48 protein-coding genes (1 of these 48 running past the window's edge) are annotated in these 56186 nt (G+C 72.3%); 19 read left to right on the plus strand and 29 right to left on the minus strand.

The genetic code is table 11. The annotated features are described in order from the left end of the window. Nucleotides 1–965, plus strand: a 965-nt coding sequence (locus RBXJA2T_RS08115; RefSeq protein ID WP_009856856.1) for a dihydrolipoyllysine-residue acetyltransferase, incomplete at its 5' end; no start/stop codon positions are given. 12 nt (nt 966–977) lie between these two features. Then, on the plus strand, nt 978–2726 hold the full coding sequence (gene lpdA / locus RBXJA2T_RS08120; protein ID WP_009856857.1) for a dihydrolipoyl dehydrogenase: 1749 nt from the start codon (nt 978–980) through the stop codon (nt 2724–2726). Between the two features lie 94 nt (nt 2727–2820). On the opposite strand, the gene RBXJA2T_RS08125 is transcribed toward lpdA, so the two are convergent. After that, nucleotides 2821–3123 (minus strand): high-potential iron-sulfur protein, encoded by a 303-nt coding sequence (locus tag RBXJA2T_RS08125; RefSeq protein WP_009856858.1) that lies wholly within the window; start codon nt 3121–3123, stop codon nt 2821–2823. Between the two features lie 260 nt (nt 3124–3383). Here RBXJA2T_RS08125 and RBXJA2T_RS08130 point away from each other — a divergent pair, with 260 nt between their 5' ends. After that, nucleotides 3384–4805: an EAL domain-containing protein gene (locus tag RBXJA2T_RS08130; protein WP_009856859.1), complete on the plus strand. Its 1422-nt coding sequence runs from the start codon at nt 3384–3386 to the stop codon at nt 4803–4805. 17 nt (nt 4806–4822) lie between these two features. Here RBXJA2T_RS08130 and RBXJA2T_RS08135 read toward each other — a convergent pair whose 3' ends face one another. Beyond that, the gene (locus RBXJA2T_RS08135) at nt 4823–5368 is read right to left on the minus strand and encodes an NUDIX hydrolase (protein ID WP_009856860.1); all 546 of its coding nucleotides are present in this window, start codon (nt 5366–5368) and stop codon (nt 4823–4825) included. 63 nt (nt 5369–5431) lie between these two features. On the opposite strand from RBXJA2T_RS08135, the gene RBXJA2T_RS08140 reads away from it, so the two are divergent. Genes RBXJA2T_RS08140 through pgeF form a run of 3 tightly spaced genes read left to right on the plus strand, consistent with a single transcriptional unit; the run spans nt 5432 to nt 7552 of the window. Beyond that, on the plus strand, nt 5432–6124 hold the full coding sequence (locus RBXJA2T_RS08140; RefSeq protein WP_009856861.1) for a fumarylacetoacetate hydrolase family protein: 693 nt from the start codon (nt 5432–5434) through the stop codon (nt 6122–6124). Between the two features lie 2 nt (nt 6125–6126). Continuing rightward, the gene (gene maiA / locus RBXJA2T_RS08145) at nt 6127–6762 is read left to right on the plus strand and encodes a maleylacetoacetate isomerase (protein ID WP_009856862.1); all 636 of its coding nucleotides are present in this window, start codon (nt 6127–6129) and stop codon (nt 6760–6762) included. Between the two features lie 4 nt (nt 6763–6766). Next, entirely contained in the window at nt 6767–7552 is a 786-nt protein-coding gene (gene pgeF / locus RBXJA2T_RS08150; protein ID WP_009856863.1) for a peptidoglycan editing factor PgeF, read from the plus strand. Here the strand turns inward: pgeF and RBXJA2T_RS08155 are convergent. After that, the gene (locus RBXJA2T_RS08155; protein ID WP_029718375.1) at nt 7481–7741 is read right to left on the minus strand and encodes a hypothetical protein; all 261 of its coding nucleotides are present in this window, start codon (nt 7739–7741) and stop codon (nt 7481–7483) included. The two genes, pgeF and RBXJA2T_RS08155, sit on opposite strands and share 72 nt — an antisense overlap. Before the next feature lie 129 nt (nt 7742–7870). Here RBXJA2T_RS08155 and phaC point away from each other — a divergent pair, with 129 nt between their 5' ends. The 3 genes from phaC to phbB all read left to right on the plus strand — a co-directional run bounded on the left by phaC (nt 7871) and on the right by phbB (nt 11623). Further along, complete coding sequence (gene phaC / locus RBXJA2T_RS08160; protein ID WP_009856865.1) at nt 7871–9562, plus strand: class I poly(R)-hydroxyalkanoic acid synthase; 1692 nt, start codon at nt 7871–7873, stop codon at nt 9560–9562. A gap of 23 nt (nt 9563–9585) precedes the next feature. Continuing rightward, nucleotides 9586–10767, plus strand: a complete 1182-nt coding sequence (locus RBXJA2T_RS08165) for an acetyl-CoA C-acetyltransferase (RefSeq protein ID WP_009856866.1) — start codon at nt 9586–9588, stop codon at nt 10765–10767. Between the two features lie 118 nt (nt 10768–10885). After that, nucleotides 10886–11623 (plus strand): acetoacetyl-CoA reductase, encoded by a 738-nt coding sequence (phbB, locus tag RBXJA2T_RS08170; RefSeq protein ID WP_009856867.1) that lies wholly within the window; start codon nt 10886–10888, stop codon nt 11621–11623. A 72-nt stretch (nt 11624–11695) separates the two neighbouring features. Here the strand turns inward: phbB and RBXJA2T_RS08175 are convergent, their stop codons facing one another. From RBXJA2T_RS08175 to map, 5 genes are all read right to left on the minus strand, one after another. Beyond that, nucleotides 11696–12304: a YitT family protein gene (locus tag RBXJA2T_RS08175; protein WP_029718374.1), complete on the minus strand. Its 609-nt coding sequence runs from the start codon at nt 12302–12304 to the stop codon at nt 11696–11698. A 17-nt stretch (nt 12305–12321) separates the two neighbouring features. After that, on the minus strand, nt 12322–12540 hold the full coding sequence (locus RBXJA2T_RS08180) for a DUF2788 domain-containing protein (RefSeq protein WP_009856869.1): 219 nt from the start codon (nt 12538–12540) through the stop codon (nt 12322–12324). Nucleotides 12541–12724: 184 nt separating this feature from the next. Next, entirely contained in the window at nt 12725–13819 is a 1095-nt protein-coding gene (mnmH, locus tag RBXJA2T_RS08190; protein ID WP_009856871.1) for a tRNA 2-selenouridine(34) synthase MnmH, read from the minus strand. A gap of 37 nt (nt 13820–13856) precedes the next feature. Next, a complete protein-coding gene (locus tag RBXJA2T_RS08195; RefSeq protein ID WP_009856872.1) occupies nt 13857–16478 on the minus strand; it encodes a [protein-PII] uridylyltransferase in 2622 nt (873 codons plus the stop codon). 3 nt (nt 16479–16481) lie between these two features. After that, nucleotides 16482–17318: a type I methionyl aminopeptidase gene (gene map, locus RBXJA2T_RS08200; RefSeq protein WP_009856873.1), complete on the minus strand. Its 837-nt coding sequence runs from the start codon at nt 17316–17318 to the stop codon at nt 16482–16484. A 39-nt stretch (nt 17319–17357) separates the two neighbouring features. Between map and purL the strand changes: the two genes are divergently transcribed. Then, a complete protein-coding gene (purL, locus tag RBXJA2T_RS08205) occupies nt 17358–21344 on the plus strand; it encodes a phosphoribosylformylglycinamidine synthase (protein WP_009856874.1) in 3987 nt (1328 codons plus the stop codon). 175 nt (nt 21345–21519) lie between these two features. Continuing rightward, entirely contained in the window at nt 21520–23127 is a 1608-nt protein-coding gene (locus RBXJA2T_RS08210; protein ID WP_009856875.1) for an ATP-binding cassette domain-containing protein, read from the plus strand. A 61-nt stretch (nt 23128–23188) separates the two neighbouring features. Here the strand turns inward: RBXJA2T_RS08210 and RBXJA2T_RS08215 are convergent, their stop codons facing one another. Beyond that, nucleotides 23189–24154, minus strand: a complete 966-nt coding sequence (locus RBXJA2T_RS08215) for a Tim44 domain-containing protein (RefSeq protein ID WP_009856876.1) — start codon at nt 24152–24154, stop codon at nt 23189–23191. 165 nt (nt 24155–24319) lie between these two features. Here RBXJA2T_RS08215 and RBXJA2T_RS08220 point away from each other — a divergent pair, with 165 nt between their 5' ends. Then, nucleotides 24320–24802 carry a DUF456 domain-containing protein gene (locus RBXJA2T_RS08220; RefSeq protein WP_009856877.1) on the plus strand — a complete coding sequence of 161 codons (483 nt, stop codon included), beginning with the start codon at nt 24320–24322 and terminating at the stop codon, nt 24800–24802. Between the two features lie 83 nt (nt 24803–24885). On the opposite strand, the gene RBXJA2T_RS08225 is transcribed toward RBXJA2T_RS08220, so the two are convergent. Further along, nucleotides 24886–25689, minus strand: a complete 804-nt coding sequence (locus tag RBXJA2T_RS08225; RefSeq protein WP_009856878.1) for a YdcF family protein — start codon at nt 25687–25689, stop codon at nt 24886–24888. Between the two features lie 62 nt (nt 25690–25751). Here RBXJA2T_RS08225 and RBXJA2T_RS08230 point away from each other — a divergent pair, with 62 nt between their 5' ends. Then, a complete protein-coding gene (locus tag RBXJA2T_RS08230; RefSeq protein WP_009856879.1) occupies nt 25752–29336 on the plus strand; it encodes a DUF748 domain-containing protein in 3585 nt (1194 codons plus the stop codon). Here RBXJA2T_RS08230 and RBXJA2T_RS08235 read toward each other — a convergent pair. Beyond that, nucleotides 29333–30238, minus strand: coding sequence for a LysR family transcriptional regulator (locus tag RBXJA2T_RS08235; protein WP_009856880.1), 906 nt, complete (start codon nt 30236–30238; stop codon nt 29333–29335). The genes RBXJA2T_RS08230 and RBXJA2T_RS08235 overlap by 4 nt on opposite strands. Before the next feature lie 86 nt (nt 30239–30324). Here RBXJA2T_RS08235 and RBXJA2T_RS08240 point away from each other — a divergent pair, with 86 nt between their 5' ends. Beyond that, nucleotides 30325–31113, plus strand: a complete 789-nt coding sequence (locus tag RBXJA2T_RS08240) for an NAD(P)H-dependent oxidoreductase (RefSeq protein WP_009856881.1) — start codon at nt 30325–30327, stop codon at nt 31111–31113. Nucleotides 31114–31129: 16 nt separating this feature from the next. Here the strand turns inward: RBXJA2T_RS08240 and RBXJA2T_RS08245 are convergent, their stop codons facing one another. Beyond that, a complete protein-coding gene (locus tag RBXJA2T_RS08245) occupies nt 31130–32323 on the minus strand; it encodes an acyl-CoA dehydrogenase (RefSeq protein ID WP_009856882.1) in 1194 nt (397 codons plus the stop codon). An 86-nt stretch (nt 32324–32409) separates the two neighbouring features. Here RBXJA2T_RS08245 and msrA point away from each other — a divergent pair, with 86 nt between their 5' ends. Next, nucleotides 32410–32940 (plus strand): peptide-methionine (S)-S-oxide reductase MsrA, encoded by a 531-nt coding sequence (gene msrA, locus RBXJA2T_RS08250; RefSeq protein ID WP_009856883.1) that lies wholly within the window; start codon nt 32410–32412, stop codon nt 32938–32940. Between the two features lie 7 nt (nt 32941–32947). On the opposite strand, the gene RBXJA2T_RS08255 is transcribed toward msrA, so the two are convergent. From RBXJA2T_RS08255 to lexA, 7 genes are all read right to left on the minus strand, one after another. Continuing rightward, nucleotides 32948–34075, minus strand: a complete 1128-nt coding sequence (locus RBXJA2T_RS08255; RefSeq protein WP_138938818.1) for a hypothetical protein — start codon at nt 34073–34075, stop codon at nt 32948–32950. A gap of 14 nt (nt 34076–34089) precedes the next feature. After that, nucleotides 34090–35106, minus strand: a complete 1017-nt coding sequence (locus tag RBXJA2T_RS08260) for a hypothetical protein (RefSeq protein ID WP_009856885.1) — start codon at nt 35104–35106, stop codon at nt 34090–34092. A 51-nt stretch (nt 35107–35157) separates the two neighbouring features. Next, nucleotides 35158–38421, minus strand: a complete 3264-nt coding sequence (locus RBXJA2T_RS08265) for an ATP-binding protein (protein WP_009856886.1) — start codon at nt 38419–38421, stop codon at nt 35158–35160. Nucleotides 38422–38478: 57 nt separating this feature from the next. After that, nucleotides 38479–38847, minus strand: coding sequence for a hypothetical protein (locus RBXJA2T_RS08270; RefSeq protein ID WP_009856887.1), 369 nt, complete (start codon nt 38845–38847; stop codon nt 38479–38481). Further along, on the minus strand, nt 38844–39257 hold the full coding sequence (locus RBXJA2T_RS08275) for a hypothetical protein (RefSeq protein ID WP_230247552.1): 414 nt from the start codon (nt 39255–39257) through the stop codon (nt 38844–38846). Before RBXJA2T_RS08275 ends, RBXJA2T_RS08270 begins: the two co-directional genes overlap by 4 nt. A gap of 275 nt (nt 39258–39532) precedes the next feature. Continuing rightward, nucleotides 39533–39910 carry a helix-hairpin-helix domain-containing protein gene (locus tag RBXJA2T_RS08280; RefSeq protein WP_206026638.1) on the minus strand — a complete coding sequence of 126 codons (378 nt, stop codon included), beginning with the start codon at nt 39908–39910 and terminating at the stop codon, nt 39533–39535. Between the two features lie 5 nt (nt 39911–39915). Beyond that, complete coding sequence (lexA, locus tag RBXJA2T_RS08285) at nt 39916–40611, minus strand: transcriptional repressor LexA (protein WP_009856890.1); 696 nt, start codon at nt 40609–40611, stop codon at nt 39916–39918. Between the two features lie 68 nt (nt 40612–40679). On the opposite strand from lexA, the gene RBXJA2T_RS08290 reads away from it, so the two are divergent. Continuing rightward, nucleotides 40680–41624 carry an asparaginase gene (locus tag RBXJA2T_RS08290; RefSeq protein WP_009856891.1) on the plus strand — a complete coding sequence of 315 codons (945 nt, stop codon included), beginning with the start codon at nt 40680–40682 and terminating at the stop codon, nt 41622–41624. A 7-nt stretch (nt 41625–41631) separates the two neighbouring features. Here the strand turns inward: RBXJA2T_RS08290 and RBXJA2T_RS08295 are convergent, their stop codons facing one another. From RBXJA2T_RS08295 to dapC, 8 genes are all read right to left on the minus strand, one after another. Then, nucleotides 41632–42066 carry an Ohr family peroxiredoxin gene (locus RBXJA2T_RS08295; RefSeq protein ID WP_009856892.1) on the minus strand — a complete coding sequence of 145 codons (435 nt, stop codon included), beginning with the start codon at nt 42064–42066 and terminating at the stop codon, nt 41632–41634. Nucleotides 42067–42103: 37 nt separating this feature from the next. Continuing rightward, the gene (locus tag RBXJA2T_RS08300) at nt 42104–42565 is read right to left on the minus strand and encodes a MarR family winged helix-turn-helix transcriptional regulator (protein WP_009856893.1); all 462 of its coding nucleotides are present in this window, start codon (nt 42563–42565) and stop codon (nt 42104–42106) included. A gap of 95 nt (nt 42566–42660) precedes the next feature. After that, the gene (locus RBXJA2T_RS08305) at nt 42661–44643 is read right to left on the minus strand and encodes an ABC-F family ATP-binding cassette domain-containing protein (RefSeq protein ID WP_009856894.1); all 1983 of its coding nucleotides are present in this window, start codon (nt 44641–44643) and stop codon (nt 42661–42663) included. Further along, a complete protein-coding gene (gene prmB / locus RBXJA2T_RS08310) occupies nt 44640–45509 on the minus strand; it encodes a 50S ribosomal protein L3 N(5)-glutamine methyltransferase (protein ID WP_009856895.1) in 870 nt (289 codons plus the stop codon). The genes RBXJA2T_RS08305 and prmB overlap by 4 nt, the downstream gene beginning before the upstream one ends. Then, nucleotides 45506–46651, minus strand: coding sequence for a succinyl-diaminopimelate desuccinylase (gene dapE, locus RBXJA2T_RS08315; RefSeq protein WP_009856896.1), 1146 nt, complete (start codon nt 46649–46651; stop codon nt 45506–45508). Before dapE ends, prmB begins: the two co-directional genes overlap by 4 nt. Continuing rightward, nucleotides 46648–47844, minus strand: a complete 1197-nt coding sequence (locus RBXJA2T_RS08320) for a PilT/PilU family type 4a pilus ATPase (protein ID WP_009856897.1) — start codon at nt 47842–47844, stop codon at nt 46648–46650. The genes dapE and RBXJA2T_RS08320 overlap by 4 nt, the downstream gene beginning before the upstream one ends. A gap of 29 nt (nt 47845–47873) precedes the next feature. After that, complete coding sequence (gene dapD, locus RBXJA2T_RS08325) at nt 47874–48695, minus strand: 2,3,4,5-tetrahydropyridine-2,6-dicarboxylate N-succinyltransferase (RefSeq protein ID WP_009856898.1); 822 nt, start codon at nt 48693–48695, stop codon at nt 47874–47876. Further along, on the minus strand, nt 48692–49888 hold the full coding sequence (gene dapC, locus RBXJA2T_RS08330; RefSeq protein WP_009856899.1) for a succinyldiaminopimelate transaminase: 1197 nt from the start codon (nt 49886–49888) through the stop codon (nt 48692–48694). The genes dapD and dapC overlap by 4 nt, the downstream gene beginning before the upstream one ends. 112 nt (nt 49889–50000) lie before the next feature. On the opposite strand from dapC, the gene RBXJA2T_RS08335 reads away from it, so the two are divergent. Then, a complete protein-coding gene (locus RBXJA2T_RS08335) occupies nt 50001–51188 on the plus strand; it encodes an acetyl-CoA C-acyltransferase family protein (protein ID WP_009856900.1) in 1188 nt (395 codons plus the stop codon). A gap of 150 nt (nt 51189–51338) precedes the next feature. Here the strand turns inward: RBXJA2T_RS08335 and RBXJA2T_RS08340 are convergent, their stop codons facing one another. Next, complete coding sequence (locus RBXJA2T_RS08340) at nt 51339–51779, minus strand: SET domain-containing protein (protein ID WP_009856901.1); 441 nt, start codon at nt 51777–51779, stop codon at nt 51339–51341. Then, complete coding sequence (queF, locus tag RBXJA2T_RS08345; RefSeq protein ID WP_009856902.1) at nt 51776–52219, minus strand: preQ(1) synthase; 444 nt, start codon at nt 52217–52219, stop codon at nt 51776–51778. Before queF ends, RBXJA2T_RS08340 begins: the two co-directional genes overlap by 4 nt. Nucleotides 52220–52357: 138 nt before the next feature. Here queF and smc point away from each other — a divergent pair, with 138 nt between their 5' ends. Further along, nucleotides 52358–55873, plus strand: coding sequence for a chromosome segregation protein SMC (gene smc, locus RBXJA2T_RS08350; protein ID WP_009856903.1), 3516 nt, complete (start codon nt 52358–52360; stop codon nt 55871–55873). Further along, nucleotides 55870–56186, plus strand: the 5' end (the start) of a protein-coding gene (locus RBXJA2T_RS08355) for a cell division protein FtsZ (protein WP_009856904.1). It continues 733 nt past the right edge of the window; 317 of the gene's 1050 nt are visible here — the first part of the coding sequence; its start codon is at nt 55870–55872; the stop codon falls past the right edge of the window. Before smc ends, RBXJA2T_RS08355 begins: the two co-directional genes overlap by 4 nt.

Below are 56186 nucleotides of genomic sequence, written 5' to 3' on the forward strand. Positions count from 1 at the left end.
ACCCGACGGCGCCGGTCTCGGCCGCGCTGCCGCACGCCTCGCCGTCGATCCGGCGTTACGCGCGTGAGCTCGGCGTGCCGCTCGAGGAGATCAAGGGCAGCGGGCCCAAGGGCCGCATCACCCAGGAGGACGTGCAGTCCTTCGTCAAGGGCGTGATGGCCGGCGAGGCCCAGACCAGCGCTCAGAAGGCCAAGGCGCCGGCCGCAGCGCCGGCCGCGGCCGGCGGCACGCTGCCCGGCCTGCTGCCCTGGCCGCAGGTCGACTTCGGCAAGTTCGGCGAGGTCGAGCGCCAGCCGCTGTCGCGGATCAAGAAGATCAGCGGCGCCAATCTGCACCGCAACTGGGTGCTGATCCCGCACGTCACCAACCACGAGGACGCGGACATCACCGAGCTGGAGGCGCTGCGTGTCCAGCTGAACAAGGAGAACGAGAAGTCGGGCGTCAAGGTCACGATGCTGGCCTTCCTGATCAAGGCCTGCGCCGCGGCACTGAAGCAGTTCCCCGAGTTCAACGCGTCGCTCGACGGCGACGAGCTGGTGCTGAAGAAGTACGTGCACATCGGCTTCGCCGCCGACACGCCCAACGGGCTGGTCGTGCCGGTGATTCGCGACGTCGACTCCAAGGGCATCCTGCAGATCAGCCGCGAGATGGCCGAGCTGGCGAAAAAGGCCCGCGACGGCAAGCTGACGCCGGCCGAGATGTCCGGCGGCTGCTTCTCGATCAGCTCGCTGGGCGGCATCGGCGGCACCTACTTCACGCCGATCATCAACGCGCCCGAGGTCGCGATCCTCGGCGTCTGCCGCAGCACGATGAAGCCGCAGTGGAACGGCCGCGAGTTCGTGCCGCGCCTGATGCTGCCGCTGTCGCTGAGCTGGGACCACCGCGTCATCGACGGCGCCGCGGCGGCGCGTTTCAACGCCTTCCTGGCGTCGGTGCTGGCGGACTTCCGCCGCGTGATGCTGTAAGGGAGCACGACGATGGCCGTCATCGAGATCCGTGTTCCCGACATCGGCGACTTCAACGAGGTCGCCGTCATCGAAGTGCTGGTCGCACCCGGCGACACGATCAAGGCCGAGCAGAGCCTGATCACCGTCGAGAGCGACAAGGCGTCGATGGAGATCCCGTCGCCGCACGCCGGCGTGCTGCAGAGCCTGACCGTGAAGGTCGGCGACAAGGTCCGCCAGGGTTCGGTCCTGGCGAGCATCGAGACCGCCGAGTCGGCGGCGCCCGCTCCGGCGACCCTGGCTCCTGCCGCGCCCGCCCCGCAGCCTGCAGCGCCCGTGCCGGCCCCGGCGGCCGCCGCGTCCGGCGGCGCCTACGACTGCGACCTGCTGGTGCTGGGCGGCGGCCCGGGCGGTTATTCGGCCGCCTTCCGCGGCGCCGACCTGGGGATGAAGGTCGTGCTCGTCGAGCGTTACCCGACGCTGGGCGGCGTCTGCCTGAACGTCGGCTGCATCCCGAGCAAGGCGCTGCTGCACGTCGCCGCGGTCGTCGACGAAGCGGCGCACCTGGCAGCCGCCGGCGTCAGCTTCGGCGCGCCGCAGATCGACCTCGATCAGCTGCGTGCGCACAAGCAGAAGGTCGTCTCCAAGCTCACCGGCGGGCTGGCCGCGATGGCCAAGATGCGCAAGGTGACGGTGGTGCAGGGCGTCGGCGCCTTTGCCGGGCCGCACGAGCTGGCCGTGGAGCTCTCGGCCGGTGGTACGCAGACGATCCGCTTCGCCCAAGCGATCATCGCCGCCGGCTCCGAGGCGGTGAAGCTGCCCTTCCTGCCCGACGACGAGCGCATCGTCACCTCCACCGGTGCGCTGCAGTTGCGCCAGAGGCCGAAGAAGATGCTCGTCATCGGCGGCGGCATCATCGGTCTGGAGATGGGCACCGTCTATTCGACGCTGGGCGCGCGCCTGGACGTCGTCGAGATGCTCGACGGTCTGATGGCCGGTGCAGACCGCGACCTTGTCAAGGTCTGGCAGAAGATGAACGCCCACCGCTTCGACCGGCTGATGCTGAAGACGAAGACGGTCGGCGCCGAAGCCACCGCCGACGGCATCCGCGTGCAGTTCGAGGCTGCCGACGGCGGCCGCAGCGACGGTCTCTACGACCTCGTGCTGCAGGCCGTGGGCCGGCGCCCGAACGGGCGTTCGATCGGCGCCGAGCGTGCCGGCGTCAAGGTCGACGAACGCGGCTTCGTGCCGGTGGACGTGCAGATGCGCACCAGCGTGCCGCACATCTTCGCGATCGGCGACCTGGTCGGCCAGCCGATGCTGGCGCACAAGGCGGTGCACGAAGGCCACGTCGCGGCCGAGGTCGCCGCCGGCGACGACAAGGCGCGTTTCGACGCCCGCGTCATCCCGGGTGTGGCCTACACCGACCCCGAGGTCGCCTGGGTCGGCCTGACCGAGGACGACGCCAAGGCGCGCGGGGTGGCCGTCAAGAAGGGCCTGTTCCCGTGGTCGGCTTCTGGCCGGGCGATTGCCAACGGCCGCGACGAAGGCTTCACCAAGCTGCTGTTCGACGCCCAGACGCATCGCATCCTGGGCGGCGGCATCGTCGGCACGCATGCCGGCGACATGATCGGCGAGGTCGCGTTGGCCATCGAGATGGGCGCCGACGAGGTCGACATCGGCCGCACGATCCACCCGCATCCGACGCTGGGCGAGTCGCTGGGCCTGGCCGCCGAGGCGGCACACGGCAGCTGCACCGACCTGCCGCCGGCGCGCCGCTGACGGCGCGTCACGCAAAAGAAAGAGGGCTCCCGCGGGAGCCCTCTTCAGGGGTGAAACACCGGCCCGCGTCGGTGGCGCGGGCGATCGGGTTTCCTCAGGCCTTCTTGGCCCAGGCCGAGCACCAGCCCTTGTTCGCGACTTGCTTGCCGGCGAACAGCGGGCAGCCGCCGACGGGGTCGGTCGCCTTGCCTTGGAACAGCGCGCAGTTGCCGCAGTGCGAACCGGCGACGAACTGCTTGTACTTGGCCTTGTCGGCCTTGGCGGCGTCCGAGACGTAGCCCAGGGCAACGGCTTGCGGGTCCTTCTCGTCCACCGGGGCGGCCATGGCGCTGCGGCCAGTCAGCAGCGCGGCGCCGGCGAGCGGGACGATCTGGATGAATTCACGACGAGAGGTCATTCGCGGTCTCCGAAAGGAAAGTCGATTCAGGTCACCCATCGCGTCGGCGCGCGGTTGAGTGGACACCCTGGACGTTAACGCATCATGAGCTTATTCGGCTGACATAGATCGCATGTCGGTCGGCTTTACGTCGTGAATGGACGTCATTGGCAGGCAAATGCAGCGAATGCAAATGATTCGCATCTGCGAATTGAAGTGTTTTGCCACGCTTTTGCGGTGCATGCCTCAAGTCCTGCGCCTGCGCTGACGAAGCTGCTGGCATGCTGGGCGTGCGCCGCATGTCCGGCGCCGAAGCGGAGTGCCCGATCGTGTCGCAGCTTCCCGACTCGATGACCGACCTGCTGCGCCGTCGCCTGGCGTCCTGGTACGCGGCGCGGCGTGACGCCGTGGCCGACCTGCCGAAACCGCCTGCTCACGCCGATCCGCGGCCGGCGGCGGCGCAGGTCGAGGCCTTGCGGCTGCGTGCCCACACCGATCCCGTCACGGGGCTGCCCAACCGCCGCCATTTCCTCGGCCGCCTGGCCGGTGTGCTGGGGCAGGGCGCGGCGCCGGAGTGTTCGCTGCTGCTGCTGCGGGCGCTGAATCTCGGGCCGCTGGGGCTGCGCCTCGGCGACGACCCGCTGGAGCGGCGCCTGGCGCTCGTCGCCGAGGCGCTGGACGCATACCCGAGGCGCGTGCACGGGGCGTTTGCCGGGCGCTTGAACGAAACCGACTTCGCGCTGTGCCTGCCGGCGGCCGGCGTCGCCGACGAAACCGCCCGAACGCTGCTGCAGGCCTTGCGTGCCACCCCGGCCGCCGGCCCGGGCGGCATCGAGATCGTCATCGGTGCTGCCGACGGCCTTCGCAGCGGCGAGTCCGGCGACGCGATGGCCGCCGCCGGCCTGGCGCTCGCCCAGGCCGAGGCCGCCGGGCCGTTCAGCATCGAGATCCACGCCGCCGGTGACGGTGTGCAGGGCGAGCAGGTCTGGCGCGACCGGATCGCCGAGGCGCTGCACGACGGCCGCGCGCGGCTGGCCGAGTTCCCGGTCTGCGACCGCCACGGCCAGGTGCTGCACCTGGAGTGCCCGCTGCGCCTGCAGCTCGAGGCCGGCGGCCCGTTCCGCGAGGCGCAGCGCTGGCTGGCGATGGCCTCGCGCTCGCGCCTGCTGCCGCGTGTGGACCTGTCGGCGATCGAGCTTGCGCTGCTGGCCTGCTCGCGCGACGGGCGCGCGCGCTGCGTGCACGTCGGTGCCGCGTCGCTGGGCACGCCCGGCTTCATCGCCGAAGTCGAGCAGCGCCTGCTGGCCGAACCGGAGGCTGCGCGCCGGCTGCTGATCGACGTCGGCGACGGGGTCTGGCTCGAACGTGCGCTGTCGAGGCTGGGCGAAGCCGCGCGTGCCTGGCGGGCCGCCGGGGTGCGTGTCGGCGTCGAGCACGCGGGGGCCTCGACGCAGGCCTTCGTGCGCTGGGCCGACCTCGGGCTGGACCATGTGCGCATCGAGGCCTGCTTCGTGCGCGGCAGCGCCGCCGATGCAGCGGTGCGCGAGTTCGCCGCCGGGCTGGCGGCGCTGGCCCATGCGATGGGGCTGTCGCTGGTGGCCGAAGGCGTCGACGACGCGGCTGACCTGCGCACGCTGTTCGACCTGGGCTTCGACGCGGCCACCGGTCCGGCGGTGCGGACGGCGGGCCGAGCAGCGGGCTGAGCGCCGGCCGGCGCGTCTCAGCGGATGTCGCCGGCGTGCACCTCGAAGCGGCCGCGGGCGCGGTCGGCGAAATACAGGCGCAAGGTCTCGCGCACGGTGCGGAACGCGAGTTCGTCCCAGGGCAGTTCGTGCTCGCGGAACAGCCGCGCCTCGATCGTCTCAGGGCCGGGCGCGAAGCGCGTGTCGTGCAGCCGCGCGAGGTAGAAGAAATGCACCTGGCCGGCGCTGACGACGTTCAGCACCGTGAACAGCGCACCGAGCTCGATGCGCGCGCCGGCTTCCTCGTCGGTCTCGCGCATCGCGCCCTCGGCCGTGCTCTCGCCGAGCTCGAGGAATCCGGCCGGCAGCGTCCAGAGGCCGCGGCGCGGCTCGATGTTGCGCCGGCACAGCAGCACCTGGTCACTCCAGACGGGCACGGTGCCGACGACGTTGATCGGGTTCTCGTAGTGGATCTCGCCGCAGGCGGTGCAGATCGCGCGCTCGCGCGTGTCCTCGGCCGGCACCTCGTAGCGGGCGGGCTGGCCGCAGGCCCGGCAATGGCGGATGCGGCGGGGCTCGAACATGGCGGCAGTGTAGCGGCGGCGCGTGGCATCATCGTTTCATCGCCCACCGTCTTGATCCTGGATATGCAACTCGTCCTGCCTGCTCCCGCTCCCGTCCTGCTGCCGGTGGCCGGCGGCGGCGCGTTCCCGGTGCGGCGCATCTTCTGCGTCGGCCGCAACTACGCCGAACACGCGCAGGAGATGGGCCACAGCGGCCGCGAAGCGCCGTTCTTCTTCATGAAGCCGGCCGATGCGCTGCTGCCGGTGGCCGACGGCGAGACCGGCACGATGGACTATCCGTCGCTGACGAAGAATCTGCACCACGAGATCGAGCTCGTCGTCGCGCTCGGCCGCGGCGGTCGCGACATCCCGGCGGCCGAGGCCGCCGACTGCATCTGGGGCTATGCCGTCGGTCTGGACATGACGCGCCGCGACCTGCAGAACGAGATGAAGAAGCAGGGCCGGCCCTGGGAGATCGGCAAGGCCTTCGAGCAGTCGGCGCCGATCGGCCCGCTGGTGCCGCGCACACGCTGCGGGACGCTCGAACGCGGCGCGATCACGCTCGCCGTCAACGGCCAGCCGCGGCAGAAGGGCGATCTGTCCGACCTGATCTGGAGCATTGCCGAGACGATCGAACAGCTCAGCCGCGCATGGCAACTGCAAGCCGGCGACCTGATCTTCACCGGCACGCCGGCAGGCGTGGGGGCCGTGGTGCCGGGCGACGTGATGGACGGGGCCATCGAGGGCCTCGGCACCCTGCGCGTGGCCGTGAGGTGAGCATGGAGCTCTACAACTACTTCCGTTCGTCGGCCTCGTGGCGGGTGCGCATCGCGCTCGCGCTGAAGGGGCTGGAGTACGACTACAAGCCGGTGCACCTGCGCCGCGACGAGCAGTTCCAGGAGTCGTATGCCGCCGTCTCGGCGGCTCGGCTGGTGCCGCTGCTGCGCGACGGCGACGCGGTGATCACGCAGTCGCTGGCGATCATCGAGTACCTCGACGAGACGCATCCCGCACCACCGCTGCTGCCGGCCGACCCCGTGGGCCGGGCCCGCGTGCGCTCGCTGGCCTACGACATCGCCTGCGAGGTTCACCCGCTGAACAACCTGCGCGTGCTGCGTTTCCTGGTGCGCGACCTGAAGGTCTCCGAGGACGACAAGAACCGCTGGTATCGGCACTGGGTCGAGACCGGGCTGGAGACCGTCGAGCGCCAGCTCGCGGCGCAGCCTTCGACCTTCTGCCACGGCGATGCACCGACGCTGGCCGACTGCCTGCTGGTGCCGCAGGTGGTGAACGCGCAGCGCTTCGGCTGCCGCCTCGAGCACGTGCCGAACGTGCGCCGGGTTTTCGACACCTGCATGGCGCTGCCGGCCTTCGCCGACACGCAGGCGTCGCGCTGCCCCGACGCCGAGGCCTGAGGCGATGCTGCTGCATCCCGAGTGGCCGGCGCCCGAGGGCGTCGGCGCCGCGTTCAGCACGCGCCAGGGCGGCATCAGCGCCGCACCCTTCGACAGCCTGAACCTGCGCCCGCCGGCCCTGCGCGGCGACGCCGTCGACGCGCCCGGGTCGGTGCAGGAGAACCAGCGCCGCTTCGCGGCAGCGCTCGGTGCGCGCCCGGTCTACCTCGACCAGGTGCACGGCGCGGCGGTCGTGCGGCTGCGTGGCGACGAGCCCTCGGATCTGCTCGCCAAGGCCGACGCCAGCGTGACGACGGCCGTCGGCGTCGCCTGCACGGTGCTCGTGGCCGACTGCCTGCCGGTGCTGCTGTGCACGGCCGACGGGCGAGGCGTCGGAGCGGCGCATGCGGGCTGGCGCGGCCTGGCCGGCGGCGTCGTCGAGGCCACCGCCGCGGCGCTGTGCGACGCCACCGGCGCCGCGCCGCGGGATCTGCTCGCCTGGCTCGGGCCCTGCATCGGGCCGCGCCAGTTCGAGGTCGGGCAGGACGTCGTCGAGGCCTTCGGCGGCGACCCGGCCGCCGAGCCGCCGGCCGATGCCCCGGCGCTGTTCCGTCCACGGCGTCGTGCCGACGGCGAGCGCCGCTGGCTGGCCGACCTGCCCGGGCTGGCGCGCCGGCGGCTGTCAGCGATCGGTGTCGAGCGTGTCAGCGGCGGCGCCTGGTGCACCGTCGAGGACGGTTCACGGTTCTTTTCGTTCCGTCGCGACCGGATCACCGGCCGCATGGCCGCCGCCGTCTGGCGTCGCGGCTGAGGCCTCGGCGGCGCGGCGTGCGCGGCGCCGAGCTGGCGTGCCCATGATGTAGAGCACGATGGCGAGCGGCAGCACGCCGTACATCGTGAAGGTGACGATGGCGCCGAGCACGCTGCCGTGCACCGACAGCGCTTCGGCCAGTGCCATCATCAGCACGACGTAGATCCAGGCGATGGCGACGATGTACATCGGAGTGAGTGTGTTGCGGGACGTGAGTATCGCGGTGCGCGTCAAGCCGAGGTAAGCCGGCCGGCCTACAACCGTTGCGCGTCACGGGTCACGCCGACCCCGGCCGCACCGCCAGCGAGGAGACAGACGATGACGAGCAAGCGCAGCTTGCCGGCCGCCGACGGCACGCAGGCCGCGGCATTCGGCGCCGCCGTGGGTGAGATGCTGAAGTCGATGTCGGGACTGCGGGTTCCGCAGGAGACGCTGGCGGCGATCCAGGCGGACTACCTGAAGGCCGCGACCGAACTCTGGACCGCGTCGCTGCAGCGTGCCGGCCGCGAGACCGCGCCGCCACCGGCCACGGGTGACCGACGCTTCGCCGCCGCCGACTGGACGCAGAACCCCGGCGCGGCCTACGTCGCCGAGATGTACCTGCTGAACGCGCGCACGCTGCAGCGCATGGCCGACGCGGTGCAGGGCGATGCCAAGGCACGCGAGCGTGTGCGCTTCGCGGTGCAGCAGTGGGTCGAGGCGGCCAGCCCGAGCAACTATCTGGCCTTCAACCCCGAGGCGCTGCGCAAGGCGCTGGAGAGCCAGGGCCAGAGCATCGCCACCGGCGTGCGCCAGCTCGTCGAGGACCTCGCCAAGGGCCACGTCTCGCAGACCGACGAGACGCTGTTCGAGGTCGGCCGCAACGTCGCGACGACCGAAGGCGCGGTTGTCTTCGAGAACGATCTCTTCCAGCTGATCGAATACCGGCCGCTGACGGCCACCGTGCACCAGCGGCCGATGCTGTTCGTGCCGCCGTGCATCAACAAGTACTACATCCTCGACCTGCAGCCCGAGAACTCGGTGATCCGCTACACCGTCGAGCAGGGCCACCGCACCTTCGTGATGAGCTGGCGCAACCCCGACGCCTCGGCGCGCCACCTCGGCTGGGACGACTACATCGAGCGCGGGCCGATCGAGGCGATCCGCGTCGTGCGCGAGATCACGCGCTCGGAGACGATCAACACGCTGGGCTTCTGTGTCGGCGGCACCATCCTCGCCACCGCGCTGGCGGTGCTGGCGGCCCGCGGCGAGCGCCCGGCGCAGTCGATGACGCTGCTGACGACGCTGCTGGACTTCAGCGACACCGGCGTGCTGGACCTCTTCGTCGACGAGGCCGGCGTGCAGTGGCGCGAGATGACGATCGGCGCCGACGCGCCCGGCGGCCCCGGGCTGCTGAAGGGCCAGGAGCTGGCCACGACCTTCAGCTTCCTGCGCCCGAACGACCTGGTCTGGAACTACGTCGTCGGCAACTACCTGAAGGGCGAGACGCCGCCGCCCTTCGACCTGCTGTACTGGAACAGCGACTCGACCAACCTGCCCGGGCCGATGTACTGCTGGTACCTGCGCCACATGTACCTGCAGAACGAGCTGAAGCGGCCCGGCGCGCTGACGGTCTGCGGCGAGGCGGTCGACCTGGGCGCGATCGACGTGCCGACTTTCGTCTACGGCTCGCGCGAGGACCACATCGTGCCGTGGAAGGCGGCCTACGCATCGGTGCCGCTGCTCGGCGGCGACAGCACGTTCGTGCTCGGTGCCTCGGGCCACATCGCCGGCGTCATCAACCCGCCGGCCAAGGGCAAACGCAGCCACTGGCTGAACGGCACCAATGCGGCGACCGCCGACGAGTGGTTCGCCGGCGCCACCGAACACCCGGGCAGCTGGTGGCCGGTCTGGAGCCGCTGGCTCGCCGGCCACGCCGGGCGTCAGGTGGCGGCACCCAAGACTCCGGGCAGCCGGCGCCACAAGGCCATCGAGCCGGCGCCGGGCCGCTACGTCAAGGCCAAGGCCTGATTTCCCCCAACCAGAGGAGACCCATGAGCACCGACATCGTCATCGTCGCCGCCGCCCGCACCGCCGTCGGCAAGTTCGGCGGTTCGCTGGCCCGCACGCCGGCATCCGAGCTGGGCGCGGCCGTGATCCGCGCGCTGCTGGAGCGCAGCGGGGTGGAAGGCGGCCAGATCGGCGAGGTCATCCTCGGCCAGGTGCTGCAGGCCGGCTGCGGCCAGAACCCGGCGCGCCAGGCGGTCATCAAGGCCGGCCTGCCGAACGCCGTGCCGGCCTACACGATCAACAAGGTCTGCGGCTCGGGGCTGAAGGCGGTGATGCTGGGCGTGCAGGCGCTGCGCGACGGCGACACCGAGGTCGTCATCGCCGGCGGCCAGGAGAACATGAGCGCCTCGCCGCACGTGCTGCCGGGCTCGCGCGACGGCCAGCGCATGGGCGACTGGAAGATGGTCGACACGATGATCGTCGACGGCCTGTGGGACGTGTACAACCAATACCACATGGGCATCACGGCGGAGAACGTCGCGCGCCACTACGGCATCACGCGCGAGGCCCAGGATGCGCTTGCGCTGGCCTCGCAGCGCAAGGCCGCCGCGGCGCAGGACGCCGGGCGCTTCAAGGACGAGATCGTGCCGATCGTGCTGCCGCAGAAGAAGGGCGACCCGATCGTCTTCGACGCCGACGAGTACATCAACCGCAAGACCAGCGCCGAGGCGCTGGCCGGCCTGCGTCCGGCCTTCGACAAGGCCGGCTCGGTGACCGCCGGCAACGCCTCGGGCCTCAACGACGGCGCCGCGGCGGTGATGCTGATGACCGCCGCCCGCGCCGAGCGCCTGGGGCTGCAGCCGCTGGCGCGCATCGCCAGCTACGCCAGCGCCGGCCTGGACCCGGCGACGATGGGCATGGGTCCGGTGCCGGCCTCGCGCAAGGCGCTGGAGCGCGCCGGCTGGAAGGCCGCCGACCTCGACCTGCTCGAGATCAACGAGGCCTTCGCGGCCCAGGCCTGCGCGGTGCACCAGCAGATGGGCTGGGACACCGAGAAGGTCAACGTCAACGGCGGCGCGATCGCCATCGGTCACCCGATCGGCGCCTCGGGCTGCCGCATCCTCGTCACGCTGCTGCACGAGATGCGCCGGCGCGGCGCCCGCCGCGGCATCGCCTCGCTGTGCATCGGCGGCGGCATGGGCGTGGCGCTGACGGTGGAGCGCTGAGCCGGCACGTCGTGCCCCCCACGCAGGGGAGGCGCTAGTGTCGTTGCCGATGGCGCGGGCCTGCCCGCGCCGCCAGGATTCGACGGAACAGTTCGGAACGGTTCAAAGGAGACAGTTCATGGCACAGAAGGTTGCGTACGTCACGGGTGGGATGGGGGGCATCGGCACGGCGATCTGCCAGCGGCTGGCCCGCGAAGGCTTCAAGGTCATCGCCGGCTGCGGCCCGAATCGCGACTTCCGCCGCTGGCTCGACGAGCAGACCGCGCTGGGTTACGAGTTCCACGCCTCGGTGGGCAACGTCGCCGACTGGGAGTCGACGGTCGAGGCCTTCGGCAAGGCCAAGGCCGAACACGGGCCGATCGACGTGCTGGTCAACAACGCCGGCATCACGCGCGACCGCATGTTCCTGAAGATGTCGCCCGAAGACTGGCACGCCGTCATCGACACCAACCTGAACAGCATGTTCAACGTCACCAAGCAGGTGGTGCCCGACATGGTCGAGCGCGGCTGGGGCCGGATCATCCAGATCAGCTCGGTCAACGGCGAGAAGGGCCAGGCCGGCCAGACCAACTACTCGGCGGCCAAGGCCGGCATGCACGGCTTCACGATGGCCCTGGCGCAGGAGCTGGCGGCCAAGGGCGTGACGGTCAACACCGTCAGCCCGGGCTACATCGGCACCGAGATGGTCCGCGCGATCAAGCCCGAGATCCTGGAGAAGATCGTCGCGACGATCCCCGTCAAGCGCCTGGGCACGCCCGAGGAGATCGGCTCGGTCGTCGCCTGGCTGGCGGGGCCGGATTCGGGCTTCACGACCGGAGCGGACTTCTCCTGCAACGGCGGCTTGCACATGGGTTGAGCGTCGCTCGACCTGCGGGAGGCGTGGACTCCCGGGGCCCCTCCGGGAGGGGGCTCCATTCAGATTCTCGCGTCAGACCGCGGCGTAGCGGCCGGGGCGGTGGTTCACCGCCAGCGAGAAGTTCAGCGCGACGGCACCGATCACCGACAGCACGAGCTGCCACCCGCCCACCCAGGGGATCGCGGTCAGCAGGATGCTCACGTCCAGCACCATCTGGATCTTGCCAGCGCGCCAGCCGCGTTTTTCCTGCAGCCACAGCACCAGCACGTTGATGCCGCCCAGGCTGGCCTTGTGGCGGAACAGGATCAGCAGCCCGGTGCCCATCAGCAGGCCGCCGCCGATCGCCGCGAACAGCGGCTCGACCGACTGCAGCACCACCCAGTGCGGCAGCACCTCCGCCAGCACCGACAGCAGCGCCACCGCGCAGAAGGTCTTGATCGTGAAGCGCGCGCCCATGCGCTTCCAGGCCAGCCAGTAGAACGGCAGGTTCAGCGCGAAGAAGGCGACGCCGAACGGCACGTGCGTCGCGTAGTGCAGCACGAAGGCCATGCCGGCCGTGCCGCCGGTCAGCATGCCGGCATGGCGGAACATCACCAGCGCCAGCGCGACGAACAGCGCACCGGTGACGACACCCTGCACGTCCTCGAACAAGGTGTGGCGCTGGATCGGCAGGGCGTTCATCGTGGTCGTGCTCGCGGTCATTCGCCGACACCGTGGAGGAAATACTTGATCAGGCCCTTGGCGGCAAAGCCGACCAGGCCGAAGCCCAGGGCCAGGAAGAGCACGAAGGCGCCGAACTTGCCGGCTTTCGATTCGCGCGCGAGCTGGAAGATGATGAACACCATGTACAGCATGAACGCGCCGACCCCGAAGGTCAGCCCGAACTGCGCGATCTGGTCCTCGGTGTAACCGAACATCAGGCAGGCTCCGACATCCCGGTGGTGTCCACCAGGTGAAGATGGGCGTGCCGGCTGGCCTGCGCGAGCCAGGGCACGGTGATGACGGGACCGGGCGGCAACGGGGCCGCGGCGATCGCCGCCGTGACGACGGACCGCGGCGCGCAGGGCGTCGGCGACCGTCGGAGGAGGGCCGGCGTCACGCTCACGGCAAGACGCCTTCCGGCCCGGGCGGCGTCCAGACCGTCCGTCGCGCCAGCGCCTGCGCCGCACGCGCGAGCGTCGGAGCCTCGCCGTCGTCCAGCGGCACGGCCTCGGCCTGGCCGAAGCGGCTGAAGTTGCGTGCCGTCGAGCGCGCGTAGATCGGGTCGTAGTGCTCGGCGAGCAGCTCGCGTACCAGCGTCGGGAAGTCTCCGGCGCGTGCCAGCGCCTGCCAGCGTTCGACGGTGGCCGTGCCACGCAGCTCGCGCAGACGGCTCAGCAGCGCACACAGCGCCTCGGCGTCGGCGACGAGGTGGGCGTAGTCCTCGATCAGCAGGCGCACGCGGGCCTCCAGCGGCATCTCGACCGCCAGGCAGGGTGCGCCGCGCAGGCGCTCGAGCAGGCTCTCGGGCACCCGCAGCCGGCCGATCGTGCGGCTTTCGGCCTCGACGAAGACCGGGCGCGCCGGGTCGAAGGCGCGCAGCTGCTGCCAGATCCGGGTCTCGAAGGCCTTCTGCGAGGGCTGCGCCTGGTCGGGCAGCGGGCCCAGCACCGAGCCGCGGTGCGCGGCCAGCGCCTCCAGGTCCAGCACCTGGGCGCCGGCCGCGGCCAGCGCGCCGAGCAGCCGGCTCTTGCCCGAACCGGTCGGGCCGGCGACGACCTGCAGCGTGAACCGAGCGGGCAGGGTCTCGAGGTCGGCGACGACGGCCCGGCGGAACTCGCGGTAACCGCCTTCGATCACGTTGACCGAGAAGCCGATCTGGTCGAGCACCAGCGCCAGCGCGCCCGAGCGGTGGCCGCCGCGCCAGCAGTAGACCAGCGGCCGCCACTCGCGGTCCTTGTCGAGCAGTTCGCGCTCGACGTGGCCGGCGACGTTGCGGGCGACCAGGATCGCGCCGCGCCTGCGTGCCGCGAACGGCGACACCTGCTTGTATTCGGTGCCGATGCTGGCGCGTTCGGCGTCGTTCAGCGACGGCCAGTTGACGGCGCCGGGCAGGCGGTCCTCGGCGTACTCGGACTCGCTGCGCGCGTCGACAACGGCGCTGAACTCGCCCAGCCGGGCGATGGCCTCGGCGGCGCTGATGCGGCGCAGGCTCATGGCGGGCCGGCGCGGCCGGCGGCGGCGTGGCGGGACGTCATGCCGGGGCCGCGACCGCGTCGAGCAGCTCGCTCTCGATGCGCAGCTGCGTGCGCGGCTGCTGCAGCGCCGGGCCGTCGACGAGGAAGGTGTCTTCCACGCGTTCGCCCAGCGTCGTGATCTTGGCGAGCTGCAGGTTGATGTGGTGCCGTGCCAGCACGCGGGCGATGGCGTACAGCAGGCCCGAGCGGTCGCTGGCCGAGACCGTCAGCAGCCAGCGCTGGGCGCGTTCGTCGGGCGCCAGCGTCACGCGCGGCACGACCGGGAACGAGCGCACGCGGCGCGAGACGCGGCCCTGGCTCGGCTGCGGCAGCGGGCCGTCGGAGGCCAGCGCCGCCGCGGCCTGGTTCTCGACCAGCGCGATCAGGTCGCGGTAGGCCGCCGGGCTGGTGTCGGCCAGCCGCGTGCTGACGACCTGGAAGGTGTCGAGCGCGAAGCCGGCGCGCGTGGTGTGGATCTTCGCGTCCAGGATGCTGAAGCCGGCGCCGTCGAAGTAGCCGCAGATGCGCGCGAACAGGTCGGGCCGGTCGGGCGAGTAGACCAGCACCTGCAGCCCGTCGCCGACCGACGAGGGCCGCGCGCGCACCACCGGCTCGCGCGTCTCGATGTGCCGCCACAGCGAGCGCGCGTGCCAGGCGATGTCCGCCGCCTCGTGGCGCGCGAAGTAGCTGACCTCCAGCGTGCGCCACAGCGGCTCCTCGGTGCCGGGCAGCGCGGTGTGCAGCGCCAGGATCTGCCGCGCCTCGTGCATGCGGGCCTCGATCTCGGCGTCGATGTTGGGGTGCGAGCCGCCGAGCGCACGCAGCGTCAGGCGGAACAGGTCCTCCAGCAGCTTGCCCTTCCAGGCGTTCCAGACGCGCGGGCCGGTGCCGCGGATGTCGGCCACCGTCAGCAGGTACAGGCCGATCAGCTGGCGCTCGTTGCCGACCAGCCGCGCGAACGACGCGATGACCTCGCTGTCCGACAGGTCCTCCTTCTGCGCGATGCGGCTCATCGTCAGGTGGTGGCGCACGAGGAACTCGACGAGCTGCGTGTCGGGGCGCGACAGGCCGTGGTCGCGGCAGAAGCGCCGCACCTCGAGCGCGCCGAGTTCGGAGTGGTCGCCGCCGCGGCCCTTGGCGACGTCGTGGAACAGCGCCGCGATGTAGAGCAGCTCGGGGTGGTCCCAGTGCGCGGCCAGCCGGCTGCAGAACGGATACTCGTGCGCGTGCTCCGGGATGAAGAAGCGGCGCACGTTGCGCAGCACCATCAGGATGTGCTGGTCCACGGTGTAGACGTGGAACAGGTCGTGCTGCATGCGCCCGACGATGCGCCGGAACACCCAGAGGTAGCGCCCCAGCACCGAGGTCGAGTTCAGCAGCCGGAAGGCGTGCGTCAGCCCCGTCGGCTGGCGCAGGATCTGCATGAACAGCGCGCGGTTCTTCGGGTCGCGGCGGAAGCGGCCGTCCATCACGCCGCGCGAGTTGTACAGCGCACGCAGCGTGCGCGAGGACAGGCCCTGGATGCCCGGCTCCTGCGCGAAGACGAGAAAGGTCTCGAGGATCGCGTCGGGGTGCTGCTGGTACAGGTCGTCGCTGGCGACCTCGAGCATGCCGGCGCGGTCGAGGAAACGCTCGCTGATCGGGCGGCCCGGCGCGGCCTCCGAGCCGTTGATGCGCTCCTCGATGTTCAGCATCAGGATCTGGTTGAGCTGCGCCACCGCCTTGGCCGCCCAGTAGTAGCGGTGCATCAGCACCTCGGAGCTGCGCTGGCCCTTGGTCGGGTGGTAGCCGAAGCTCTCGGCCACGGCGGTCTGCAGGTCGAAGACCAGGCGGTCCTCGCGGCGCCCGGCGACGACGTGCAGCCGAGCGCGGATCAGCTTCAGCGTGCCTTCGTGGCGCGCCAGCTGCGAGGCCTCGAACGGCGTCACCAGGCCCTTGGCGGCGAGTTCGCCCCAGGTGCGGCCCAGGCCGGCGGCACGGGCGACCCAGATCACGACCTGCAGGTCGCGCAGCCCGCCGGGGCTCTCCTTGCAGTTGGGCTCCAGCGAGTACGGCGTGACCTCGTACTTCACGTGGCGCTGCTGCATCTCCAGCGTCTTGGCGCGCAGGAAAGCCGGGGCGTCGACGGCCTGCATCGTCGCGTCGCGCAGGCCGTTGAAGAGCTTGCGCGCGCCGCAGATCAGGCGCGCCTCGAGCAGCGCGGTCTGCACCGTGACGTCGCGCTGCGCCTCCTCCAGGCACTCGTCGAGCGTGCGCACCGACGAGCCGATCTCCAGGCCGATGTCCCAGCAGGCGGTGATGAAGCCTTCGACCGAGGCCCGCAGCGCGTCGCCGCCGGCAGCGTCGGCCGGCAGCAGCACCAGCACGTCGACGTCGGAGTAGGGGAAGAGCTCGCCGCGGCCGTAACCGCCGACGGCGACCAGTGCCGCGCCCGGCGGCATGCCGGCGTGGGCCCAGAGGTCGGCCAGCGTCGCGTCGACGTGGCGCGCCAGCGCCTTCAGCAGCTGGCGCGCGGCGGTGGTCGTCGGGCGCGCCGTGCGGAAGTGGCCGACGAGCGCGGCCTTGCCGTCACGAAAGCGCGCACGCAGCGCGGCGACGCTGCCCGGCGCCCGGGGTGGCGCATCGATCTGCGCGGACATCTCTCAGCTGGCGGCCAGGGCCGGCGTGACGAAGTCCGGCGGCGGCGGACTGCCGGCCGACAACGTCAGCACCTCGTAGCCGCTGTCGGTGACGAGCACGGTGTGCTCCCACTGGGCCGACAGCGACCGGTCGCGCGTGACGATGGTCCAGCCGTCGTAGGGGCGGTTGCCCTTGCGGTCTTCCTTGATGTCGCGCCGGCCGGCGTTGATCATCGGCTCGATCGTGAAGATCATGCCCGGCTGCAGCTCCTCCAGCGTGCCCGGGCGGCCGTAGTGCAGCACCTGCGGTTCCTCGTGGAAGCGGCGGCCGACGCCGTGGCCGCAGTACTCGCGCACGATGGAGAAGCCGGCGTTCTCGGCGTAGGTCTGGATCGCGTGGCCGATGTCGCCCAGGCGCGCACCGGGGCGCACCTTGACGATGCCCTTCCACATCGCCTCGTAGGTGATCTGCACCAGGCGCCGGGCGGCGATCGAGCCTTCGCCGATGACGAACATGCGGCTGTTGTCGCCGTGGAAACCGTCCTTGATGATCGTGACGTCGATGTTGAGGATGTCGCCGTTCTTCAGCGGGCGCTCGTCGGGGATGCCGTGGCAGACGACGTCGTTCAGCGAGGTGCACAGCGAGGCCGGGTAGGGCGGATAGCCCGGCGGCTGGTAGTTCAGCGTCGCCGGCACGCCGCCCTGCACGTTGACCATGTAGTCATGCGCCAGACGGTCGATCTCCTTGGTCGTGACGCCGGCGCGCACGTGCGGCGTCAGCATGTCCAGCACCTCCGACGCCAGCCGGCAGGCCCGGCGCATCGCCTCGATCTCTTCGGCGTTCTTGATCACGATCGTCATCGCCGGATTATCCCATCGGCCCCCGTAAAATCCCGGACCATGGCTTCTTCCGCCCCGCAACTTCTGCACTACGAGGGCGGCAACGCGCTCTCCCCGTTCCGGTCCCGCTCGCTGCTCACGCGGCTGCAGTCGGCCTGTCCGCGCATCAGCGCCGTTGCCGCTCGCCACGTCCACTGGGCCGCGTTCGACGCCGAGCCCGACGCGGCGACGCGTGAACGGCTCGCGGCGCTGCTGGCCGTCGGCGACCCCTACGACGGCCCCTCTGAGGGCGAGCTCGTCGTCGTGATGCCGCGCCTGGGCACCGTGAGCCCGTGGGCGAGCAAGGCGACCGACATCGCGCACAACTGCGGCCTCGCCGTGCACCGCGTCGAGCGTGTCACCGAGTACCGGCTGACGGTCAAGGGCGGCTTCTTCGGCGGCGCCAAGCCGCTGGCCGACGAGGAGCGTGCCGCGGTCGCGGCAGTGCTGCACGACCGCATGACCGAGAGCGTGGCTTTCGAACGCGGCTCGGCAGCGCAGCTGTTCGCCGCCCAGGCCGCCGAGCCGCTGGCCCACGTCGACGTGCTCGGCCACGGCCGCGAGGCGCTGGTGCAGGCCAACGTCGAGTTCGGCCTGGCGCTGTCGGCCGACGAGATCGACTACCTCGTCGAGGCCTTCGGCAAGCTCGGCCGCAACCCGAGCGACGTCGAGCTGATGATGTTCGCGCAGGCCAACAGCGAGCACTGCCGGCACAAGATCTTCAACGCCGAGTTCACGATCGACGGCCAGAAGCAGCCGCTGTCGATGTTCGGCATGATCCGCAACACCGAGAAGGTGTCGCCGCAGCACAGCATCGTCGCCTACAGCGACAACGCCGCGGTGATGGAAGGCGGCCCGGTCGAGCGCTGGCTGCCGCAGGGCTGGACCGGCGCCCCGGTCTACGGCGCGCGTGCCGAGACCTCGCACGTGCTGATGAAGGTCGAGACGCACAACCACCCGACGGCGATCTCGCCGTTCCCGGGGGCGGCCACCGGCGCCGGCGGCGAGATCCGCGACGAAGGCGCGACCGGCCGTGGCGCCAAGCCCAAGGCCGGCCTGACCGGCTTCTCGGTCGGCAACCTGCGCCTGCCGGGCACGAACGAGCCCTGGGAGCGCGAGGACATCGGCCGCCCCGGCCACATCGCCAGCGCCTTGCAGATCATGACCGAGGGCCCGCTGGGCGGCGCCGCGTTCAACAACGAGTTCGGCCGGCCCAACCTGGGCGGCTACTTCCGCGTCTACGAGCAGACGGTGGCCGGCGTGCAGCGCGGCTACCACAAGCCGATCATGATCGCCGGCGGCATCGGCGCGATCTCGGACGACCAGACGCACAAGCTGCCCTTCGGCGCCGGCACGCTGCTGGTGCAACTCGGCGGCCCGGGCATGCGCATCGGCATGGGCGGCGGCGCCGCCAGCTCGATGGCCGCCGGCACCAACGCCGCGGCGCTCGACTTCGACTCGGTGCAGCGCGGCAACCCCGAGATCCAGCGCCGCGCGCAGGAGGTCATCAACCACTGCTGGGCGCTGGGCGAGGGCAACCCGATCCTCGCGATCCACGACGTCGGCGCCGGCGGCATCAGCAACGCCTTCCCCGAACTCGTCGACGGTGCCGGGCAGGGCGCACGCTTCGACCTGCGCAAGGTGCCGCTGGAAGAGACCGGCCTGGCGCCCAAGGAGATCTGGTGCAACGAGAGCCAGGAGCGCTACGTCCTGGCGATCGCGCCCGACAAGCTCGAGGCCTTCGAGGCGATGTGCGCGCGCGAGCGCTGCCCGTTCGCCGTCGTCGGCGTTGCCACCGCCGAGCGTGAGCTGGTCGTCGAGGACGGCTCCGAAGCCGTCATCGACATGCCGATGGACGTGCTGCTTGGCAAGCCGCCGAAGATGCACCGCGACGTGACGCGCGTCGAACGCAGCGAAGCGCCGCTGGAGCTGACCGGCGTGAAGCTCGATCAGGTGGCGCTGGACGTGCTGCGCCATCCGACGGTCGCCAGCAAACGTTTCCTGATCACCATCGGCGACCGCACCGTCGGCGGCCTGAGCCACCGCGACCAGATGGTCGGCCCGTGGCAGCTGCCGGTGGCCGACTGCGCGGTGACGCTGGCCGACTACGCCGGTTTCCGCGGCGAGGCCATGGCTATGGGCGAGCGCACGCCGCTGGCCTCGCTGGACGCGCCGGCCTCGGGCCGCATGGCCGTGGCCGAGGCCATCCTGAACCTGCTGGCCGCGCCGATCGAGCTGTCGCGCGTGAAGCTCAGCGCCAACTGGATGGCCGCCTGCGGCGAGCCCGGCGAGGACGCCGCGCTGTACGACACCGTCAAGGCCGTCGGCCTGGAGCTGTGCCCGGCGCTGGGCGTCGGCATCCCGGTCGGCAAGGATTCGCTGTCGATGAAGACGCGCTGGGCCGATCCGGCCAGCGGCCAGACGCGCCAGGTCACCGCGCCGGTGTCGCTGATCGCCAGCGCCTTCTGCACGCTGGATGACGTGCGCGGCACGCTGACGCCGCAGCTGCAGCGCGGCGACACGGCGCTGCTGCTCGTCGACCTGGGCGGCGGCAAGAACCGCCTGGGCGGCTCGATGCTGGCCCAGGTGCTGGGTGGCTTCGGCGACGCCGTGCCCGATCTCGACGACCCGGCGCGCCTGAAGGCGCTGGTCGCCGCCGTCAACGAGCTGCGCGCCGCCGGCACGCTGCTGGCGTATCACGACCGCAGCGACGGCGGCCTCTGGGCCGCGGTCTGCGAGATGGCCTTCGCCGGCCACGTCGGCGTCAGCCTGAACGTCGACATCCTGGTCACCGAAGGCGACGGCATCGCCGACAGCCGCGCCGACGTCGGCGACTCGAAGAACTGGGCCACCCAGGTCGCCGAGCGCCGCAACGAGTTGACGCTCAAGGCCTTGTTCAACGAGGAGCTCGGCGTCGTGCTGCAGGTGCCGCGCGAGCAGCGCGACGCCGCGATCGCGGTGCTGCGCGCCCACGGCCTGTCCAAGGACACGCACGTCATCGGCAAGACCAACGAACGCGGCGCGGTCGAGGTCTGGCGCGACACCCAGCTGCAGTTCTCGGCCCCGCTGGCCGATCTGCTGAAGCAGTGGGACGAGGTCAGCTGGCGCATCGCGCGCGAGCGCGACAACCCCGAGAGCGCCGACAGCGAACACGCCCGCGTGGCGGCGGCCGACGATCCGGGGCTGCACGTGCAGCTCACGTTCGACCCGGCCGAGGACATCTGCGCGCCGTTCGTCCACGCCGCGCGGCCGAAGATCGCGATCCTGCGCGAGCAGGGCGTCAACTCGCACGTCGAGATGAGCTACGCCATGCACCAGGCGGGCTTCGACACCTACGACGTGCACATGAGCGACCTGCAGGCCGGCCGCGCGGACCTCGCGCAGTTCCAGGCCTTCGTCGCCTGCGGCGGCTTCAGCTACGGCGACACGCTCGGTGCCGGCGAGGGCTGGGCGCGCTCGATCCTGTTCAACCCGGCGCTGAACGACGCCTTCGCCGCGTTCTTCGCCCGGCCGGACACGATCGCGCTGGGCGTCTGCAACGGCTGCCAGATGCTGGCCGCGCTGTCGCCGATGATCCCGGGCGCCGAGCACTGGCCGAAGTTCACGCGCAACAAGAGCGAGCAGTTCGAGGCCCGGCTGGCGCTGGTCGAGGTGCTGCAAAGCCCCAGCGTCTTCTTCGACGGCATGGCCGGCAGCCGCATCCCGATCGCCGTCGCGCACGGCGAAGGTTTCGCCGACTTCTCGCAGCGTGGCGACGCCGCCCGGGTGCTGCGTGCGATGCGTTTCGTCGACCACCACGGCCGCGCCACCGAGGCCTATCCGGCGAATCCGAACGGCAGCCCCGACGGCCTGACCTCGGTGACCACGGCCGACGGCCGCTTCACCGCGCTGATGCCGCACCCGGAGCGGGTCTTCCGCAACGTCCAGATGAGCTGGACATCGGGCGACAAGAGCGTGTTCAGCCCCTGGATGCGCATGTTCCGCAACGCGCGTCGTTCGCTGGGCTGAAGTCATGCGGGAGGCTCGGCCGCCGTGCCGGGTCTCCCGCGCAGAATGCGTGCCGCCGGCTTGGCCGGCCTGAACCAGGAGTCCGCACCCATGCGCCATTGATGCCGCCGTCTGCATGACGGCTTTCGCCCCTCCGGCAGCACCGGAGGACCGAATGCATCGATCGGAGCCCGGGATGACGGATCCTCTGCTGACGCTGGACGGCGTCGGCTTCCTGCTCGCCGACGGCCGGCCGCTGTTCGCCGACCTTCACGAAACCTTCGACCGCCGCCGCACCGGCCTCGTCGGCCGCAACGGCATCGGCAAGAGCGTGCTCGGCCGCGTGCTGGCCGGCGAGCTGCCGCCTTCCAGCGGCCGTGTGCGCCGCCAGGGGCGTGTCTTCCGCCTCGCGCAGCAAGCCGAGCCGGCGCCCGGCGCGACGCTGGCGCAACTGGCCGGCGTCGCCGATGCGCTGGCCGCGCTGCAGCGGCTGGAAGCCGGTGACGGCGACGAGGCCGACCTCGTGCAGCTGGCCGATCGCTGGGATCTGCGCCAGCGCCTGCAGGCCGAGCTGGCGCGCGCCGGGCTGCCACCGCTGCCACCCGACACGCCGGCGGCCCGACTCAGCGGCGGCCAGGCGATGCGCGCCGCGCTGGCCGGCGCCTGGCTGGCCGACGCCGACTTCCTGATCCTCGACGAGCCCAGCAACCACCTCGACCGCGAGGGCCGCGAGGCGCTGCAGGCGCAGCTGCGGCGCTGGCGCGGCGGCCTGCTCGTCATCAGCCACGACCGCGTGTTGCTAGAGACGATGGAGAGCATCGTCGAGCTGTCGCCGCTGGGCCTGCAGCGCCACGGCGGCGGCTGGAGCGTCTACGTCGAACGCCGCGACGCGATGCGGGCCCAGGCCGAAGCGGAACTGGAGCGTCGCAAGCTGGAGCGTCGACAGACCGTCGCGCGGCTGCAGCGCGAGCTCGAGCGCCAGCAGCACCGCCGGTCGCAGGCGCGCCAGGCGCGTGGCGACGGCAGCCAGCCGAAGTTCGTGCTCGACTTCCGCCAGGAACGCAGCGAAGCCAGCGCCGGGCGGCTGCGCCAGCGCCACGAGGCGGTGCGCGCCGAGCTGGCCGGCGCGGTGCACGAGGCGGCGGGCCGGGTCGCGGCCGACGTGGCCATCGTCGTGCCGCCGTTGCCCGTGGCGGTGCTGCCGCACGAGGTGCTGGACTTCGACGGCGAACTGCCCTTCGTCGCCGCGCCGCTGGCCCGCTTGCAGCTCAGGCTGCACGGCGCCGCCCGGCTGGCGGTCAGCGGCCCCAACGGCTGCGGCAAATCGACGCTTCTGCAGGTGCTGGCTGGGCGGCTGGCGCCGCGGGCCGGGCAGGTCGAACGCCGGGTCCGGCACGCCTGGCTGGACCAGCGGCTGGCCGGTTTCGACGGCCCGGGCAACGCGCTGGAACTGTTGCGTCCTGCCTGCCGCCAGCGGCCCGAAGCCGAGCTGCGCACACGCCTGGCGCAGCTGGCCCTGGGTGCCACGGCGCTGGACACGCCGTGCGCGGCGCTGAGCGGCGGCGAACGCCTGAAGCTCGCGCTGGCCCACGCGCTGCTGGCCGACGAGCCGGCGCGGCTGCTGCTGCTCGACGAACCCGGCAACCACCTGGATGTCGCCGCGCTCGAAGCGCTGGAAGCCATGCTGCGCAGCTGGCGCGGCGCGCTCGTCGTCGTCTCGCACGACGAGGCCTTCCTGGCGGCGCTGGCGATCGAGGAACGCCTGGACGCGACGCCCGAGGGCTGGCGGCGGCGCCCGTTCTGAGCGCCGGACAAAAGAAAACCGGCCCCGCGGGGCCGGTTTTCAGCGTGAGGCGGCAAGGGCCTCAGGCCTGGGTGTCCATCTGCTCGATGCCGGCGATGGCCCAGCCGCGGCTGTCGTCGCCGACCGGCTTGACCAGGTGCCAGACCTCGTCGAAGGCCACCGGCTCGGCGCCGGCTTCCTCGCGCACGCGGCCGACGTAGCGCACGCTGACGATCTGGCGGCCGTCTTCCTCGGCCACGTCGACGACCTTGGCCTCGACCTCGACCACGTCGGTGGTCTGGGTGCTGCTGCCCCGGTCCTGCAGGTCCATCTTCAGCTCGGCGAACATCTCCGGCGTCGTGAAGCGGCGCAGGTCGTCGAGGTCGGCGCTGTCGTTGGCCGCCTGCAGGCGCACGAAGATCGTCTTCGCGACACGCTCGAAGCTCTCGCTGTCGAAGGCTGCCGGCACGAAGGCCGGGGCCAGCGTGCGTTCGGCCGCGACCGGCGCGTCCGCGGCGACCGGCGCCGCGGACGGCACCGGCGTCACCGGGGTGGGCGACACCGGCGCCGGCGGCGGCGTCCAGTCGGCCGGGCCGGTGCGCAGCGCCCCGACACCGGCGGCGGCCGGCGCGGCAGCCGGGCGGGGCCCGAAGCGGCGCAGCAGGAAACGGATGACGAAGAACGCGACGACGGCCAGCAGCGCGATCGTCAGGAAGTTGGCGAACTCCGCCCCCAGACCCAGATGGCTCATCAGCGCCGCCAGGCCCAGGCCGGCCGCGATGCCGGCGATCGGGCCGAGCCAGGAACGCTTGCCGGCCGCCGCGGCGGCGCCAGCGGCCGCGCCGGCCTGCGTCGGGGCGGCCTGGTTCGGGGCTGCCTGGGTGGGCTGGGCAGGCTTGGCCGGCGTCGGTGCCGGTGCGGTGCGGTCGGGCATGCTGCGCTGCATGCCGGAGGACTTGCCGCCACCCATGCGTTTGGCTTCGCTCAGATCGGGCGCGAGCGTGAGCGCGAGCGAAGCGGCGAGCGCGACGAGCCAGCCGGATTTCATCGGAGTGTTTCCTCTTGTGAGAATGATCGAGGCGCCGAGTGTGCGCGAGGACCCGCCCGGCACCAAACGCCGCCCGCCAATCCCCCATCGGCCGTCGGACAGGGCTTGAATGCCGGCGCCTGCGCCCCAAGTGCGATCAGACTTTTCACGTCGAGAAAGAACGCGATGTCGATCACCCTGCTCTGGATGCTGACCGTGCTGCTGATGCTGGTCGGCCTGGCGGGCACCGTGCTGCCGGTGCTGCCGGGCACGGCGCTGGTGTTCGCCGGGGCCTGGCTGGGGGCCTGGATCGACGGCTACGAGCGGGTCGGCGTCTACACCGTCGTCGTGCTCGGCGTGATGGCTGCGCTGGCCTGGGCGCTGGACTACGTCGCCGCGCTGATGGGTGCCAAACGTGTCGGTGCCAGCCCGCAGGCGCTGGTCGGCGCGGCGATCGGCACCGTTGCCGGGCTGCTGGCGGGCTTCGTCGGCGTGCTCTTCATGCCGTTCATCGGCGCGGCGGCCGGGGAGTACCTGGCGCGCCGCGACGAGCAGCGCGCGATGCAGGTCGGGCTGGCCACCGGCCTGGGGCTGCTGCTGGGCATGGTCGCCAAGGTCGCGATCGCCTTCGCGATGGTCGGCGTGTTCATCGTCGCGTGGCTGGTCTGACGGCGCCCACCCGAGGTCGCGAGGCCAGGCTCGCCGTCGACCGGGCAGACCGCTGAGCCGTTGACGCGCGACGCTGCGCCGGCTCAGGCGCCGGCCAGCCGGCCGAGCCACTCGTGCATCGCGATCCAGCTCAGGCGATAGGCCTCGGGGTCGGGCAGCAGGTCGCCGCCTTCCAGCGGGCGCTCCGGCCGCGTGCCGGTGGGCGCCGCGACGAGTTGCATCGGCACGCCCTGGCGCGCCGCGGCACGTTCGAAGGCGGCCAGCGCGCGCCGCATGTGAAAGCCGTTCGTGACCAGCACGATGCGCGTGATGCCGGCCTCGTGCAGCAGCGCGACGCTGTGGACCGCGTTCTCGTGGGTGTCGCGCGAGCGCGTCTCGGCCCAGCGCAGCACCATGCCGTGGTCCTCGGCCAGCGTGGCCGCCGCCACCTCGGCTTCCGAGGGCCCGCTGCGCGCGTGGTGGCCGCGGCCGCCGCTGAAGGCCAGCGGCAGCCCGGTACGGCGGGCGAGCCAGACGCCGTAGCGCAGCCGCTGCGCCGACAGCGGCTTGAGCACCGCGGCGCCGTACTCCGGGGCCTCGGGGTAGATGCCGGCGCCGAGCACGACGATCGCCGTGCCGGGGGCGTCGCGCAGCGCCCGGACCTCGTCGGCGCCGAGTGCCGCCGGCGGCTGCGTCAGCCGGGCCACCAGCCAGTGGCTGCCCGCCGGCGTGCACACCGCCCAGAGGGCCAGGACGCCGGCGGCCAGCGGCAGCCAGCCCAGCGCCCGGCGCCGCAGCATCCAGGCGCCGAGCAGGATCAGCAGCAGCATCGGCACCGGCGGCAGCAGCAGCATCGCGAGTGCCGGCTTCCACGACTCGATGCCCAGCCGCACCAACAGGTCGTTCATGCGGGACGGATCGGGGGGATGGGCGACATTGTCACCGCGGGCGGCTGAGGCATCATCGGCTCATGCTCGCGAGTTCTGACAAGACGAGCCGTCGGCTGCGCATCGCGGCCGCACTGCTCGCCATCGTCGCCGCGCTGGCCGTGGCGGCGGCGCTCCTGGTCCCCCGTGTCGTGAAGACCCAGCTGGAGCAGCGCGGCAGCGCGCTGCTCGGCCGCGGGCTGCACGTGGCCGAGGTCTCGTTCTCGCCGTTGACGCTGACGCTCGAGCTGCGTGGCCTGCAGCTCGACGCCGCGGCCGGCGATGCCGGGGCCGGCCCGCAGGCGCGCATCGAGCGGCTGGCGCTGAATCTCTCCGCGCGCAGCCTGCTGGCAGGCCTCCCGATCGTCGAGGCGCTGCAGGTCGACGCGCCGTCGCTGCGCCTGGCGCGCACCGCGGCCGGCCGCTATGACGTCGACGACCTGATCGCCCGCCTGACGGCACCGTCGCCGCCGGACGCCACGCCGGCGAGGTTCGCGCTCTACAACCTGCGCGTGCAGGGGGGCCGGCTCGACTTCGACGACCGCCCCGCAGGCCGCCAGCACGTGGTCAACGCCGTCGAGCTCGCCTTGCCCTTCGTGTCCAACGCGCCCGAGCAGGTCGACGTCGACGTCGAGCCCCGGCTGTCGCTGCGCCTGGACGGCAGCGCGCTGACGCTGCAGGGCCGCTCGCGGCCGTTCGCCGCGGATCGGGAGAGCCTGCTGACGCTGGAGCTGCCGTCGCTGGCGCTCGACCCGCTGTGGCCCTACCTGCCGCATTCGCTGCCGCTGCGCGGGCAGGGCGGCGTGCTGTCGGGGCGGCTGGACATCCGTTTCGCGCAGCCGGCCGGCAAGCCGCCCGAACTCGCGCTGCACGGCCCGCTGACGCTGTCGAGCATCGCGCTGGCGCGGCCCGATGGCGCGCCGCTGGCCGCCTGGAAGGCGCTCGAGATCGAACTCGAGGACCTGCGCCCGCTGGAGCGCCGCGTGGCGCTGAAGACCGTCCGGCTGGACACCGCGGTGCTGCACCTGCGCCGCGAGGCCTCGGGTGCGCTGGAGCTCGTGCGCCTGGCCGGCTCCGGCGCCACGGCACCGGCGGCCAACACGCCCGCCTGGCGCTGGGCCGTGGGCTCCAGCGAGGTGCTGGCGTCCAGCGTGCACTGGGAAGACGCCGCGCTGCGGCCGGCGGTGCCGCTGGAGCTGCGCGACCTGTCGCTGCGCGTGGGCCGTCTGGGCGAACCGCAACCGCCGGCGCCGGCCACCGTCGCCGGCGCCGTGCGGCTGGTCGCCGACGGCCAGGACGCGGGCCGTTTCGCCGTCGACGGCACGGCGTCGACCGTGGCGGCCGCCGTCGGCGTCGACATCGAGGCGCTCCAGCTCGCCGCCGCGGCACCCTATCTGCGCCAACAGCTGCTGCAGACGCCGACCGGGCGGGTGGACGGCCGCGTCGAGCTGGACTGGGCTGCAGGCCACGACGGCCGCCTGATGCTGCGCCTGCCGCAGGCCCGTGTCGACGGCCTGCGCTGGGGCCGCCAGGCGCTGGCCACGCTGGAACTGACCGGACTCGGCGCCGATCTGCGGGCGCGGCGGCTGGAGGCCGAGGCCCTGCGCCTGGACCGCCCGGCACTCGACCTGGAACGCGACGCGCAGGGCCGCTGGAACGTGCTCGCCATGCTGCGCCCGCCGGCCGCCGGCGCGGCGCCGGCCACGGCCTCTGCCGGTCCGGCGTGGCAGGCCGTGCTGCGCCGGCTGAAGATCGATGGCGGCCGGCTGCACCTGTCCGATGCGGCCGCGGCGGCGCCGGTCGGCTTCGGCGTGCAGGCGCTGGCGCTGACGGCCGGCGAGCTGCGCTGGCCGGCCACGGCCCAGCCGTCGCCGCTCGAACTGTCGCTGCAGCTCGCGCCCGACCGCGTGTCCGGCGCGCCGGCTCCGGTGCCGGGCCGGCTGCAGGCCCAGGGCACGCTGGCGCTGGAGCCGCTGGCCTGGCGGGGCCGGCTGTCGCTGTCACGGCTGCCGCTGCAGGTGGCCGAACCGTACTGGCGCGCGCAACTGCCGGTGCAGGTGCGGCGCGCCGAACTCGGCTGGCGCGGCGACACCGAGCTGCGCCTGACACCGGGCGGGCCGGCCTTCTCGCTGCGCGGCAACGCCATGCTGGCCGACCTGCGTGTGCAGGCCCGCGGCGACGACGACAGCGGCGAGGCCGGCGACGAGCTGCTGGCCTGGCAGTCGCTGCGGGTCGAGGCGCTCGCGGCGTCGATGGCGCCGGGCCGGCCGCTGCAGCTGACGACCGGCCCGGTGCGCCTGTCGCGCTTCTTCTCGCGCCTGGTCGTCACGCCGCAGGGCCGCCTGAACCTGCAGGAGGCGAACGTCGCCGACGGCGCCGCCGTGGCCGTGCCGCCGCCCGCCGTCGCGGCGGCCAGCGCGCCGGCCGCGGCCGCCATGTCGCCGGTGCTCGACATCGCCGGCGTCGAGTTCGTCGACGGCCGTGTCGACTTCCGCGACCGTTTCATCCAGCCCAACTACTCGGCCTCGCTGAGCGAGCTCAACGGCAAGCTGGGCCGGCTGCGCTCGGGCACTCGCGAGATGGCGACGCTGGAGATCACCGGCCGTGCCGCCGACACCGCGACGCTGGAGGTGCGCGGCGCGCTGAACCCCACCGCCGACCCGCTGGCGCTGGACATCGCCGCCAAGGCCAGCGGGCTGGAGCTGGCGCCGCTGTCGCCGTACGCCGGCAAGTACGCCGGCTACGCGATCGAACGCGGCAAGCTCAGCATGGACGTCGCCTACCGCGTCGACGCCGACGGCCGGCTCGAGGCCCGCAACCGCATCGTGCTCAACCAACTGACCTTCGGCGACCCGGTCGACAGCCCCGAGGCGACCAAGCTGCCGGTGCGGCTGGCGCTGGCGCTGCTGTCCGACCGCAACGGCGTCGTCGACGTCGACCTGCCGATCAGCGGCTCGATCAACGACCCCGAGTTCAGCGTCTTCGGCCTGGTGCTGAAGGTCATCGGCAACCTGATCGTCAAGGCGGTGACGGCGCCGTTCGCGCTGCTGACCGGTGGCGGCGGCGACGAGACCGGCGCGGTCGAGTTCCTGCCCGGCACTGCGACGCTGGCGCCGTCGTCCGAGGCGGCGCTGGACCGCATCGCGCAGGCGCTGAAGGACCGCCCGGCGCTGCAGACCACGGTGGCCGGTGCCGCCGATGCCCGCGCCGAACACGACGCGATCCAGGCCGCGGCGCTGGAGGAGCGCCTGCGCACCGAGCAGGCACGCGAGCGGGCGCGTGCACGCAGCGTCGCCCCGGGCGCTGCCGCGCCAGCCGCCGAGGAGCGCGAACGCACGCTGCGCCGCGTCTATGCCGACACCCGGCTGCCGGACAAGCCGCGTTACCTGATCGGCCTGGCCAAGGACATCCCCGCAGCGGAGATGGAGCGGCTGCTGAAGGCCGCGATACCGGTCAACGCCGATGTCGCACGCGATCTGGCGCTGCGCCGCGGCGTCGCGGTGCGCGAGGCGCTGGTCGCCCGCGGCCTGCCGGCCGAGCGCCTGTTCCTCGCCGCACCCAGGCTCGACGCGGCCGAAGGCCAGGCCGGCTGGACGCCGAAGGTCGAGCTGTCGCTGGAGATGCCTTAGGCCGCCGCCACCGCCGCCGCGACCTGCTCGCGCAGCCACTGGTGCGCCGGGTCGCGGTGCAGGCGTTCGTGCCAGAGCATCAGCATCTCGAAGCCGGGCAGCTCGACCGGCGGCTCCACGACCTGCAGCGCGCCGCCCGCACGCAGCTGGCGCGCCGGCAGCATCGCCACCAGGTCGCTGGCGGCCAGCGCCGCTTCCAGGAACAGGAAGTGCGGCACCGACAGCACGACGCGCCGCGCCAGCCCTCGTGCCGCCAGCACCGGGTCGGTCGCGCCGACGAAACCGCCGCCGTCGGGCGAGACGATCGCGTGCTCCAGCGCGCAGAACTCGGCCAGCGACGGCCGCCGCTGCAGCGCCGGATGCCCGGCGCGCGCGACCAGCACGTAGCGCTCCTGGAACAGCGGACGGCGGCGCAGGTCGGGCGGCGCCAGCTCCGTGGCGTGGAAGGCGAGATCGAGTTCGCCTTGCTCCAGCTGGCGGGCGAGCGTCGGCGGCTTCAGCTCCAGTACCGCCAGCCGCGTGCCCGGCGCCGCGGCACGCAGCCGGGCCAGCGCCGGCAGCACGATCGTCGACGCGCCGTAGTCGGTGGCCGCGACGCGCCAGGTGTGGGTCGCGTGCGCCGGGTCGAACGCCGCCGACGGCGCGATCGCCTGGCCGAGCGCGGCCAGCGCCTCGTGCAGCGGCGCGCGCAGCTCCAGCGCACGCGCGGTGGGCCGCATGCCGCGTGGGCCGGGCAGCAGCAGCGGGTCGGCGAAAGCCTCGCGCAGCTTGGCGAGCTGCACGCTGACCGCCGGCTGCGACAGATGCAGGCGCGCGGCGGCACGGGTCACGTTCTGCTCGGCGAGCAGGGCGTCGAGCGTGACCAGCAGGTTGAGGTCCAGTCGCCTCAGGCTATCTTGCATGGCTATACCAGGCGTCACTGCAATTCATTTCCAATATACAGCTGGCCTGCCTATCGTGCGTCGCATCTCCTGTTGGAACACGACGCATGAAAGTCCTGATCGTCTACGCCCACCCCGAACCGCGCTCGCTGAACGGCGCGCTGAAGGATTTCGCCGTCGAGCGCCTGCAGCGCGCCGGCCACGAGGTGCAGGTCTCCGACCTGTACACCATGCGCTGGAAAGCGGCGCTCGACGCCGACGATGACCGTGCCCACCCGCCCGGCGCACGTTTCGACGCCTCGGCGAACTCCAAACATGCCTTCGAGAGCGGCACCCAGAGTGCCGACATCGAAGCCGAGCAGGCCAAGCTGCGCTGGGCCGACGTGCTGATCCTGCAGTTCCCGCTGTGGTGGTTCTCGATGCCGGCGATCCTCAAGGGCTGGGTCGACCGGGTCTACGCCTGCGGTTTTGCCTACGGTGTCGGCGAGCACTCGGACACGCACTGGGGCGACCGCTACGGCGAAGGCCTGCTCGCCGGCAAACGCGCGATGCTGGTCGTGACCACCGGCGGCTGGGCCTCGCACTACGCGCCGCGTGGCATCAACGGGCCGATCGACGACATCCTGTTCCCGATCCAGCACGGCATCCTGTTCTACCCGGGCTTCGAGGTGCTGCCGCCGCACGTCGTCTACCGCAGCGGCCGCATCGACGACGCCGGTTTCGCGCAGGCGAGCGCGGCGCTGGGCGAGCGCCTGGATGCGCTGTGGACGACGGAGCCGATCGCCTTCCGCCGCCAGAACTTCGGCGACTACCGGATCCCGGAGCTGGAACTGCGGCCCGAACTCGCGCCGGGCGAGTCGGGCTTTTCGATCCACGTCGAGCGCGCCGGCCGCTGAGCGGCCGGGCTCGGCTCTAGAAGAAGGCCTGCAGCCCCGTCTGCGCGCGGCCCAGGATCAGCGCATGCACGTCGTGCGTGCCCTCGTAGGTGTTCACCGTCTCGAGGTTGATCATGTGGCGGATGACGTGGAACTCGTCGTGGATGCCGTTGCCGCCGTGCATGTCGCGCGCCAAACGCGCGATGTCCAGCGCCTTGCCGCAGCTGTTGCGCTTGATCAGGCTGATCATCTCCGGCGCCGCCTGGCCTTCGTCGATCAGCCGGCCGACCCGCAGACAGCCCTGCAGGCCGAGCGTGATCTCGGTCTGCATGTCGGCGAGCTTCTTCTGGATCAGCTGGTTCTGCGCCAGCGGCCGGCCGAACTGCTTGCGCTCCAGCGTGTAGCGGCGCGCGGCGTGCCAGCAGAACTCGGCGGCGCCCAGCGCGCCCCAGGCGATGCCGTAGCGCGCCTTGTTCAGGCAGCCGAACGGGCCCTTGAGGCCGGCGACGCCGGGCAGCTTGTTCTCGGCCGGCACGAAGACCTGGTCCATCACGATCTCGCCGGTGATCGAGGCGCGCAGGCTCATCTTGCCTTCGATCTTCGGAGCCGTGAGGCCCTTCATGCCCCGCTCGAGGATGTAGCCGCGGATCGCTTCCTGGCCGCCGGCAGCGCCCTGGGCATCGGTCTCCTTGGCCCAGACGACGAAGACGTCGGCGATCGGGCTGTTGGTGATCCACATCTTCGAGCCGCTCAGCACGTAGCCGCCGTCGACCGGGCGGGCGCGTGTGGCCATGCTCGCCGGGTCACTGCCGTGGTCGGGTTCGGTCAGGCCGAAGCAGCCTATCCACTCGCCGGTCGCCAGCCGAGGCAGGTACTTCTGGCGCTGTTCCTCGCTGCCGTAGGCGTGGATCGGGTGCATGACCAGCGAGCTCTGCACGCTCATCGCGCTGCGGTAGCCCGAGTCGACACGCTCGACCTCGCGCGCCACCAGGCCGTAGCTGACGTGGTTCAGGCCGGCGCAGCCGTAGCCTTCGATCGTGCAGCCGAGCAGGCCCAGCGCACCCATCTCGGACATGATCTCGCGGTCGAAACGCTCCTCGCGTGCCGCGCTCAGCACGCGCGGCTGGAGCTTGTCCTGGCAGTAGTCGCGCGCCGCGTCGCGCACCGCGCGTTCGTCCTCGGCGAGCTGCTGTTCGAGCAGAAAAGGGTCATCCCACTGGAAGCGCTGCATGTGTCCTCGTCTCCGGATAATCCAGCGCGCAGTGTAAGGACCGGGCCGTGGCGGCCCGTCACCGCTGCGACAAGGAGCTTGCAGAGATGGCGGTGCAGACGATCACGCTGGGCGGCGGCTGCTTCTGGTGCGTCGAGGCGGTCTACGAGCTGGTCGACGGCGTGCTCGGCGTCGAGTCGGGTTACAGCAACGGCCAGGTGCGCCAGCCGAGCTACGAGCAGGTCTGCGAAGGCCGCACCGGCCACGCCGAGGTCGTGCGCGTGCGCTTCGACGACGAGCGCATCCCGCTGCGCGAGATCCTGGAGATCTTCTTCACCGTGCACGACCCGACGACACGCGACCGCCAGGGCAACGACGTCGGCCCGCAGTACCGCTCGGCGATCTACTGGCACACGCCGGAGCAGGAAGCGGTGGTGCGCGAGGTGCACGCCGAGGCCGACCGGGCGCTGGGCGGGCGGGTCGTCACCGAACTCGCGCGCGAAGACAACTACTGGCCGGCCGAGGCCTATCACCAGCATTACTTCGTGCAGCACCCGCAGCAGGGCTACTGCGCCTACGTCATCGCACCGAAGGTCGAGAAGTTCCGCAAGACCTTCCGCCAACGCGTGCGCGGCTGAGCCCGCGTCAGCGTTTGAGCAGGCCGCCGAGCGTGTCCAGCAACTGCTGCACCTCGGCCGTGCCGGCGGCCACGCCGCCACCCCCCGCGCCCAGCGTGCCGAAGTCCAGCGCGTACTCCCGCTGCAGCCGCAGCTGGTTGGACGGCAGCAGCTCGTACTGCTCGACCGCCAGCGACGGCGTGAAACGCGTGCCGACACGCGTCTTGCCGACAAAACGTGTGTAGCGGAACTGCGCCCGGCGCGACTCGCCCGGGGCCAGCGTGAACTGCGAACTCGCGCGTTCGCGTGTCGACACCGGGATGCCCTGCACGTCGCTGCGGCGGCGCGAGTCGACCGTGTAGCGCTGCCCGAGTTCGTCGAGCATGACGCCGGTGTCCTGCTTGTAGTTCAGGATCATCGGCTCGGCCGACCGGTTGTGGAACACGACACCGACGACGATGCCCTGGTTGTTGCCCTTGACCGCCTCGGGCGCCAGGCGTTCGACGTGCGCGGAGAGCGCGCCGTTGACGACGCAGCCCGGCCGGCCCTGGCAGGCGTCGCCGGGCGCGGCACCCACGTTTGCTGCGGCGGCCGCGGGCGCTGCCGCCGCGACGCCGTCGCGCAGGCCGGTGTAGCGCAGCAGCGTCTCGCGGCCCAGGCGCTGCTGGCCGCCGGGCAGCGGCTCGACTTCGCGCAGCGCCAGTTCCAGGTCGAACCGCGTGCCGTGGATGCCCTTGACGAAGGCCGTGACCTCGATGCGGGCGTCGCCCGCCTCGCCCGGCGCGAGCGTGAAACGCGGGTCGAAGCTCTGGCGCGTCGCCGCGCCGAGGCCGCGCAGCCCGGTGCGTGTGTTCGGCATCGTGTAGCGCGTGCCCTGGTCGTCGAGCGCGGCAGCCGAGCCGGAGACGTAGACCAGCGTCAGCGGCGCGCCGGTCTTGTTGCGCAGCCGCAGCGTCGCCGCCAGCGGGCGGTTCTTGTTGCCGGTCTGCAGCACGCGGAAGTCGCTCAGCGTGGCGCTGAAACGCGGGTTCTCGATGCAGGGTTCGCTGCCGCGGCAGTCCTGGGCGGCGGCTTGCAGCGCCGGCAGGCCGGCGAAGACGATGCAGGCCAGCCAGGAGGCGGCGGCGCGACGGCCGGGCAGGGCAATGGCTCTCATGTCGGCCTCCTCGTTCACAGCTTGGGCGCCTGGCCCTTGCGGGCGGCGTCCTGGACCTCGCGCTGGCGGCGTTCGGCGTCGCGCTGCTGCAGCGCCTGTTCGGTGGCGGCCACCCGGGCGTAGCCGCGGGCCTGGTCGACGATGCCGACACCCATCGCCTGGGCCAGCCCGGGGTTCTCGCGCGCGGTGCGGATCGTCGCCACGACGACCAGCCCGCAGGCCTCGGACAGCCCGACGCCGGCGTCGACCGTCGGCACGATGCTGCATTCGGTGGCCAGGCGTTCGCCGGCGGCCACGCGCCGCCCGGCCGGGTCGTGCACCCAGCGCAGCTCGACGCTGCCGAGGCTGTGGTCGGCGCGGCGGCGCAGGTCCTGCGTCCAGCTCGGTTCGCCGTACTTGCCGAGCAGGGCCTGGATCACGCCATCGGTGGCCGGCAGCGCGTCGGCGGCGAACGCCTGCTCGCGCACCAGATGCGTCACACGTTCCTCGCCCGGCAGGCCCATCGTGCCGACGTACCAGCGCGAGAGCCCCGGCGCGAGCCCGGCGCGCACGGCGTTGTTGCCGCGTGCCGTCGCGTCGGCCTGCATCTCGCGCAGGATCTGCTGGCCACTCTTGTGCACCCGCGCTTCGGCCGGGCGGGCGTGGAAACCCTGTCGCACCGCAGGCTCCGACGGCGGCAGCCGGAAGCGGTTCGCCAGATCGGGCGCCATGACCAGCAGCGGTTCGCTGCACAGCACGCGCCGCACGGCCTCGTCCCAGGGCTGGCCCGGACGCACGCCGAGCACGTCGTCGACCGGCGTGCCGGGTGGCGGCGAGGCCGGCGCCGGTGCCGGGCAGCGCAGGTTGCCGCGCATCTCGCGCGCCACCTCTTCGGCGCTGGCGTCGGCAGCTTTCGCGCCCTGGCGCGCCTGGGCGGCCGGCATCGGATCGGGTGGCGTGCGTTCGCCGCAGGCGGCGAGGGCCAGCGCGGCGGCCAGCGCGGCGGCCAGCGTGAAAGGCGTCAGCGAATGGGCGGTGTTCAGACGTGGCATCGGGCGCTCCTGAAGGCGCCCCCACTGTCGAAAGCCGGCGTTACCCGGCCGTTACCGCTCCAGCAGTGCCGCGCGTGCGGCCTCGCGCCGCGCCCGCGCCGCGACGCGTGGCGACGCCACCAGGGCGCGGGCGGCCAGCGTCCACATCGTGCGCGGCGCCAGGTCGATGGGCCGCGGCGCCGTCCGGGCCAGCAAGGTGCGCGCCTCGGCGGCCGCGGTCTCGGCGTCGCCGGCATCGCCTGTGTCGAGCAGGCAGCCGATGCGCAGCCAGCCGTAACGCGCGGCGTTGGCGTGCTGCTCGACCGCGTGCGCCTGTGCCTGCAGCCCGGCCAGCCCGGCAGCGGCCAACGGTGCCGGGCCGGCGAGCAGGCGCTCGGCCTGCAGCGCGAGGCTCTGCACCGGGTCGCCGGTGGCACCCAGCACGGCCTCGCCGGCGGCCAGCGCCGGTGCCGGGTCCTGGCTGCGTGCGCGTGCGATGCGCGCCGCCAGCACGTGGTGCCGGGCGGCGATGAACGGCGGGGTCTGTGCCGTCGGCGCCACCAGACAGGCCGCGGCGGCGTCGGCATCGCCGCGCATCAGCTCGCCGCCGGCCATCGCGTTGGCGGCGATGACCGGCCACAGCGAGGCGCCGCCGCAGCGCTCGAAGGCGTCCCGCGCGCGTGCGATCGCGGCCAGCGCCTCGGCGATGCGGCCCAGCCCCAGCAGCACGTAGCCGTGGTTCAGGTCGACGTTGGCGCCGTGCACGCCGTCGGCCGGGCCGAGCTGGGCGCGAAGGTCGAGCGCCGCCTCGGCCGCGGCGAGCGCGTCGCCGTAGCGGCCCAGGCTGACCAGCAGGCTGGCCATGTTGCTGCTGCAGGTGCAGGCCTCCATCAGGTCGCCGGCGCGGCGGGCGAGCACGATGCAGCGCGCCAGCACACGCGTGCATTCGGCCAGCCGCCCGGCGCGGTGCAGCACCCAGCTGCGTGTGGACAGATAGGCGAAACGCTGGGCCGGCGCCGCCGCCAGCAGCGGCGCGGCCTGCTCCAGACCGTGCAGCGCCTGCGCCATGCGGCCGAACTGCACCTGCGTCGTCGCCAGGTGTTGCGCGGCGCGCAGCTCGGCCGCGGCGTCGCCACGGCGCCGCGCCAGCGCCAGCGCCTGCTCGGCCAGCGGCAGTGCCGCCTCGTAGTCGCCGGCGACCTGCAGCACGCCGAGGTGCACGACGAGCACCGCCAGACGCTGGCCTTCGTCCTGCGCTTTCTCGAGCAGGGCGGCCGTCTGCCGGCTCACGGCTTCGGGACCGGTGGTGAAGAGCCGGGCCTCGACGCTGTCCAGCCGGTCGGCGAGCGCCGCGTCGGCACGGCCGCAGGCCTCCCAGGCGGCGATCGCGTGGTCCCAGAGCGTGGTTTCCTCCAGCGGCCGGGCACGCCGGCGCGCCTCGAGCGCCGCCGCGCGCCATTGCGCCGCGGCCAGCTCTGGGCGGCCGGCCTGCTGCCAGTGGTGGGCCAGCCGACGCGCCGGCACCGGTTGCTGCGCCAGCCAGGCGGCGGCACGGCCGTGAAGCCAGGCGCGCAGCGGCGCGGGCAGCGCGTCGCGCACGGCGGCACGCACCAGGTCGTGCAGCTGGCCCTGCGCGTCCAGCCACTGACTGGCCTGCAGCGTGCGCACCGCCGGTGACCAGTCCAGCGGCATGCCGCCCAGCATCGCCGCGGCGTCGCCCAGCGTCAGCGGCCTCTCGAGCACCGCCGCGACGCCGGCGAGCTGGCGCGCCGCCTCGGGCAGGGCCTGCAGCCGTGCCTGGACGACGGCAGCGGCGCCGGCCGGGGCGCTGCCGGGGTCGAAGGCCGTGCCGGGCTGCTCGTGCAGCGCGCGCAGCGTCTCCAGCACGAACAGCGGGATGCCGCCGGTGTAGCGCAGCAGGGCGTCGGCATCGGCGGCCGTGCCGTCGGCGACGTCGGCCAGCAACTGCTGCAGCTGCGCGGCGTCCAGCGGCTGCAGCGGGAGGTGGCGCGGCGGGTCGGACGCGGCCATCCAGCGCACCAGCGCCGGCGGCTGCTCGCCGCTGCGCACCGCCAGCCAGCACGGCAGACCGTCGCCGGCCAGCGCCGGCAGCAGCTCCAGCGTCGCGGCGTCGGCCTGGTGCACGTCGTCGAAGGCCAGCAGGCGCAGCGGCGTGCGCCCCGGCGGCGGCCGCAGCGCCTGGGCCAGCGCCCGCTGCAGGCGCAGCGCATCGAGCCGGGGCGGGGCCTCGGCGCCGAGTTCGGGCAGCAGTGCCGAGAGTTCACGCCGCGCCCAGCCGGGCAGGGCCTGCGGGCCGTCGGGCCAGGGCGCGTCGCTGTCGAACCAGAGCCGCGCCAGCAGCCGCGCGAGCAGCGCGTAAGGCCGTTCGGCGTCGCCCGGCCGCGCCGCCAGCCGCAGCACGCCGTCGTGCGGCTGCAGGAAGTCGGCGAGCAGGCGGGTCTTGCCGAGCCCGGCGGCGCCTTCGACGAGCAGCGTCGCCGCGTCGCGCCAGGCGGCGTCCAGCAGCTGCCAGGCAGATTCGCGGCCGACCAGGCGCGGCGGCCGCCGCAGCACCGGCGGCAACGGCCTCGGGGCGCGGCGTGGCGCCTCACCCTGGCGCAGGCTGGCGGCCAGCGCGGCGGTTTCGTCGTCGGGCAGTTCGCCCAGCTCGGCGTCCAGGCGTTCGGCGAAGCGGCGGTAGACCTCGATCGCCGCGCCGAGATCACCGCGAAGATGGTGCAGCCGCATCAGCCGGCGCGCGGCGTGGTCCGACAGCGGCTCGTATTCGGCCAGGCGCTGCGCCAGCAGCAGCGCAGCGGCCAGACGCTGTTCGGCCTCGAGCGTGCTGGCCACACGCGCCAGCGCCTGGGCGCGCAGCAGGCGCCAGCGTTCACGCGCCTGCGTCAGCCAGCGTTCGACCTCGGGGCAGTCGTCGAAGGCGAGCCCTTCCAGCCAGTCGCCGTCCAGCGCCGAGGCGTCGGCGGCCAGCGCGCCGTCGGGGTCGAGTGCCGGGTGTCGGAGTGCGGCAGCCGGGCGCAGGCGCTCGTCGCCGTCGATGACGGGCTGCCCGGCGCAGCGGGCCAGGCGAAAGCGCCGCTGGCGCAGGCTGGCGAGCGCACGCGCGGGGTCGGCCCCGGGCCACAGCCAGCGCGCCAACTGCTCGCGCGAGGCGCTGCCGTCGAGCGCCAGGATGGCCAGCAGCGCGGCGTCCTTGCGGCTGAGCTCGTGCGCCACGGCGCCGGCATGCAGCCGGTGCCGGCGCAGCAGTTCGAGCCGCAGCACAGGCGCGGGCGAGGGCGGAGGCGGCGTCGCCGCAGGGCCGTCCGGCGTCGTCATGGCGCCGATTCTGGCCAGCGCGGCGCGCTGCGCCTACCGCGCGATCCGGCGGTGGGTTCAGCGCGTCAGGACGCGGCTGGACAGGAAGTCGGTGGCCGGGGCGCCGCAGCGAAACAGCGTGTCCAGGCTGGCGCGCAGCAGCGGCTCGAGCGCCGACTGGCCGGCGTCGGCCAGCGCCTCGAACACGGTGCCGCGCAGCAGCCACAGGTCCGACGGCTGCTCGGCGGCCCGGATCTGGCGGCGCACCCATTCGGCGTGCGAGCCTTCCAGGCCTTCGACGGCGGTGAGGAAGTCGTGTTTGGTCGTCACGAAGGCCCGGCGCTCGGCCAGCCGCGCCAGGCGCGGGCCGGCGAGCGCGACCGCCCCGACCACCGGGTGGACCGCGATCGGCGCACGGGCGACGGAGCGCAGGGTGAGCGTGTTCATGGCGCTTTCAGCCGGTTGCGGCCGCGCTTGGGGAAGTGGGCGTTCAGGCGGGTGACGCGGCGCTCGGCCTCCGACTGGCTGCGGTGCAGCGCGACGACACGGTAGACGTCGGCCCGCAGGTGCCACAGTTCACGCAGCGTGCGGGCCTGGCCGATGCGCTCGGCGAGCCGGCCGACGTCAGCCCCGGCGAGATCGTGCAGGCTGTCCAGGAACTGCTGCCGCGCCTGCGGCAACTGGCTCAGCGGCGGCGCCGCGTCCTTGGCCGCGGGGGCCGTCAACCAGAAGACGAAGCGGTCCCAGGCGGCCGTCGGCGCGGTGCGCAACGACGGCGGCGGCACCGGGGTGCGACCGAAACCTGCGTTGTCCGCTTGATGCGAGGTGTTCCAGGGCGACATGCTCGAACTGGTCATGAGCGTGATATCGGCCACGAATGGCGCTGCTTGAGTCCATTGTGTGCGGCTCGACCCAGGTTTAAGCGCCGAACAGCGTGGCCGATGCCGGTCAGTTCTGCGTGAGCCACGCGCACGTGGCCGCGGCGCCGGCTGCACGCCGACGCGGCGCGATGCCGGCCACGCAGCCCCGGCAGGCGGGGGATCGGACGCGGCGGTCAGGCGCGGCGATCAGGCGCGGCAGTCTGACCCGGTATGGCAGGACTCGCCGCGATCAGCAAAACCTGCCGACGGTTTCAGACGACGCCGTGCCGGGCCTTGCGTTCAGCGGTGTAGCTCCACCACGGGCGCGGCTCGGCGCCACGCATGAAGTCGACGGCGGCCATGAAGGTGTCGAGCACGCAGGGGTCCTGCCGCTTGCCGGTGGCGTCGCAGAGCGCGCGGTACAGCGCCAGCGCGTCGTGTTCGGCCAGTTCGCGCGGGTGCTGGATGCCGAGCAGGCGCAGGTCACCGGCAATCGACGGGCCGATGTTGGGCAGTTGTTCGAGCAGCTCGCACTCGTCGGCCGTGCGCGCCTTCAGCGGCCGCGGCGCCTTGGGGGCGCGCGGCGGGCGGGCCGGCCCCGGCAGCGGCGGCGCCGAAGGCAGCGTGCGACGGGCGTAGGGCGCGGCCATCACGCTCACATCAGCATCGTGTTGCGGATCAGGCCGACCGCGATGCCTTCGAGCTCGAAACCCTGGTCGCTGCCTGCCAGCGGCACGACGATGGTCTGGAAGTCGGGGTTCTCGGGGATCAGCTCGATCGCCGCCTTGGTGCGGCGGAAACGCTTGACGGTGACGTCGTCGCCCAGCCGCGCGACGACGATCTGGCCGTTCTTGGCCTCGTGCGCCTTCTGCACCGCGAGCAGGTCGCCGTCCATGATGCCGGCGTCGCGCATGCTCATGCCGCGCACCTTCAGCAGGTAGTCGGGCTTGCGCTGGAACAGCGAGGCCTCGACGACGAAGCTCTGGTCGATGTGTTCCTGCGCCAGGATCGGGCTGCCGGCGGCGACGCGGCCCACGAGCGGCAGCGTCAGCTGCGCCAGGCTGGGCAGCGGCAGGCTGAACTGCTTGCCGTGCTGCGACAGGCGCGCCTCGGCCAGCGCGCGCAGTGTGTCAGACTTCAGCCGGATGCCACGCGAGGTGTTGCCGACGAGTTCGATGACACCTTTGCGGGCGAGCGCCTGCAGGTGCTCCTCGGCCGCGTTGGCCGAACGGAAGCCCAGCTCGGCGGCGATCTCGGCCCGGGTGGGCGGGGCGCCGGTGCGCTCGATCGCGCTTTGCACGAGGTCGAGGATCTGCTGCTGTCGCGGCGTGAGCTTGGGGCTGTCGTCCATCGCGTGATCCGGTCTTTGAGACTGGAGATTCATCCAGATCACTGTATTTTCATCCAGAGGACCACGGAATGCAAAGCGAATCGCGTGTCGTCGCGCTCGTCGCCACCGGCGGCACGATCGCCGGCACGGCCGCCCGCGGCGACGATCTCGTCGGCTACGACGCCGGCGCGCTGTCGGCCGAACAGCTGACCGCGGCGGTGCCGGCGCTGGCCGGCGAGGCGCTGGAGACCTGGACGCTGGCGCGGCTGGACAGCTGCGACATGGACCACGCGACCTGGGCGCTGCTGCGCCGCGAACTGCAGTCGCGGCTGGCGCGGCCGGAGGTCGCCGGCGTCGTCGTCACGCACGGCACCGACACGCTGGAGGAGACCGCCTGGTTCCTGCACCGCACGCTGGCCGCGCCCAAGCCGGTGGTGCTGACCGCGGCGATGCGCCCGGCCAGCGCGCCGTCGCCCGACGGCCCGCAGAACCTGCTCGACGCCGTGCGGCTGGCGCGAGAACCCGGCGCCCGCGGCGTGCTGGTCGCCTTCGGCGGCAAGGTCTGGGCGGGCGGTGAGCTGCGCAAGCTGCACGGCTGGCAGCTGGACGCCTTCTCCGCCGGTGATGCCGGTGCGCTGGCGCTGGTCGAGGACGGAGTCTTCCGCCGGCTGCGAGACTGGCCGGCGCCTGAGCTGCATCGCGCCCCGGTCGGCGAGGTGCCGCCCGGCGCATGGCCGCGGGTCGAGATCGTCACCAGCCACGCTGGCGCCAGCGGCCGCATCGTCGATGGGCTGGTGGCCGACGGGGTGGACGGCCTGGTGATCGCCGGCACCGGCAACGGCACGGTGCATACGGCGCTGCGCGAGGCGGCGGCGCGGGCATTGGCGGCAGGGGTGGCCGTGGTGCGCGCCTCGCGCTGCCTGGCGGGCGGCGTCGTCGGCACGACCGACGGCGCCTTGCCGCACTACGGCGCGGCGACGCCGGCGCAGGCCCGCATCGAGCTGATGCTGGACCTGCTGGCGCGCCGCACCTGATCCGCCGTCAGGCGACCGACAGCGCGACGTCGACGTTGCCGCGCGTCGCGTTGGAGTACGGGCAGACCTCGTGCGCCTCGGCGACGAGCGCCTCGGCTTCGGCACGCTCGAAGCCCGGCAGCGACACCGTCAGCGCGACGGCGATGCCGAACGCACCCGGCTTGCCGGCGTGCGGGCCGATCGAGACTTCGGCGTGGATGGCCACGTCGGCGGGGATCGCCTTCTTGTGGCGGGCGCCGACGGCCTTCAGCGCGCCGATGAAGCAGGCGGCGTAACCGGCGGCGAAGAGCTGCTCGGGGTTGGTGCCGGCGCCGTCGTCGCCGCCCAGCGCCTTGGGCGTCGACAGCTGGATGTCCAGACGGCCGTCGTCGGACTTGGCGGTGCCGGTGCGGCCGCCGGTGGCGGTGCCGCGGGCGGTGTAGAGCGCTTTTTCGATGGCCATGGGAAGTCTCCTTGCAGTGGCGTCGTGAAGGGCGGCCTCAGGCCGCGCGGGGAAGGGATTCGTTGATGCGCCGGCGCAGCGCCTGAACACGCTCGACGAGCACGGCCAGTTCGGCGGCGTCGCAGTCGACGCCGGCCAGCAGCCGGCCTTGAAGCTCGACGGCCCGGTCTTGCAGCGCGACGCCGGCTTCGGTCGGCTCGACGTAGACGCGGCGCTGGTCGGCCTCGTCGCGCTCGCGGCGCACCAGACCGGCGCGTTCGAGCCGCCGCAGCAGCGGCGTCAGCGTGCCGGACTCCAGGTCCAGCCGCTCGCCGATGCCCGACACCGTCTGCCGGCCTTCGTGCCACAGCACGAGCATCACGAGGTACTGCGGGTAGGTCAGGCCCAGCGGGTCGAGCAGCGGCCGGTACAGCCGCGTCATCGCCAGCGAGCCCGCGTAGAGCGCGAAGCAGAGCTGGCGTTCCAGCGGCAGCAGGGCGGGGGCGTCGGTCGAGGCCATGGGCCGCACTGTAGACAGTTGCGCGCAACTCGGTTGCGCACAACTTGATACGCCGACGGCACGAAGGGTCGAAGCCGGCGGCGCCGGCATCGACCTCAGTTTTCGGCTTGCAGCGCCTCGATCTCGGTCTGCAGCTCGAGCCAGCGTTCCTCGAGCATGCCGGTCTCGGCGGCGGCGTGGTTCAGGCGCCGGCCGGCTTCGGCGATCTCGGCGCCGGACATCGTGCCGGACGCGAGCTGGGCCTCCAGCTCGGCGCGCTCGGCGGCCAGCTTCTCCAGCCGGGTGTCGATCTGCGCCAGCTCGTTGCGCAGCGGGCGCGTGCGGTTGGCCAGCGCCTGGCGCGCCTGCGCGGCCTGCTTGCGGTCTTCGCGGCGGTCGCCGCTGGGCTGCGGCGCCGGGCGTGCGGCCGGTGCCGCCTTGCTCTCGATCGGCGTCGCCGGCACGAACGCCGCCGGCCGCGGCGGCGGCGGCGGTTCCTGGCCGCGCGCCGTGGCGCGCGAGACCTCCAGCAGCCAGCGCTGGTAGTCGTCGAGGTCACCGTCGAAGGGCTCGACGCCGCCGCGGCTGACGAGCCAGAACTCGTCGCAGGTCTCGCGCAGCAGCGCGCGGTCGTGGCTGACCAGCATCACCGTGCCCTCGAACTCGTTGAGCGCGATCGACAGCGCCTCGCGTGTCGTCAGGTCCAGGTGGTTGGTCGGTTCGTCGAGCAGCAGCAGGTTGGGGCGCTGCCAGACCAGCATCGCCAGCACCAGGCGCGCCTTCTCGCCGCCGGACAGCGAACCGACGGCCTGCGTGACCATGTCGCCGGTGAAGCGGAAACGGCCGAGGAAGTCGCGCAGCTCCTGCTCGCGCGCCGCCGGGCCGACGTCGCGCGCCAGGCGCACCATGTGCATCAGCGGGCCGTCGCCCAGCGACAGCACGTCCAGCTCCTGCTGCGCGAAGTAGCCGATGACCAGGCCCTTGCCCTCGGTCATCGTGCCGCCCAGCGGCGGCAGCGCGCGCGCGATGGTCTTCACCAGCGTCGACTTGCCCTGGCCGTTGGCGCCCAGGATGCCGATGCGCTGGCCGGCCAGCACCGAGCGGCTGACGTTGCGGACGATGGTCGTGCTGCCGTAGCCGCAGACCAGCCCGTCGAGGGACAGCATCGGGTTGGGCAGGCTGACCGGCTCGCGGAACTCGAACTCGAAGTCGCTGGCGGTCAGCACCGGCGCCAGCTTTTCCATGCGCGCCAGCGCCTTGACCCGGCTCTGCGCCTGCTTTGCCTTCGTCGCCTTGGCCTTGAAGCGGTCGATGAAACGCTGCAGGTGCGCGATCTTCTCCTGCTGCTTGGCGAACGCCGCCTGCTGCTGGCTCATGCGTTCGGCACGCATCTCCTCGAAGGTGCTGTAGTTGCCGCCGTAGCGCGTCAGCGTGCAGTCGTCGAGGTGGACGGTGACGCGGGTGATCGCATCGAGGAACTCGCGGTCGTGGCTGATGACGACCATCAGGCCGTCGAAACGCTTCAGCCAGGCTTCCAGCCAGACCAGCGCGTCCAGGTCCAGGTGGTTGGTCGGTTCGTCGAGCAGCAGCAGGTCGGCCGGGCACATCAGCGCGCGCGCCAGCTGCAGCCGCATGCGCCAGCCGCCGGAGAAACTGTTCACCGGCGCGTCGAGCTGGTCGCTGCGGAAGCCCAGGCCCAGCAGCAGCGCCTGGGCACGCGAACGCGCGTCGAAGGCGCCGGCTTCGTCGAGCCGCATGTGGGCTTCGGCGATCGCGTGGCCGTCGCCCGAGGCTTCGGCCGCGGCCAGCGCGGCCTGGGCCTCGACGAGCGGGATGTCGCCCTGCAGCACGAAGTCGGTCGCGCCGTCGTCGGTCTCGGGCATGTTCTGCGCCACTTCGCCGAGGCGCCAGCGCGGCGGGATCTCGACGTCGCCGCTGTCGGCCTGCAGCCGGTTGGTCAGCAGAGAGAACAGGCTGGACTTGCCGGCGCCGTTGCGGCCGATCAGGCCGACCTTCTCGCCCGGCTGCAGCACCAGGTTGGCGTTCTGCAGCACGACCTTGACGCCGCGGCGCAGCGTGATGTTGCGCAGCGTGATCACAGGCCGGCCTCCAGCGCCTGTGCCGTCAGCAGCAGCACCTGGTCCTCGCCGGCGCTGGTTTCCAGCCAGACGGCTTCGAGGCGCGGGAACGCGGCTTCGAAATGCGCGCGTTCGTGGCCGATCTCCAGCACCAGCACGCCGTGCGGCGACAGGTGGCGCGGCAGCTCGGCCAGCAGCAGGCGCACGAAGTCCATGCCGTCGGCACCGCCGGCCAGCGCCAGCTCGGGCTCGGCGCGGTACTCGGCCGGCAGCGCGGCCATCGCCTCGGCGTTGACGTAGGGCGGGTTGCAGAGCACGAGGTCGTAGACGCCGTCGGCGGCCGCCAGGCCGTCGCCCTGGCGCAATCGGATGCGCGACTGCAGGCCGTGGCGCGCCACGTTGATCGCGGCGACGGCCAGCGCGTCGGCGCTGAGGTCGCTGGCGTCGACCTCGACCTCGGGCCAGGCCATCGCCGCCAGCACGGCCAGGCTGCCGTTGCCGGTGCACAGGTCCAGCACGCGCCGGGTGCGCTCTGACAGCCAGGCGTCGATGGTGCCGTCGGCCAGCGGCTCGGCGATCAGTGAACGCGGCACGATGACCCGTTCGTCGACGCTGAAGGGCACGCCCTGCAGCCAGGCTTCGCCGGTCAGGTAGGCGGCGGGCTTGCGCGTGGCGATGCGTTCGGCCAGCAGCGTCTCGCAGCCGGCGATGTCGGCGGCCGACAGTTCACGCGCGGCGTGTTCGTCCAGCGCGTCCAGCGGCAGGCCCAGCTTCCACAGCACGAGCCAGGCGGCTTCGTCGAAGGCATTGGTGGTGCCGTGCCCAAACGAAACGCCCGCCTCGGCGAGGCGGGCGCTGGAGGTCTCGATCAGCTCGATCAGGGTCATCGGAGATAGTGTTCCAGCGTGCGGCGGTAGACGTTCTTCAGCGTCTCGACCGAGGCCGCGTCGACGTGTTCGTCGATCTGGTGGATGGTGGCGTTCAGCGGCCCGAACTCGACGACCTGCGGGCAGATCGCGGCGATGAAACGCCCGTCGGAGGTGCCGCCGGTGGTGCTGAGCTCGGGCTCGACGCCGCATTCGGTGACGATGGCCGCGCTCAGGGCGGCGATCAGCGGGCCGGGCGTCGTCAGGAAGGGACGGCCGGAGAGCGTCCACTCCAGCCGGTGTTCGACGCCGTGGCGCGCCAGCACCTCGGCGACCCGCGCCTGCAGCGACTCGGGCGTGGACTCGGTGCTGAAGCGGAAGTTGAAGTCGACGACCAGCTCGCCCGGGATGACGTTGCTCGCCCCGGTGCCGCCGTGCAGGTTGCTGACCTGCCAGCTCGTCGGCGGGAAGAAGGCGTTGCCTTCGTCCCAGCGCATCGCCGCCAACTCGGCCAGCGCCGGCGCGAAGACGTGGATCGGGTTCTTCGCCAGCTGCGGGTAGGCGATGTGGCCCTGCTTGCCGATGACGGTCAGCCGGCCCGACAGCGAGCCGCGGCGGCCGTTCTTGAGCATGTCGCCCAGGCGCGAGACCGAGGTCGGCTCGCCGACGATGCAGGCGTCCAGGCGTTCACCACGCTGCTGCAGCAGCTCGACCAGGCGCACCGTGCCGTCGACCGACGGGCCTTCTTCGTCGCTGGTCAGCAGGAAGGTGATGGCGCCGGCGTGGCGCGGCTGCGCGGCAATGAACTCCTCGACGGCGACGACCATCGCCGCCAGCGAGCTCTTCATGTCGGCCGCGCCGCGGCCGTAGAGCCGGCCGTCGCGGTGGCTGGGCACGAAGGGGTCGCTGGTCCAGCGGTCCAGCGGGCCGGTCGGCACGACGTCGGTGTGGCCGGCGAAGGCCAGCACCGGGCCCGGCTCGCTGCCGGCGCGGCGCGCCAGCAGGTTGGTGACGCGGAAGTCGTCCGGGCCGCAGACGATCGTCTCGCACTCGAAACCCAGCGCCGCCAGGCGCGAGGCGATCAAGTCCTGGCAGCCGGCGTCCTCGGGGGTGACCGAACGGCGCGCGATCAGCTGTTCGGCCAGGCGAAGGGCGTTGTTCATCGCACCGTCCAGGGGGCGGCGCCGCTGCGGCCGTCGTCGGGGCGCACGTCGATCGTGATCTCGGTGAAGGTCGCCGGCTCCAGGTCGTCGGCCGGCTTGGGCGGCGCGGCCTTGGCGGTGGCGCCGCCGGCGGGCTCGTTCTGCAGCCGCCACAGCAGGTTGGTCGGCGAGTCGGCGTAGGCCAGGCCTTCCTCGCGCGTGATGACGCCTTCGTTGATCAGCCGCGCCAGGTCCTGCTCGAAGGTCTGCGAGCCTTCGGCCAGCGACTTCTCGACCGCTTCCTTGACACCGGCGAGGTCGCCCTTCTCGATCAGCTCGGAGACGAGCTTGGTGTTGAGCAGCACCTCGACAGCCGGCACGCGCCCGCCGGTGGTGGCACGCAGCAGGCGCTGCGAGATCACCGCACGCAGCCCGGAGGCCAGGTCCGACAGCAGCGTCGGCCGTGCTTCCGGCGTGTAGAACGACAGGATGCGGCCGAGCGCGTGGTAGCTGTTGTTGGCGTGCAGCGTGGCCAGCACCAGGTGGCCTGACAGCGCGTACGAGGTCGCCGCGGTCATCGTCTCGCGGTCGCGGATCTCGCCGATCATGATGCAGTCGGGGGCCTGGCGCAGCGCGTTCTTCAGCGCGATCTGCAGGCTCTGCGTGTCGCGGCCGACCTCGCGCTGGTTGACGATGGACTTCTTGTTCGAGAACAGGAACTCGATCGGGTCCTCGATCGTCAACACGTGGCCGGTGACCTGCTGGTTGCGCCACTCCAGCATCGACGCCAGCGTCGTGCTCTTGCCGGTGCCGGTGGCGCCGACCATCAGGATCAGGCCGCGTTTCTCGGTGACCAGCTGCGACAGGATCGTCGGCAGCCCCAGCGTGTCCAGCGCCGGGATCTGGTGCGGGATGCAGCGGAAGACCGCGGCGACGGTGCCGCGCTGTTTGAACGCCGACAGCCGGAAGCTGCCGACACGCGGGATGCCGATGCCGACGTTGAGCTCGCCGGTGTCGTCGAGCTCCTCGAGCTGGTGCGGCGTCAGCAGCTCGGCCAGCAGCTGGCGCGTCTGCGTCGGGCTCAGCAGCTGGTCCGACAGCTGCAGGATCTGGCCGTGGATCTTGATGAGGATCGGCGTGTTCGCCGACAGGTAGACGTCGGAGGCGTTCTTCTCCGCCATCAGGCGGAGGACCCGTTCCATGTTGCCCGACATGCCGATCCTTTCGTCGATCCTGCCGGGGCTCAGGCCCGGAGAAGGTCGTTGATGCTGGTCTTGGCGCGCGTGGCCGCCGTGACCTGCTTGACGATCACCGCGCAATACAGGCTGTGGCTGCCGTCGGCCGCCGGCAGCGAGCCGCTGACGACCACCGAGCCGGCCGGGATGCGGCCGTAGCTCACTTCGCCGGTCATGCGGTTGTAGATCTTGGTGCTCTGGCTGATGTAGACGCCCATCGAGATCACCGAGTTCTCCTCGACGATCACGCCTTCGACGACTTCGGAGCGGGCGCCGATGAAGCAGTTGTCCTCGATGATCGTCGGGTTGGCCTGCAGCGGCTCGAGCACGCCGCCGATGCCGACGCCGCCCGACAGGTGCACGTTCTTGCCGATCTGCGCGCAGGAGCCCACCGTCGCCCAGGTGTCGACCATCGTGCCTTCGTCGACGTAGGCGCCGATGTTCACGTAGCTGGGCATCAGCACGACGTTCTTCGCCTGGAAGCTGCCGCGGCGCGCGACGGCCGGCGGCACGACGCGCACGCCGGTGGCACGCAGGGTCTCGGCGTCGGCGCCGCCGTACTTGGTCTCGACCTTGTCGAAGAAGCTCAGGTCACCGGCCTGCATCAGGCGGTTGTCGTTGAGGCGGAAGGACAGCAGCACCGCCTTCTTGACCCACTGGTTGACGGTCCACTGGCCGACGGCCTGGCGTTCGGCCACGCGCAGGCGGCCGGCGTCGAGTTCGTCGATCACGTGCTCGACGGCGTCACGCACCTCGGGGGCGTTGACGGCGTTGATCTCGGCACGCCGTTCCCAGGCGAGGTCGATGGTGGCTTGGAGCTGGGTCGTCATCGGGTGAGGCTTTCGGTGTAGGAAACGATGCGCTCGGCGGCTTCGAGGCATTCCTCGAGCGGTGCGACGAGCGCCATGCGGACGCGGCCGGCGCCGGGGTTGCGGCCCTGCACGCTGCGCGCCAGCAGGCTGCCGGGCAGGACGGTCACATTGTATTGAGCGAGCAGGCCCTGGGCGTAGGCGACGTCGTCACCGCCCGGGACCGCCGCCCAGAGGTAGAAGCCGGCGTCGGGCAGCGCGACGTCGAGCACGCCGGCCAGGCGCGGCGTGACGGCGGCGAACTTCTGCCGGTAGGCCTCGCGGTTGGCGACGACGTGCGTCTCGTCGTTCCAGGCGGCGACGCTGGCGCGCTGCACCAGCGGGCTCATCGCGCTGCCGTGGTAGGTGCGGTAGAGCAGGAAGGCTTTCAGCAGCGCGGCGTCGCCGGCGACGAAGCCCGAACGCAGCCCCGGCACGTTGCTGCGTTTGGACAGGCTGGTGAAGGCGACCAGGTTGCGGAAGTCGCTGCGGCCGAGTTTCGCCGCCGCCTCCAGCCCGCCCAGCGGCGCCTCGTCGCGGAAATAGATCTCCGAATAACACTCGTCGCTGGCGATGACGAAGCCGTGGCGGTCGGACAGCTCGAACAGCCGCGCCCATTCGTCCAGCGGCATCACCGCGCCGGTCGGGTTGCCGGGCGAGCAGACGTAGAGCAGTTGCGTCGTGGCCCAGGTCGCGTCGTCGATCGCCGACCAGTCGGCGGCGAAGTTGCGCGCCGGGTCACTGGGTGCGAACGCGGTGCGGGCGCCGGCCAGCAGCGCCGCGCCTTCGTAGATCTGATAGAACGGGTTGGGGCAGACGACGGTGGCGTTCTCGCGCGTCGGGTCGATCACCGTCTGCGCGAACGAGAACAGCGCCTCGCGCGAGCCCAGCACCGGCAGCACCTGGCTCGCCGCGTCGACCGTGATGCCGTAACGCCGCACCAGCCACGCCGCGCAGGCTTCGCGCAGCGCCGGCTCGCCGGCGGTCGCCGGGTAGGCGGCCAGCGACTTCAGGTTGGCGACCAGCGCTTCCTCGAGCAATGCCGGCGCCGGGTGCTTGGGCTCGCCGATGCCCAGGTTGACCGGCCGCAGCGCCGGATTGGGCACCAGACCGCGCGTCAGCTCGCGCCAGCGCTCGAAGGGGTAGGGGTTCAGGCGGGCGAGCAGCGGGTTCATGGCGCGGATTATCCCGGAGGGGGATGCGGCGGCCGGCGGACACAATCGGTCGCCACCGTTGCCCTGCCGGTTCCGGCACGATGTCCCCCGTCCAACCTGACTGGAGAAGCCCATGAGCCTTCCGCGCGAGATCTTCGTCGTCGCCGCCGCCCGCACCGCGATCGGCACCTTCGGCGGCGCCCTCAAGGACGTGCCGCTGTCCGAGCTGGCGACGCTGGCCGTCAAGGCCGCGCTGGAGCGTTCCGGCGCGCCGGCCGCCGCCATCGGCCACCTGGCGATGGGCACCGTCGTGCCGACCGAGCCGCGTGACGCCTACCTCAGCCGCGTCGCCACGATCGGCGCCGGGCTGCCGCAGGAGACGCCGGCCTTCAACGTCAACCGGCTCTGCGGCTCGGGGTTGCAGGCCATCGTCTCGGCAGCGCAGGCGATCACGCTCGGCGACTGCGAGCTGGCCATCGGCGCCGGCGCCGAGAACATGTCGCGCGGCGCCTACCTGATGCCCGGCGCACGCTGGGGCGCGCGCATGGGCGACGCGCAGATCCTGGACTTCGTCGTCGGCGCGCTGAACGACCCGTTCCACAAGGTGCACATGGGCATCACCGCCGAGAACGTCGCCGAACGTTTCGGCATCACGCGCGAGCAGATGGACGCGTTGGCGGTCGAGAGCCACCGCCGCGCCGCCGCGGCGCTGGAAGCCGGCTATTTCCGCGAGCAGATCGTCCCGGTGGTGCAGCAGACGAGGAAGGGCGAGGTCGTCTTCGACACCGACGAACACGTCAAGCCGGCGACGACGCTGGAAGGCCTGGCGAAGATGAAGCCGGCGTTCAAGAAGGACGGCACGGTGACCGCCGGCAACGCCTCGGGCATCAACGACGGCGCCGCGGCCGTCGTGCTGGCCAGCGCCGAGGCCGTCAAGGCGCACGGCCTCGTGCCGCTCGCGCGGCTGGTGGGCTACGCGCACGCCGGCGTCGAGCCGGCGATCATGGGCATCGGCCCGGTGCCGGCGACGCGTGCGCTGCTGGCGCGCACCGGGCTCAAGGTCGGCGACTTCGACGTCATCGAAGCCAACGAAGCCTTTGCCGCCCAGGCCTGCGCGGTGTCCAAGGAACTCGACCTCGACCCGGCCAAGGTCAACCCCAACGGTTCGGGCATCTCGCTGGGCCACCCGATCGGCGCCACCGGCGCGATCATCACCACCAAGGCGATCCACGAACTGCACCGCATCGGCGGCCGCTACGCGCTGGTGACGATGTGCATCGGCGGCGGCCAGGGCATCGCCGCCGCGTTCGAGCGCGTCTGACGGCCGGCGGCCGCTGAGGCGCGGTCACGCTGAGGCGCGGTCACGCTGAGGTGCGGTCAACGCTGCGGTGGGGTCACGCTGCGGTGGGGTCAGGTCTCTTGAGACCTGACCCCTGCATTCCCGACTGCCGCGGCGCCGCAGGCCTGTCAGTTACAGCGCCCCGCGACAGCCGGGCGCGCCGCAGCGGCACGGCAGCGTGCCGCCGTGGTGCGTCTCGCCGTAGTCGACGGTGATCTCCTCGCCCGGGGCGATGGCGCGCAGCGAGAAGAACTCGACGCGGCCGTTGTCCAGCACCAGCCGGGCGTTGGCCTGGCAGCTGTGGTTGGTGTAGCGCATCGGGTCGGTCGACAGCGTGAAGTCGATCGCGCGCTTGGGCGACAGCTCGACGATCATGATGCGTTCGTGCCGCGTCGCGCGAATGCGCGCCTGCTCGACGCTCAGCGCCTCGCCGCGGATCTCGCCGATCTTCACGCGCGCCGGGATGGCCTCGGCGGCGAAGACACCGTGGCCGTCGATGGCGCTGACAGCGACGTCGACCGCGTACTTCTGATAGGGCCGTCGTTCGACGCGCGGCGCCTGCGGCACGTTCACGCCTGCGGCGCCGGCAGCACGACCGGCGCGGCCGGCTTCCAGCCCTTGGCGCGGTGTTCGACGGTGACGTGGGTGCCGATGCCGCCACGCACGAACCAGTTGCCGTGGATGCGCAGGAAACGCGGCTGGATGGCCTTCACCAGGTCCTCGAGGATGGTGTTGGTCACCTTCTCGTGGAACGCGCCTTCGTTGCGATAGCTCCAGAAATAGAGCTTCAGGCTCTTCAGCTCGACACACAGCTGGTCCGGCACGATCTCGATCGTGAAATGCGCGAAGTCGGGCTGGCCCGTCAGCGGGCACAGGCAGGTGAACTCGGGCACGTCGAAGCGGATCACGTAGTCGCGTTCGGGCGCCGGGTTCGGGAAGACCTGCAGTTCCTTGCTGGGCTGGGTGGGCGGCACCGCGGGGGCGGTGCGCTGGCGGGCGGGGGTGCGGGCCATCGGTGTCGGGGGCGGGCGGGCCGGGGGGAAGGGGGCGCGATGCTATCATCCGGCCACCAGCGCGCTCCCCCGTCGAGCGCGTTTTGCCATGTAGATCAAGCACTTGCGTGTTTTGACCCACCGTCAGCGGCCGCCTCGATGCGACTGAACCAGATCAAGCTCGCCGGCTTCAAGTCCTTCGCCGAACCGACCACCTTCCAGCTGCCCGGGCAGCGTGTCGGCGTCGTCGGCCCGAACGGCTGCGGCAAGAGCAACATCATGGACGCGGTGCGTTGGGTGCTCGGCGAGAGCAAGGCCAGCGAGCTGCGCGGCGAGTCGATGCAGGACGTGATCTTCAACGGCTCGGGCCAGCGCAAGCCCGCCAGCCGGGCCAGCGTCGAACTCGTCTTCGACAACAGTTCGGCGCGCGCCGGCGGCCAGTGGAACGCGTTCTCCGAGATCGCCGTCAAGCGCGTGCTGACGCGCGACGGCACGTCCAGCTACTTCATCAACAACCAGCCGGTGCGCCGGCGCGACGTGCAGGACGTGTTCCTCGGCACCGGCCTGGGCCCGCGTGCCTACGCCATCATCGGCCAGGGCACGATCAGCCGCATCATCGAGAGCCGCCCCGAGGAACTGCGCCTGTTCCTCGAAGAGGCCGCCGGCGTCTCCAAGTACAAGGAACGCCGCCGCGAGACCGAGAACCGGCTGAAGGACACGCGCGAGAACCTGACGCGCGTCGAAGACATCCTGCGCGAGCTGAACCTCAACCTCGAGAAGCTGGAGAAGCAGGCCGAGGTCGCCGCCGCCTACCGCCGGCTGCAGGACGACGGCACGACCAAGCTGCATCAGCTGTGGTTCCTGAAGGCGCGCGACGCCGCCGGCGAGGAAGAGCGTGTCAAGACCGCGGTGCTGGCCGCGACCAACGTGCTCGAGCAACGTTTGGCCGAGCTGCGCCACGTCGAGGCCGAACTCGAGCAGCTGCGCCAGGCGCACTACGAAGCCAGCGACGAGCTGCACGCGCGCCAGGGTTCGCTGTCCGAAGCGGCACTGGAAGTGAGCCGGCTCGAGGAACGCATCCGCTACGTCGTCGACGGCCGCCAGCGTGCCGAGCAGCGCCTGGCCGCACTCGACGCGCAGAACGAAGGCTGGCGCGAACGCCAGACCGCTGCCGAGGCCGAGCTGGAAGACATCGCCGGCCAGATCGTCGCCGCCGACGAAGAGGCCGACGTGCTCGTCGCCCAGGCCGAGGACCAGGGGCTGGAACTGCCGGCGCTGGAAGACGGCCTGCGTGCCGCCCAGGCCGACGCCAACCGCCAGCGCAACGCCGTCACCCAGGTGCAGCAGCAGATCCAGGTGCTGGCCGCCGACAGCCGCAACCTCGACGAGCAGGCGCGCCAGCTGCGCACGCGCCGCGAGCGCCTGGCCGGCGAGCGCCAGCAACTGCAGGCGCCCGACACCGCGCGCCTGGACGCGCTGCGCGAAGACGAAGCCGTGGCCGCCGAGCGCCACGAGGAAGCCGAAGGCCGGCTGCACGAGCTGTCCGAGCAGGTTCCGGCACTCGACGAGCAGCGCCGCGCCGCGCAGGCCGCCGTCAACCGCGAGAACGCCAGGCAGGCCGACATCGCCGCGCGCCTGGAAGCGCTGCGCACGCTGCAGGAGAAGGTGCAGACCGAAGGCAAGCTCAAGCCCTGGCTGGAGCGCCACGGCCTCACCGGCATGCAGGGCCTGTGGCGCCAGGTGCACATCGAGCCCGGCTGGGAAACGGCGCTGGAAGCCGCGCTGCGCGAACGCCTGAACGCGCTCGCCGTCGGCCGCCTGGACACCGTGCGCGCCTTCGCCGCCGATGCCCCGCCGGCCAAGCTGGCCTTCTACGCGCTGCCCTCGGGCGCCATCGCCAGCACGCACGCCACGCTGCCGCGGCTGGCGGACCTGCTGCGCCTGGGCGACGCCGGCCTGAAGGCGCTGCTCGGCGACTGGCTCGAAGGCGTCTACACCGCCGACTCGCTGGACGCGGCGCTGGCCGCACGCGGCCAGCTGACACACGGCGAGATCGTGATGACGCGCGAGGGCCACGCCGTCAGCCAGTACGCCGTCGCCTTCTACGCGCCCGACTCCGAACAGGCCGGCCTGCTGGCGCGCGCCCAGGAGATCGAGAACCTCGACCGCCAGCAGCGCGCCCAGGCGCTGATCGCCGAGGAGGCTCGCACCCAGTCCGTGCGCCTGGAAGCCGCCTACACCGAAGCCAGCGGCCGCCTGTCCGCCGCACGCCGCGAAGCCGCCGAAGCGCAGAACCGCGCCCACGCGCTGCACGTCGAGCTGCTGCGCCTGAGCCAGCAGGCCGAGGCCGCGCTGCAGCGCCGCGAGCAGCTCGGCGACGAGCTCGCCGAGATCGACGCCCAGATGGAGGCCATCGAGGAGCGCCGCGCCGTCGGCGAAGCGCGTTTCGAGGAACTCGACGTCGAACTCGGTGACGCCCAGCAGCGCCACGCCGACCTGGAAGACGAGGTCATCGCTGCCGACCGCCGCCTGGCCGACGCCCGCGAGCAGCAGCGCGCGCTGGAGCGCCAGGCGCAGGAAGCGCGTTTCCAGGCGCGCTCGCTGGCCGCGCGGCGCGACGAGCTGCAGCGTGCGCTGGAAACCGCCGCGGCGCAGATCGCCGCCAACGAGCAGGCCGCCGAGCAGATCCGCACCGAGCTGGCCGGTTTCGACGATGCCGCGGCCGAAGCCGGGCTGCAGGACGCGCTGGCGCTGCGCCTGGAGCGCGAGCGTGAACTCGGCGCCGCACGCAGCCGCTACGACGACCTGTCGGCGCAGATGCGCCGCGCCGACGAGCAGCGCCTGGGGCTGGAGCACGGCATGGCGCCGTTGCGCGAGCAGATCACCAAGCTGCAGCTGGAGCAGCAGGCGGCGCAGCTGGGCGGCGCGCAGTATCTGGAGCAGCTGCAGGCGGCCGAGGTCGACCTGGAGGCGCTGGCCAGCGGCATCGAGCAGGGCGGCGTCAAGCTCTGGGGCCTGCAGTCCGAGATCGACCGCATCAACCGCGAGATCGCGGCGCTGGGCGCCGTCAACCTCGCCGCGCTGGACGAGCTGACCGCCTCGCGCGAGCGCAAGACCTTCCTCGACGCCCAGCTCGCCGACCTGACCGACGCCATCAACACGCTGGAAGACGCGATCCGCAAGATCGACCTGGAGACGCGCGACCTGCTGGGCAGCACCTTCAACCAGGTCAACGAACACTTCGGGCGCATGTTCCCGTCGCTGTTCGGCGGCGGCCAGGCCAGGCTCGTGATGACCGGCGACGAGATCCTCGACGCCGGCGTGCAGGTGATGGCGCAGCCGCCGGGCAAGAAGAACAGCACCATCCATCTGCTGTCCGGCGGCGAGAAGGCGCTGACGGCGATCGCGCTGGTGTTCGCGATCTTCCAGCTCAACCCGGCGCCGTTCTGCCTGCTCGACGAAGTCGACGCACCGCTGGACGACGCCAACACCGAGCGCTACCGCAACCTCGTCACCGAGATGAGCGCGGGCACCCAGTTCCTCTTCATCAGCCACAACAAGATCGCGATGGAGATGGCCGAACAGCTGATCGGCGTGACGATGCAGGAGCAGGGCGTCTCGCGCATCGTCGCCGTCGACATGGAAGCGGCCATCGGCTTCGCCGAAGCGGCATGACCCTCACCACGGCACTCGCCCTCGTCGGCGGCCTCGTTCTCCTCGCCCTGATCGTCCAGGGCTGGCTCTCCACCCGCCGCGCCGGCCCGCGCCGGCCGGACGTCCAACCCGACGCGCCCGAGCGTGTCGAACCCGGCCTGGGCAGCGCGCCTGCCACCGGCGATCCGGCCGACGAACCGGCGCTGGACGCCGCCCCGGCGCCGCCGCCCCCGGGCACACGCCGCCCGGCGCGCCTGGACGCGCTGATCGACGCCCTCGTGCCGATGACGCTGGAGTCGCCGGTGACCGGCGATTTCGTGCTCTCGCACCTGCC

The sequence above is a fragment of the Rubrivivax benzoatilyticus JA2 = ATCC BAA-35 genome (genome assembly GCF_000190375.1).
Classification (GTDB): domain Bacteria; phylum Pseudomonadota; class Gammaproteobacteria; order Burkholderiales; family Burkholderiaceae_C; genus Rubrivivax; species Rubrivivax benzoatilyticus.

Coding starts and splice junctions, on each gene's coding strand:
- lpdA (WP_009856857.1), top strand. CDS start 978: ATGGCCGTCATCGAGATCCGTGTTCCCGACATCGGCGACTTCAACGAG.
- RBXJA2T_RS08125 (WP_009856858.1), bottom strand. CDS start 3,123: ATGACCTCTCGTCGTGAATTCATCCAGATCGTCCCGCTCGCCGGCGCC.
- RBXJA2T_RS08130 (WP_009856859.1), top strand. CDS start 3,384: ATGCTGGGCGTGCGCCGCATGTCCGGCGCCGAAGCGGAGTGCCCGATC.
- RBXJA2T_RS08135 (WP_009856860.1), bottom strand. CDS start 5,368: ATGTTCGAGCCCCGCCGCATCCGCCATTGCCGGGCCTGCGGCCAGCCC.
- RBXJA2T_RS08140 (WP_009856861.1), top strand. CDS start 5,432: ATGCAACTCGTCCTGCCTGCTCCCGCTCCCGTCCTGCTGCCGGTGGCC.
- maiA (WP_009856862.1), top strand. CDS start 6,127: ATGGAGCTCTACAACTACTTCCGTTCGTCGGCCTCGTGGCGGGTGCGC.
- pgeF (WP_009856863.1), top strand. CDS start 6,767: ATGCTGCTGCATCCCGAGTGGCCGGCGCCCGAGGGCGTCGGCGCCGCG.
- RBXJA2T_RS08155 (WP_029718375.1), bottom strand. CDS start 7,741: ATGTACATCGTCGCCATCGCCTGGATCTACGTCGTGCTGATGATGGCA.
- phaC (WP_009856865.1), top strand. CDS start 7,871: ATGACGAGCAAGCGCAGCTTGCCGGCCGCCGACGGCACGCAGGCCGCG.
- RBXJA2T_RS08165 (WP_009856866.1), top strand. CDS start 9,586: ATGAGCACCGACATCGTCATCGTCGCCGCCGCCCGCACCGCCGTCGGC.
- phbB (WP_009856867.1), top strand. CDS start 10,886: ATGGCACAGAAGGTTGCGTACGTCACGGGTGGGATGGGGGGCATCGGC.
- RBXJA2T_RS08175 (WP_029718374.1), bottom strand. CDS start 12,304: ATGAACGCCCTGCCGATCCAGCGCCACACCTTGTTCGAGGACGTGCAG.
- RBXJA2T_RS08180 (WP_009856869.1), bottom strand. CDS start 12,540: ATGTTCGGTTACACCGAGGACCAGATCGCGCAGTTCGGGCTGACCTTC.
- mnmH (WP_009856871.1), bottom strand. CDS start 13,819: ATGAGCCTGCGCCGCATCAGCGCCGCCGAGGCCATCGCCCGGCTGGGC.
- RBXJA2T_RS08195 (WP_009856872.1), bottom strand. CDS start 16,478: ATGTCCGCGCAGATCGATGCGCCACCCCGGGCGCCGGGCAGCGTCGCC.
- map (WP_009856873.1), bottom strand. CDS start 17,318: ATGACGATCGTGATCAAGAACGCCGAAGAGATCGAGGCGATGCGCCGG.
- purL (WP_009856874.1), top strand. CDS start 17,358: ATGGCTTCTTCCGCCCCGCAACTTCTGCACTACGAGGGCGGCAACGCG.
- RBXJA2T_RS08210 (WP_009856875.1), top strand. CDS start 21,520: ATGACGGATCCTCTGCTGACGCTGGACGGCGTCGGCTTCCTGCTCGCC.
- RBXJA2T_RS08215 (WP_009856876.1), bottom strand. CDS start 24,154: ATGAAATCCGGCTGGCTCGTCGCGCTCGCCGCTTCGCTCGCGCTCACG.
- RBXJA2T_RS08220 (WP_009856877.1), top strand. CDS start 24,320: ATGTCGATCACCCTGCTCTGGATGCTGACCGTGCTGCTGATGCTGGTC.
- RBXJA2T_RS08225 (WP_009856878.1), bottom strand. CDS start 25,689: ATGAACGACCTGTTGGTGCGGCTGGGCATCGAGTCGTGGAAGCCGGCA.
- RBXJA2T_RS08230 (WP_009856879.1), top strand. CDS start 25,752: ATGCTCGCGAGTTCTGACAAGACGAGCCGTCGGCTGCGCATCGCGGCC.
- RBXJA2T_RS08235 (WP_009856880.1), bottom strand. CDS start 30,238: ATGCAAGATAGCCTGAGGCGACTGGACCTCAACCTGCTGGTCACGCTC.
- RBXJA2T_RS08240 (WP_009856881.1), top strand. CDS start 30,325: ATGAAAGTCCTGATCGTCTACGCCCACCCCGAACCGCGCTCGCTGAAC.
- RBXJA2T_RS08245 (WP_009856882.1), bottom strand. CDS start 32,323: ATGCAGCGCTTCCAGTGGGATGACCCTTTTCTGCTCGAACAGCAGCTC.
- msrA (WP_009856883.1), top strand. CDS start 32,410: ATGGCGGTGCAGACGATCACGCTGGGCGGCGGCTGCTTCTGGTGCGTC.
- RBXJA2T_RS08255 (WP_138938818.1), bottom strand. CDS start 34,075: ATGAGAGCCATTGCCCTGCCCGGCCGTCGCGCCGCCGCCTCCTGGCTG.
- RBXJA2T_RS08260 (WP_009856885.1), bottom strand. CDS start 35,106: ATGCCACGTCTGAACACCGCCCATTCGCTGACGCCTTTCACGCTGGCC.
- RBXJA2T_RS08265 (WP_009856886.1), bottom strand. CDS start 38,421: ATGACGACGCCGGACGGCCCTGCGGCGACGCCGCCTCCGCCCTCGCCC.
- RBXJA2T_RS08270 (WP_009856887.1), bottom strand. CDS start 38,847: ATGAACACGCTCACCCTGCGCTCCGTCGCCCGTGCGCCGATCGCGGTC.
- RBXJA2T_RS08275 (WP_230247552.1), bottom strand. CDS start 39,257: ATGACCAGTTCGAGCATGTCGCCCTGGAACACCTCGCATCAAGCGGAC.
- RBXJA2T_RS08280 (WP_206026638.1), bottom strand. CDS start 39,910: ATGGCCGCGCCCTACGCCCGTCGCACGCTGCCTTCGGCGCCGCCGCTG.
- lexA (WP_009856890.1), bottom strand. CDS start 40,611: ATGGACGACAGCCCCAAGCTCACGCCGCGACAGCAGCAGATCCTCGAC.
- RBXJA2T_RS08290 (WP_009856891.1), top strand. CDS start 40,680: ATGCAAAGCGAATCGCGTGTCGTCGCGCTCGTCGCCACCGGCGGCACG.
- RBXJA2T_RS08295 (WP_009856892.1), bottom strand. CDS start 42,066: ATGGCCATCGAAAAAGCGCTCTACACCGCCCGCGGCACCGCCACCGGC.
- RBXJA2T_RS08300 (WP_009856893.1), bottom strand. CDS start 42,565: ATGGCCTCGACCGACGCCCCCGCCCTGCTGCCGCTGGAACGCCAGCTC.
- prmB (WP_009856895.1), bottom strand. CDS start 45,509: ATGACCCTGATCGAGCTGATCGAGACCTCCAGCGCCCGCCTCGCCGAG.
- dapE (WP_009856896.1), bottom strand. CDS start 46,651: ATGAACAACGCCCTTCGCCTGGCCGAACAGCTGATCGCGCGCCGTTCG.
- RBXJA2T_RS08320 (WP_009856897.1), bottom strand. CDS start 47,844: ATGTCGGGCAACATGGAACGGGTCCTCCGCCTGATGGCGGAGAAGAAC.
- dapD (WP_009856898.1), bottom strand. CDS start 48,695: ATGACGACCCAGCTCCAAGCCACCATCGACCTCGCCTGGGAACGGCGT.
- dapC (WP_009856899.1), bottom strand. CDS start 49,888: ATGAACCCGCTGCTCGCCCGCCTGAACCCCTACCCCTTCGAGCGCTGG.
- RBXJA2T_RS08335 (WP_009856900.1), top strand. CDS start 50,001: ATGAGCCTTCCGCGCGAGATCTTCGTCGTCGCCGCCGCCCGCACCGCG.
- queF (WP_009856902.1), bottom strand. CDS start 52,219: ATGGCCCGCACCCCCGCCCGCCAGCGCACCGCCCCCGCGGTGCCGCCC.
- smc (WP_009856903.1), top strand. CDS start 52,358: ATGCGACTGAACCAGATCAAGCTCGCCGGCTTCAAGTCCTTCGCCGAA.